The sequence below is a fragment of the Firmicutes bacterium HGW-Firmicutes-1 genome, assembly GCA_002841625.1.
Lineage (GTDB): Bacteria > Bacillota > Clostridia > Lachnospirales > Vallitaleaceae > HGW-1.
Window position 1 is genome coordinate 57,672 of record PHAG01000014.1, and the last position, 57,671, is coordinate 115,342.

Genomic DNA, 57,671 nt, shown 5'->3' on the forward strand with positions numbered 1-57,671 from the left:
GATGATCAATGGACACTTAAGCTTATTAGAAAGTCCTTCATTATCCAAGGGCAAGCTTCACATTGGTGCTAGTGATACGATTTGTAAATACTACTTAATTCCATATCTTAAGGAATTTCATCAAAACTATCCTAATGTACATCTACAGGTTACCAATAGAACCTCTACAGCTTGTGTTAAGCTTTTAAAGCAAGGAAGTGTTGATTTTATTGTTACGAACTTGCCAAATGAAGCAATAGATGACGATCTGCAAATTATTCCCACCATTACTTTTAACGATGTTTTCATTGCTGGGCAAGCCTTCTCCCATCTCGAAGGTGACAAGTTGACCTTGAATGACTTAGCAGTTCTCCCAATACTAATGTTAGAAAAAAACACCGCTACAACCGCTTATATGAATAAGCTGTTTAACGACAGAGGTATGAGTCTAAAACCCTCCGTTGAACTTGGTAGCATTGACTTACTTGTTGATCTAGCTAAAATCGGTCTGGGTATTTCCTTCGTACCTGAGTATTGCTTGTCAGAAAATGATTGTGAAATATTTAAAATTAAGCTAAAGGAAACGCTTCCATCTCGACAATTAGCAATCGTTACAAGTAGAAAAACGCCTCTATCATTGGCTAGTCAGAAATTCATTGAAATGGTTGCTCAATTTATTGAATCTTAGCGTATATTTCATCTGCTGCATGACTAATGAATGCTTCTTCTTGTTCTTTAAATTGTTCTGTAAGTTCTGCTTTGATTATTTCTAAAGCAACAAAATACAATGCGCCTTCATCATATTTCGCAATATCAATGTTTTTATTTTTATAAAAATCATTCAAATTGTTTTTACTTTCATACCAGTTTACCATTTCTTCTAAACTATTAGAAATGATATTCACTTCACTTTCTAAGCTTGGAATCTTTTTTAATGTGGTTACTCCGATTCCGATTAAAATGAAACTTGACATCAATAATATGCCTTCAAGTATCCCAGGCAATACATTTGTTAATCGAGTCATCTCCAAAGCATTTAATAATACGATTGCTATACCTAGCCCTAAAAAAGTATATGCGCTTGAACGCGTTTCTTTTAACTTTGACATATTGCTATAAACATCGGGTGAGTTGTTACTTTGTTCTTGAGAATCCGTACTTTCGTTTTCATATGTTTCTTCTTGCTCCATAGTTTCTTTTTGCAAATTATATATATATACATTAAGATGTTTGGATGCTTTTCTCAAATGCTTTTCATTTACCAATACTTCTGTGACTTCTTCACCTTCATTTATTTGATATTCTTCAATTCCTGAATATTTCAAATATTCCAATAAACCCTTCACAATTGATGGTTCAAGTTTTGCAAGAGTAACATATGTAACATAATCTTTTAGATCATCCACTAAGTCTTCTTTACATGTAACACATGCTAAAACACCTTTCTCATATTCGCTTTTACATTTCGGACACCAAGGCATATCATTCTTCCTCCATTTAATAAATAATTTTAAAATACTAATTGTAATTTGTGACAAAAAATATTATAATATGTTCGTGGGGATTTATTTATTTAAAATATTTTTTTGTGTGCAAAATTAATGAGTGCTTATATAATATTATAATCATTTATTTAGAATTGGCAATAATTATATTTTAAAGAATTGTCATAGAGAGTGTTTTTATAGGTCTTGAAGTAACTAAAAATCGGAAGGGCGTATTTGATGAACACTTATATTCACTTATTTTCAAACATTAACTTGCTTGAGGATTACATTCAAAAACTTAACATTGATTACGAGACAGATCTTTTGGTACAAATATATGCCAACAGAGATGATTTTAGTGACCTCAAAAACATACATAGAACAATCACATCTGCCCTACCTAATTCACTTATTATTGGTGCAATCACCAATCGAAATATAGCAACCTCTGATCTATCTACCTCTAGAACAATGATTACTTTCACTACTTTTTCAAAATCTTCATTTAGAATTTTCGCTTACAACCTTGACTGTGCTGACGCTCATTCCTTAGGGAAAAGCTTTGTGCAAAATGAGCTTACATGTCTATCAAAAGTTGTTGTAATGGTCTCAAATATTAATCCCTTTGACTGTGAAAAGCTACTTTCAAGCATCAAATCAGGTGCTCCTAAGCTAGTGATTACAGGTGGTATCATTCCCGATTATGAAAGCGAAAGACTATTTGCTCATGATAGATTTTATGATAACGGAATTGTTGGATTTGTAGTAGATAGTACCTATTTGCAAGTGAACACTTATAATAATACTAATTTTATGCCGATTGGTCGCTCACATGTGATCACTAGTGCGAAAGACAATATTATTAAATCCATTGACCATACACCTGCTAAAACCTTTTACGAAAAATACTTGGGCAACATTATGTCTGATTCAGATAAAATATCAGATATTGGTTATATATTTCCACTGCTATTACATGACGGTACGAAATTCAGACCAAAACCAATGCTATCAATTACCAAACAGGGTTATATAATAACAAATACTTCTGTAAAAAGTGGTGACCAAGTCACTCTTGGATATGGAAATATCCAAAATTCTATTTCTAATAATCATGAAACCTTATCAGAAATCAAAAAAGTTCCTGTTGAAAATTTGATTGTATTTAATGGTCTTATCCGATTAAACACTACTGAAAAATACATACAATATTATGCAAATGATTTATCGATAGCTACACATGGAATATTTACTCATGCTGAGATTATTACTGAAGGGGATTCCTGTTATATATCAACTGGTTCCTTTAATGTAACTACACTTTCTGAAGACAAAGACTGTTACCTAGATGAGGAAATTACTTACTATCGTACAGAGTGCAATTATGATGATGAACAAATAACATTATTAAATTTAGTTGAAAACACCTCTAAGGAACTAAATGTAATCAATCAAACTCTAGAAAATATGGTTACACAAAAAACGAACGAACTGCTTGACCATTATTATATTGATGAATTGACCAAGCTACCAAATAATAACAAATTAAACGAGCTACTCTCAAGAAACGAAACCAAATCTTTAGCTTTCATTGATATCAGCTCTTTTGTTAATATAAATAACTTTTATGGTAATTATATTGGCAATAAGCTTCTATCTGAATTATCAAAACTAATTGCTGTTTTTTGCTTTAAGCATGACTATATTACTTATAGAATACATGCAGATATATTTGCAGTTACGAATGACCACCATGATAATGACACCTTTAATAAGGCTATGCTTGTTTTACAACAGCAGATACATAAACATTGCTTCATGGAGCTCAGCTTAGAGATCTATATTGCGACAGTAATCGCAGTATCTCATCACAAAACACATATATATGAAAACACAAGTATGACTCTAGAATATGCAAAGGGACAAAAGCTTACATTTTTAATTTATGATCAGTCCTTAAATATTGAAGAATCCATAAAGAACAACCTAACTTGGACATCCAAAATAAGAACGGCTATTGAAAAAGATAAAATCGTTCCTTATTACCAACCAATATATAACAATGATACTAAGGAGACAGATCACTTTGAAGTACTTATGCGTCTTATTGATGAAGACGGTACTGTGGTCACCCCTATCAACTTCCTTGGTATTGCCAAAAAAGCAAACCTGTATAAATCCTTAACAAAAATCATTATTGAAAAAGCTTTTCAAAATTTTATTGATTCAGAGCTTAGATTCTCAATCAATCTATCCTCAGAGGACATACTTGATAAAAATATGAGACAATTCATCTATGAAAAGTTAGAAGCATTCCCAAAATCTCATCATGTTATCTTTGAGATTGTAGAATCTGAAGGTATTGAAAATTATGATGATGTAAAGGAATTTATTAATGTAACCAAATCTTATGGTGTACAAATTGCCATTGATGACTTCGGTACAGGCTTCTCTAATTTTCACTATTTATTCAAACTTAATGTTGATTTAATTAAAATAGATGGCTCAATCATTCAGCAAATTAACGGTGAAAAAGCAGCTTCTCTTGTAGCAGAAACAATTGTTGATTTTTCCAGAAAAATGGGCATAGCAACTGTTGCTGAATTCGTATCTGACGAGGCGATTTTCAACAAAACCAATGAACTAGGTATTAATTATTCTCAAGGTTATTATGTATCTCGTCCTAAGGCATCTACTGACGGAATGTGAATGTTATTTCAGTAAAAACAAAATCGGCTAACTAGGTAGAAAAACAAATACCTAACTGCCGATCTTTTTTAACCGAATGAAAAGTCCCCCACTTCGTAATCACCTTATATTGGCAAAATAATAGTAAATTCAGAACCTTCATTTTTCTTACTCTTTACCTTCATTCTGCCTCCATGTCCTAAAATAATAGCCTTTGCAATAGATAGCCCAAGTCCATGACCTCCAGTATCTCTCGTTCTTGATTCATCTGAGCGATAGAAGCGGTCAAAGATAAAAGGTAAATCTTCTTTCGAAATCCCAATACCACTATCTTTTATGTGAATAACACAGTTACTATCTTCAATTAAACATTTAATAAATATACGTCCAGAGGGAGGTGTATATTTTACTGCATTATCAACAAATATTCTTAGTATTTGCTTCATCATTTGCATATCTAAAAACACTTTGATAGGCTCACATGGTTCACATACAATTTCTTGTTTTTTAGCATTAATCATAAGACTTTCTGTAGCAACCTCTTCGATGAGTTCATTCATATAAAACTCTTCCTTATTAAACTTTAAGGATTGATTATCAGCACGTACTAATGTTAAGAGATTTTCAACTAAAACTTGCATATTTTTAGCCTCATCAATAATCGCTTCGATTGATTCATCTAAAATTGCCTCATCTTCTTTTCCCCATCTCTTTAGCATGCTAGCATATCCATTTACAATAGATATTGGCGTACGAAGCTCATGGGAAACGTCAGATACAAACCTTTTTTGCTTCTCGTAATCTACATTTAACCGATTAAGCATGTCATTTATCGTAATTGCTAAGTCTTTTAATTCATATTTCGCTTTGCTAACGTCCAGTCTTTCATTCATATTTGTGATAGATATCTTCTCCGCTGTTTTTGTCATTGCATAGATTGGTTTTAGAATTCTTTTATTATTTAGACTTCCAAAAAACCATATAAAGAAAAATCCAAATACAATACAGGTAAGTAACATGATAGACAATGTGTTTAGTTGCTTATAGTATAGCGTTATTGGATGGATTATTTTCAAGGTCACTGTATCCATATTATCAGTAGTAGGATTGATATAATAAATAATCTTTTTACTTGAATACATCTTGTTATAAATAAAAGCTCCAATACTATCTATAATGGAATCAGGGTAATTATAATTTAGGTATCGCTCACTTGAAATAACATGATTCGAATCATTGATAAACGTTAACTCTATACCACAGTTTTCAACCTCTGCTATTGCATTTATACGCTTAGTGATATCATCTAAATCGTAGACACCTGACTCATGTTTATCAAAGGTGTTATCTACATATATATAGATTTTACCACTCTTTAGTTCAAGCTCATTACGCATAAATCCACCTAGCATAAATACAAAGGTTACTATTCCAATCATAACGTACAAGGATAAGTAATTAAGAGTAATCTTTCTTCTTATTGAAAATTTTAAGCTCTTAAAAAGATATTGAAGCGCATTCCTAATACCCTTTATTAAGTAAAAGGGAGATAGCAGTATATATATAGGTAGCTTCAATAAAAACTTTTTCTTACTAGTCATAGATAGCGTAACCTACCCCTCTTACAGTTTTTATGAGTTCAACTGCATATTGTTGATCAATTTTTGATCTCAAGTATCTTACATAGACATCAATTACATTTGTATCTCCGTAATAATCATAACCCCAAACCTTTTCAAGAATTTTTTCTCTATCTAAGGCAATATTTTTATTTTCCAGCAAATATTTCAATAATTCATATTCCTTTTTTGTAAGCTCAATATTGTCACCATTATAGGTTACTTGCCTTTTTATATCGTCAACCTCTAGTCCTTTAAAAATATAAATTTTCCCCTTGTGCTCATCTTCTTTTTCAGCTTTTTCTTTTCTTTTTAACGCAACTCTAATTCTTGCTAGTAACTCTTCAATCGCAAAAGGCTTCGTCATATAATCATCTGCGCCCATATCAAGCCCCATGACCTTATCAGAAACATCATCCTTTGCTGTTAACATAATAATTGGAGTGACCATCCCACCTTGCCTTAATCTTCTGCAAACCTCAATTCCACTCATTCTTGGTAGCATTAAATCCAGTAGAATCAAATCGTATTGACCTACCTGAGCCCTTTCAAGTCCACTACGACCGTCATTCACTAACTCAACCTCGTAGCCTTCATACTTTAGCTCTAATTCAATAAAGCGTGCGATTTTTACTTCGTCTTCAATTACAAGAATTTTACATTTCATATGATCACCTATTCCTCAATGACAATTTCATAAAAGTCATTATCAGCCTCGTCAATTTTATTAGAAGGTTTTTGTTTTTCAGTTACTTTGATTGGTTTACCTGATGATTGTCTTACAGGTGTCGCCTGCTTTATTGGCTTGGTTGCCCTTTCAGGCTGCGTTTTCATTCCTGGTTGCGCTTGATTTCCAGATTGTGCCTGGTTTTCATATTGCTCTTGGTTTCCATATTGCTTTTGGCTTCCATATTGCTTTTGGCTTCCATATTGCTTTTGGCTTCCATATTGTGTTTGACTTCCTTCTTGCTCTTGATTAGGTTTATACTTTTGTATTTTCACTTCACACTCTGTTAATAGTGCGATAATTACTATTAGGATTAGAGGAAAAAGATGCTGTTGTATTCCATATAAAAATATAAAAATTGCCAATATTAAAAGGGGTAAATTAATTAATGTCTCTCCTCTTCTTGTCATAATAAATCTATATTTCAACATATCGTTTAGAGTTACTTTAAACCTTTCCCACGAAGAATCATTCTTTTTCATGATCAAAAAAACAGCCATATTTATATCGCCTTTCGTTTTTTTCAAGTAAGATTCCGCTTCTTCGTATGAAACATCAATTCTTCTTTGCAATTCACGTATTAATTCTTCTGAAATATTCATAAGTATACCTCCTTTGCAATATTGTTCATTTCATAATTATAAACCTCAAACATTACTTCAACTTTAGTTTAAGATTAGAAATTCATTAAAAATACTTATATAAGCCCGAATAATCTCATAAAGAATACCCATGCAAATAAGGATATACTCGAAAATAAGGTTGTCAAAATTATAATTTGACCAGCCAGTTCCGAATCATTTCCCATATTTTTCGCCATAATATAACCTGATATTGCACTCGGCGAAGCAAATATAATTAAAATTGTACTTAACTCTACACCTCTAAATCCAAGTATGACTGCGATGCCCATTACTATAAATGGTAAGAAAAGTAGTTTTAAAAATGTAGCAATAAAAGCAAGTTTTAACCTGCCATGTAATGCTGCAAAGCTAAATTGCCCTCCTAGTAAAATCAATGCCAATGGAGTTGCAATGCTCCCAACATCTTCCATAGCTCTATTTAAAAACACAGGTATTGGTACTTTCAGTAATGAAAAAACCAATCCTAAAACTGAGGCAATAATCAGCGGATTCTTTAAAATCTCTATGATAAGCTTAAGATAAGAAACCTTCGTCTTTTCCTTTAATACCTCATCGTGAACAAATAACGTTAATACAAGGACTGCAAAAAAATTATAAACTGGAACCACTATTGGCAGTGCTACAGAAGCTACAGCTACTCCAGTTTCACCAAATAGGTTTCTAGCTAGTGGTAATCCAATTAACAAAAAGTTACTTCTATATGCACCTTGAATGAACGCTCCATGTGATCCCTTATTCTTAATTATTTTTGGTGTAATACACATGAGCAATGTGACCATAATTACAATACTACTTATAATAAATATGAATAGAGTCCAATCCGTTTTTTGACTAAAATCTATATGATATATATTAAAAAATAGCTGTATTGGAAATGCAACTAAAAAGCAAAACTTATTGCACTTGTTAATAAAGTTATCATCAAGGATTTGTATTTTCTTTAAAAATGTACCTAGTGCAACAATCAAAATCAGTGGGAACACTGCATTGAATGAAAATATAAAGTTGTCCATATAGTTCTCCTGAATTGATTCATGATAGTAGGTATTATGACTCTAACGTAACAGCAATATTTCTAAAAGTAATTTTCCATATAATAAAATTAGTTAATATTAATATGATCGCTAATAGGATCCTTCCCAATAAGAAAAACGAACAGAAAAAATGTATTCCAGCTTGTATCGCCAATACGATAAATAGTACTATCACCATTACTCCATCACTACCATTTCCTACATCATAAGGTTGGGAAAAGGGCAAGGCCTTACTAAAAGAGCAAAAACATATGATAATATATACAAGTAAATTTAAAAATACCAGCAGTAAATCCGGGAAAATTCTTACTCCAAAGATGAACATGAATATGAAACTCTGTATAACAAAAATAGGTGTCAACAAATTAATAATGACTGCTTTTAATGATCCCTTCAGAATTGCTGCAAAACTTTCTATAGGTAACACCTTGAATATCCAAGCCCCTTTATAATTCGTTGAATGCTTTATCATCATAAGTGCCGTTGGTATTAAAATAGCACAAAGATAAATACTAAAATACATTTTACTCATTGATATACTATCTACACTTTTAAATCCAACTTGCATAAATATGATCATGATTGGAAAAATGATTGCAAATCCAATTGACGGATACACCCGTAGCTTGAAATCACGTTCTTTTTTCATCATATCTGTTGTAAATTGAAATAGTATTTTTTCCTCTTTATTGAAAATAAGGATCTTATACAAATTACTAAATAACCCCGATCTTTTTTTCTTGCTTTTGGCTGAATTATTATTTAGTTTTTGCAAGTTATTTTCAAATGTAGGGATTAATTTTATATAAATAAAGATTGCTATCAAAGGGATGATAATACTCATCATTGACAAAACAACAAGGCTACCCGTGTAATTCTTGTTAAATATTAGTTCAAAAAAGCCACCAAACCATATTGGAGGAATAAAATATTGCCACCATTTTGGTTGGTATACCAACTCTAAATTAACAATACTAAAAACTCTACCAATTAATTGATACCCTATTGACATTACTATTGTAAGTCCAATTTGAAAATAATTAATGATATCCTTTAACTTTTCACCATCAAAGAATTTTAATATGATCAAATATAATAATGCAGATAAGACTACAATGAAAAAATCCATAAATATCACTGCTATCGAATAGACAAGGAAGAATACGATTCCATGTCTGATTAGTGCAGCAATCAGAGAAGTTCCCACTAGCGAGATCGTAATAAAAAACATATATATAATAATGTGTATGAGCTTCGCCATGTTAATGGTTTGTCTATTCACCGGCTTTGTAAATAAAATGTTTTTATCCCTGACATCTAATAGCACAGCAGAGAAATCAGAAATCATTGAGGTCATAACCATAAACATTAGGATACCAAAAATAATACTCATTTGATAAATAAAATTTTCTCCCATAATTGTTATGGGCACTAATATAATTCCTAACAGTGCGTATAACCATAATGATTTCAAGAAATTATTTGAGTCCTTCGCTTCGTTTACTTTGTTTTTCCCATTTCCAATGATCGTTGGGACTCTTCTACCATCCATGATTAGTTTCACTTGCAAAATCTTTCTCATAACCTCATAGTCAACGCCAAACTGCTCAAATAATCGCCCAAATCTATCTATTATTTTTAATACTTTAAATTCCTTCATTGATTTGCCCCTTCATAATAGCAACAAATTCATTGGCCATTTCTATATGTTGATCAAAGCCAGTAAGTTGATTGAAAATCTCTTCCAGCGAGCCTTCCATGCACTTTTCTTTTAACTCCTCAAAGCTTCCATCAGCAACAATTTCACCCTCATGAATAAGGATAATTCTATTGCTGATTTTTTCAACAACATCCATAATGTGAGAGGAATAAAATATAGTTTTTCCGGCTTTCGCAAGCCTTGTTAAGATTTCTTTAACTACAATAACACTATTGGCGTCTAGACCACTTAAGGGTTCATCTAAAAAAAGAATATCTGGATTATGCAATAAACTAGATATAAGCAGAACCTTTTGCTTCATACCTTTTGAATAAGAGGCAATTCTTGCGTCTATTACCTCTTCAATTCCTAATAGCCTCATAAGCTGAGTTGATTTAGTATCAACAACCTCACTTGTAAGTCCATATAAGGCTCCAATGAAGCCTAAATATTCTCTAGCTGTTAAATTATCATAAATATCTGCTACTTCAGGAACATAACCGATTGTTTTCTTATATTCAATATCTCCATCTGCTATATTTCTACCCAGTACTTGTACATTTCCGATGTATCCATCTACAAGCCCAAGAATAATCTTAATTGTTGTACTTTTTCCAGCACCATTCGGCCCAATATAACCAATAATTTCTCCCTTAAAAACCTCAAGACTAATCCTCTTTAAAACTTCCTTAGACCCAAAACTCATACTTAAATCATCTATTCGTATAGCTGTTTCTTTATTTTGTGACATTTTCTCTCTCCCTTATCCTTTTCTTCATTTCAATTTCAAACCAAATCTAACGAATCCTACCTAGCAATTTTCTTCTATTATTCGTACCTCAAAGATTCGATAGGGTTCAGATCAGCTGCTTTTTTTGCTGGATATACTCCGAAGATAATTCCAAGTACTACAGATCCTAGGAAGGTGAACAGTATTGTCTTAAAATCCACAACCGGAGGAATCTTAATAATCTTAGAGATAATTGCTCCACAAATAACTCCTAACATAATACCAATTAAACCACTCGTTCCAGTCATCATGATGGATTCTGTTAAAAACTGTAGAACAATGTCTTTTTTTCGTGCTCCCAACGCTTTCCTAATTCCTATTTCTCGAATTCTTTCCGTTACAGATACAAGCAATATGTTAATAATACCAATACCTCCTACTACAAGGGTTATAACAGCTATTACTAATAAAATTGCGGATATTACACCTAGTACATTTCCAACTGATTCTTGAATATCTTGCACGCTCGTCGCCATATATTTCTCTTTATTTTGATGCACAAATTCTAATAGCTTAATCAGCTTATCACCTGTGGCTTTTAATTGCTCACCTTCTTTAATCGCCATATCAAAGCGATCCACATGATCAACATTATAATACGTCTGAAAGGTTGATAAAGGGATAATGATTGTAGCTGGCACCTGTTCATTATCCATCATAGATGAAAAAGGGTCGTCTCCAGTATCTTGAACTCCAACTATCGTTAGTTTGATAATATCGTTTGATGCATTCGTTAGTTTTAACTCTTCGCCAATAACATCAACCTTACCGAAATACCTTTTTGCAAAATTATCATCAATAAAAACAACCTTCCGATTAGAATTAACGTCTTCTTCATTGATAAAACGTCCAAGAGCAACGTCTAGTGTTTGAAAACTTGTATATTGGGATGTGATTCCAACAACTGTTGCACTTCTCGTTTTTTCTGGAAGTCTAATTGTTCCATTTCTAGAACTAACAGCACTAATATTAACAACCTCTGGTAATGCTTCTAGAATTATATCTTGATCATGCATAGTCATTAAATCGCTTTCAGATAAATCACTTGACCTATATTGCAAAATAATTGTATTTGCTCCAAGCTTATTGAATTCTGCTTGCATAAAGGATTTAGCAGCGTTACCAATTGCTAAAATAGCAACCACAGAAAAAACGCCCATAATAATACCAACCATGGTAAGAATTGATCGTAATTTATTTGCACTCAGACTTTTATATGCTTGCTTAAAGTTTTCTGTAAAATGCATATTTATCCCCTCATTCCTCTTCTGGCATTATTTCAACCTTAACGCCCTCTTTGAGAATTAAGGATGGATTAATGACCACCTTGTCTCCAACCTTAAGTCCCTCAACTATTTCAGCATTGAAATCCGAGATAATTCCAAGGGTAACTGGTTGTCTACGAAGGGTATTGTTTTCATCTATTACAAAAACATATTTACTTCCGTCTTTGTCTTCTTTAAACATTTCGTAGCTAGCGATTATTGCTTGTTCCTTAGCTTCTGTCGTGATTTCACAATCAGTAGTATATCCTGGCTTAAGATAAGTTGCACCTTCTATAATTGTAAGTTCAACCGTTATCACAGTTTCTTCCTTAGCTCCCTCAACAGTCTTTCTTGCTATAGGATCTATATAACTTATCGTTGCAATAATATTTGCATCTTCTTTAATTGCATCACCTGTAATCATAGCTTTTTGGCCGGTAGCAATCTTCTTAATGTCATATTCACGTATATTTGCAACTATTTTCAATTCCTTAGAATCAACTATCGTACAGGCCGCTTGCATAGCGGTTGCCATGGTACCTGCTGGAACATTGATTTGAGTAATGATGCCATCAATAGGGCTAGTAGTTGCTTTATTTAGCTTGCTTATTTCTTCATTAACGCGATTCATGTTTAAATTGATTTCTTCAATTCGTTTTTGTTGTATTGCGATATCTATTCCTGAAGTATTCCCATTTTCTATAGCTTGTGTATCCCCTTGGGCCAAATTAAGTTCAGCTATAGTTACTTGATTTAATGCATCAGCGAGTTGCTTACTAGACGCATCTAAGTCACTCTTCGAGATAATTCCTTCGCTATAAAGTGCCTCGTTATTTGTATATGTAATTAGCAAATTATCATAAAGTGCTTTTGCACTTTGTAGATTAATCATAGAGATATCAGAGGCAACCTGAATTTTTTCCATTTGTAGTACTTGACCTTCTTTGCTTAATTGTAATTGGGCAAGCTCTGTCTTTAGAGTTGATAGATCAATCTTAAGTAGAGTATCACCTTTCTTTACAACATCTCCTTTTTCCACTAGCCATTCCTGAATTACGACTTGAGATGGTAGAATGATATCCTCTTTATTCACTTCCTCAACACGACCTGCAACAATTACTGTCGATTCAATGGGTAATAATTCAATGGTCTTGGCTTCCACACTATAGGTTTTGCCTTTACCAACTGAAAATCCACCTTCCCCTTTATTTGCTTTGATCATATTTAATACAATCATGATTAGCACAACTGAAAATATGAGTAAACCAATTATTATTTTCTTTTTCTTTTTCATAAGTCTGTTCTCTCCTAAAACTACCTAATTATAACTAATTGTATTGAGTAATAATGAACCACATGTAAGTAAAATACCAATAGAAAAAATAACACCTACAATTACAAATGCTTTTTTCCTAGTTAATCCACTTATTTCTTGAATACCAATAGCGATTAATATTAATCTCCATATGCTAAAAACTTCAAAGTTTAATAATAACCCATCTAACATGGTCATCTTCATGCTGTCTGGTAATAAGCTAGCTAAACTAGTTATTGGACGATCCAACAAAAATTCTCCTGAAATTAAATACATCAATCCTGTTACAATCAAGGATATCGTTGAAATCAAACCTACGTGTGCCATGATTGATACATATTTCATATATGAGCCATGGCCTTTAAAAATCATAGAACCCAACCAGTAGAATAGTGCACTTAAAAAGATCATAAATGCTACAGAGAAAGGTGCGATAATAATTGCAGCAATGGAAAAGATTTTTACTAATGTTTCTATAAGCTCTGGTGTCATAGCTTGATTAGTAGCTGCCTGAGCTTCTAATGTTGTCATCATAATCTCTCCAAAAGGACCTGAATAAGCTAAATAGAAAAGCAAACTGATAACCATCGTAATAATCATCGGTAACCAAAAGTTTGGCTTGTGATTAATTGACTTAAATACCTTACCTGGTGAATAAAAAATATTAAATAATCGTTGTCCAGATGTTAAAATTTCTATCTCTTCACCCATAATTTCTCCGTTTTCATGATTCATTGTACTACCTCCATTTATTCTTCTATTTTTTTCATTTTTGCCAATAATGGATTGTTTATCTTTTCATCACTCGTTAGATATCCATCACTAAACCGTAATACACGCTTTGTATGCTCCGCAATTTCCTGCTCGTGAGTTACTAATACTACAGTTACACCTTCTTTATTCAGCCCTTGAAATATAGCCAAAATTTCTTCTGAGGATGTACTATCAAGATTCCCTGTTGGCTCATCCGCTAAAATAATTGCTGGTGAATTCACAAGTGCTCTTGCTATTGCTACTCTTTGTTTTTGTCCTCCAGACATTTCATTAGGCTTATGATCCATTCTATCTAATAATCCAACCTTATCTAAAGCCTCAATTGCTTTGGCTCTTCTTTCTTTATGATGAACTCCAGCATAGATCATTGGCAATTCAACATTGTGCAAAGCACTGAACCGTGGTAATAAATTAAAAGATTGGAATACAAAACCTATTTTTTGATTTCGTATCTTAGCCAACTCTACGTCTGATAAAGAGGAAACTTGAACACCATCAAGGGAATATGTACCATTAGATGGTCGATCTAAGCATCCTAATATATTAAGCAATGTAGATTTTCCCGATCCTGAAGCTCCCATAATTGAAACAAATTCTCCCTTTTCAACTGTCAAGGATACTTCTTTTAGCGCATTTACTGCTATTTTCCCGTGTCCGTATATCTTATTAATTTCATTTATTTCTATCAATGTAGCCTATCCCCCCTCCCTGAGTAATATACATTTATTTCCTTGCAGGCGAACCAATTAATTATATCATATTTTATTATTGAAGTCTAATAGGGCAACGCTCAAATTCGCTTTGTGTAGTAAAATATTTGCATTTATTAATACAAATGGTAGAACCACATTACACTTTTTGATGATATTTGCACCTTGCATAAGTCAAACTAATTCTTTATATTAATTGGTACTGAAGCTAGTATTACTGTGTTATATTTCAAATTACAACTTAATATTACAATGATGTTCCTAGACATATTCAATGCTAGAATTAATTTTATTAATGTTTGTATTAATTTTATTAATATTATTATTGACATATTCAATATTCAGGTGTATATTAATCTTATCAAACAAGATTGAAGGTGATTTTATGAAATACAAAGCGCCAGGTAAATGTCCTGTATGCGATGAAAAGCTATCAATAACCAAACTGAGCTGTCCAAAATGCTCTTCTTCTATAGAAGGTGATTTCCAACCATGTGAATTTTGCAGACTACCAGAGGAAGACCTTGTATTTGTAAAGATATTCATCAAATGTAGAGGTAATATCAAAGATGTGGAGAAAGAACTAGGCATCTCCTACCCAACAGTTCGTGGTAAATTAGACAATGTAATTCGTTCTTTAGGTTATGAGGTAGTAACTAAAGAACAAGTAATGGAAAAAGAATTGAAAGAAGCAACTAGAAATGAAATTCTTGACCAACTCTCAAAAGGAGAGTTATCCGCCAAGGAAGCAACCGAAAAAATTAAAAGCCTATAAGGAGGTTATCAATAATGAGTGAACAACAAAAAATATTAGAAATGATAGAGAAAGGACAAATATCAGCGTCAGAGGGTATGGAACTTTTGGAAGCCTTACAAGGTATTAAAACCGAACAACCTTTAGTGACTACATCCTATAATAAAACGAAGTACAAGTTTTTAAAAATTAAGGTCCTTGCAGAAGATGGCAAAATAAATGTTAATGTCAATGTTCCCATTAGACTATTATTGACAATTGGAGAAATAAGCTCCAAAATGACATCCTTTATTCCTGCAGAAACCAGAAAAGAAATGGAAGAAAAGGGCATTGATATTACTTCAATCGATTTTGCAAAAATAATTGAGGAAATCATAAATGGCACTCTAGATGATCCTACCATTATTGACGTTGAGGTAAATGATAAAGAACATGGTTCTGTATTGGTAAAAATTTATGTTGAGTAGCAAAAATGTAATTATATGGGTAAATATTAAAAAGGGAACAAAACGCTTTAAATTACCCCTATCAATACCATTTATCGTTTTTGAAGAGATTTTTCAATCAATATTTGATATCATTGACTTAGCGGGCTTGTTTATTCCAAAGAAAACGATTGATTTCAGAAATCTCCTTGTTCAGATTTATGAATTGATTTGCTCACTTACACGTGAACCCTTTGATCTTGCAACTATTAAAACACCTGAAGCAGATGTAATAATAAAAATCAGATAACACAAACACCATTCAATTGGAGGAATCAGTATGTCAAGATTGGCCTTAAGATACATATCGTATGTGGCTGTACTATACGTGCTTTCTATGGTGATAGATACCATAGATATACATAGCGATGCTTCAATACTTTTGTTAGGCTTTGTTTTACTCCTAGTAAATATGATTATTAAACCTATTTTACTAATTTTAACCTTCCCGCTTAATATGATTACTTTTGGATTGTTCACTTTGGTTGTTAACACTTGGACAATATTATTTGCTGATTTTTTAGTGCCAAGCATAGAACTTAATGGCTTTCTTAATGCATTTATTGCTGGGGTTTTCATCCTACTTTTGAACCATTCATTATTAAAGCCACAAAAAAAGACTTCTCAACCTTAAAATGAATTCTGAAAAACCCTATAACAACAAAAAATCCCCAATGCTATTAAGCTTGGGGATTTTAATACGTATCTTAGTTTATATTTTAAATCTATGAACCTCTTTACTTAATTGTTCTCCGATAGCTGCAAGGTGTTGCGCAAGTTTAGCAACCTCATCTATTGCAAGACTTTGCTGCTGACTTATAGCGGCTACCTCTTCACTACTTGCAGCTGACTGCTCAACAATAGCTGCGATGCTGTCTATCTCATCTGATGCTTTGTTTGAAGACAAATTAATATCTTTAATGGAAATAATAACTTCATGAACTTCACCAGCTACGTTTTCAAATTCATTCATGATAGCAATAAACGCATCTCCTGAATTAGAAACAGCAACTACACCTTCCTTGATATCCTTATTTCCACTTTCTATTATTTTAACTGCTTTTGTTGTTTCCTCTGCAATTTCATTCGTTAACTTGCTTACCTCTTTAACAGACTGTGTACTTTGCTCTGCAAGCTTTCTAATTTCTTCAGCTACAACTGCAAAGCCTTTGCCTTGTTCACCTGCTCTTGCTGCTTCAATTGCTGCATTAAGCGCCAGTAAGTTCGTTTGATCAGATATATTATTAATCACATCTGCAATACTTCCAATACGTTTTGATAAGGCTTCTAGTGAAGTGATTGCTTTTGTAATTTTTTCAAATACATCCATGACTTTGTTGATTTTATCCCCCGCACTTTTTGAGAGTTGAACACCATTCTCAGCAACATCCGTGGTTCTTTGCGTACTTTCATTCACATGCTCAGTATTTTCTGAAACCTTCTGTACTTTATTATTCACATCTTTCATTAAGCTAGCAGTCTTTTCAATGGCTTCTGCTTGTTGTCCAGCACCTTCTGCTATTTGAGTAATTGTCTCTGTAACCTCTCTGCTACCTGCACTTGTTTCTTGGGAAGACGCCGAAAGTTCTTCACTTGAAGCCAACAGGTTTTGAGAAATATCTACCACCTCTGTAATTAATTTCCTCAAATTCTGTCCCATAGTATCAAATGCATTTGCTAGGTCACCAACCTCATCATTCGACTCTATTATCAATGAATGTGTGAGATCCCCACTAGCATATACATTTGCACCTTGTACAAGTTTCTTAATATTACTAACAAGTATTTTTGACATCACATATCCAATGAGTAAACCTGCAATAAGTACTAGTATCATCGAAACAACTTGTACGAAGGATGAAAATCTAAGAGCATCCTTCATGACTTTATACTCTTCAATTTTTTCATTTTCAAAAGAGACCCTAATTTCTTCTATCCTAGTTAAAAGCTTCCCTTTTTGTATGCTTGCTTCTTTGTTTAATGCTTTATATTTATAAGTACGATTCACTTCTGTTAAGGAAGTATCCTTAGTAATAACAATAATTTGGTCAAGATTTCCAACGAATTCTTTTATATCATTTTTCAATTCGCTAATTAATGCTTTTTCCTCTTCTGTATCAACCGCAGCATCAATTGCAGCAATGATTTTTTCTAGTTCAAGAATATGCGCTTGATAAGCTTCAATAACCTTAATATCATTATTCATAATGACATCACTTTGATAGCTATATGTAATTTCAATCAAATTTTTTAATTCATATGCCTTGTATAAATCCTCAACTCTTCTTTCACTGTCTGTGGATGCACCTTTTATTTCATTTGAAAGAAATATATTAAAAATATTACTTAACAACACGATTACTGTGATAATTGAAAATCCAATCATTATTTTTGCTGTAAGTGTCAACCGTCTTTTTTGCATGATATCCTCCTATTGTAAATATATATAGAACTAATTTAATTCTACATCTTTATTGAATCTGTCACAATGGCAATCATTGGACTACAGCTTATTTGCTTAGCTTTTCAGCGATTTCATAAATCATCTTTTTTGTAGCTTCCCACCCTAAACATGGATCCGTAATAGATTTACCATATACATTGTCACCAATTTCTTGAGCCCCTTCAACAATGTAGCTTTCAATCATCAAACCTTTAATATATTTTTTTAGCTTCTTATCATATATTCTATTATCGAGAATTTCTCGTGCAATTCTAGGTTGTTCTTTATACTTCTTATTAGAATTTGCATGATTTGTATCAATTATAATTGCAGGATTCATTAATTGACGCTTTTCATATTGTTCAATTACTCTCACCAAATCTTCGTAATGATAATTAGGAATATTCGTTCCGTAATGATTTACTGCACCTCTTAAAATTGCATGTGTAAGCGGATTTCCCAAGGTGCCTACTTCCCAACCACGAAATATAAATTCGTGTCCAACTTGAGCAGCCTTAATTGCATTTAACATTATGGAAATATCACCGCTTGTTGCATTTTTCATTCCGACAGGTACATCGATTCCGCTAACCGTTAAGCGATGTTGTTGATTTTCAACAGATCGAGCACCGATAGCAACATAGCTTAATATATCATCTAAATATGCATAATTTTCCGGATAGAGCATTTCGTCTGCACAAGTAAGATGCGACTCTCTAATTGCCCTAATATGCATATTTCTAATTGCTTTAATACCTTCAAATAAATTGGACTTTTCATTTGGATCAGGTTGATGTAACATCCCTTTGTAACCTTCACCAGTTGTTCTTGGTTTATTTGTATAAATACGTGGGATAATAATGATTTGATCCTTAACAATTTCTTGCATTTTTGCTAGCCTTTCAACATAGCTACACACTGTATCCTCATTATCTGCTGAACAAGGTCCAATAATCAGCAAAAACTTATCGCTTTTTCCTTCAAAAACCAAATTTATTTCAGCGTCTCTTTGTTTCTTAACCTCAACTAAATCCTTTGGTAAAGAAATAGCATTAAAAATCTCTTTTGGAGACGGCATTTCCTGTATATAAGAGAATGACATATTCATTCCTCCTTGTTTTATAAGTTATTTTCTTTCAAAACCAACTGCAAATATTCCAATTCCAAGTATACCCCTAAAAGTTGGTTAACCTGTATTATATATGAATTCAGCCGAAATTGTCAACCCAACTACCTAATATATATTCTTAAAATCAGCAAATTCGACAATATGCTCATATTTATATTGATAACTCCATTATAATATAGGATAATAAACTTATCAAATTGTTTGGAGGTTCAAAGGAATGAAAACTTACAAATGTACGGTATGTGGTTATGTTTATAGAGAAGAAAAGGGCGAATCAAGATGTGATGTGCCCCCGAATACTACTTTTGAAAATTTACCTGATTATTTCAGATGCCCTACCTGTAATGAAACCAAGATGGCATTTATTCCCAATACCAAAGAATAATGAAAGCTAAAAAATCAAAGCAATAAGTGGTTTACCTATAAGATACCATACAGCTGGCACCAAAATAGCCGGAAGCATATTAGCTGTCTTTACCCTTAGAATATCCAACATGGAAAGTCCTATACCAACAATTAGGATACCACCTACTATGGACATTTCTCTTATAATGTCTACTGATAGATAAGGCTCAATATAACTAGCAAACACAACGATAGTACCTTGATACAAAAGTACAGCAACAGCTGAAAAGACAACTCCAATACCTAGTGTAGTTGTCAGTATAATTGCGGTAATCCCATCAAGAACGGCCTTAGCAAATAACATATTATGATTATTTCTTAAACCGCTTTCTAAGGATCCGATAATTGCCATAGTACCAACACAAAAAATTAAGCTTGCAGTAACAAACCCTTGGGAAATATTATGCTCACCTTTACCGATTTTTTTTTGCAAAAAATCTCCTAAACCTTCAAGTCTTCTTTCAATACCAATCCACTCACCAACTAATCCTCCAATAACAAGACTTAAAATAAATAGAATAGATTCGCTATCTGGATTTAGCAATCCACTAATAGCTGAAGAAGTCCCAATAAACAAAACTGACAATCCAATACCGTGCATAACGATCTCTTTATACTTGTCTTTAAGGCCATTTTTTACTAATAATCCTAATAAACATCCAAGTACTATAGCAACTGCATTCACAATACTTCCTAACATAATGCACCCCTGTCTTTTTCTATTTTTATACTTCGCCATCTACCATATAATCTGCAATCAACAAATCAACAAACTGTCCATAACTTTTTATGCCATCTGGCTGATTGTATGCTTTAAGATAGGAATCATTTAACTGATTCACTACAGCTGATGCAGACTGGCTTTCGGCTTTTTCCCAAAACTCCCAATTATATGAACTATCTTCTAAAACCTTACCATCTATGCTTTTTACAAGTGAATAATACAACCTTGAATCTTCCTTTAATAGCGCGCTTCCAACATATTCCATTGCAGAAAAATATCCCGAATATTGAAACAACAGATCTTCATTATTCTTACATGCTAAAAAGCCAATATAGTTCGCAGCCTGTTCCTCTGCAAAGCCCTTCTGATGAGCTATTTCATGGCAGGCAGTATGTGGAAGAGTGAAGATCGGTGCTTGAATATTGATGGTTGGTTCCCCAATAAAAAACAAATAAACACCGCTATATCCACTCATCGTTTGAATTGGAGAAGAAAGCAATCCCTTTACTACTACCTTATCTTTCTTAATAAATTCATATTGTTTATTTAATTCTTCGTATCCTCTATATGCATTATGTAATATATCTCTTTTGCTGCTTAAACTATCTTCAGGCAATTCCCGCCTTAAACTATTCGTCTTAATTATTAAAGCTTCAAAGGTTGCAACTAGTGCTTCTTTGTTGTTTTTTTCAATTGGAAGAGACATTAAATCTTCAATATCAGTTCTATAATGATTAAGTAGCCACACACCATCAAAAATACAGGTTACCAAAACAATTGAAAATACAACATAAGATATGCCTAGAATTAGCTTGTCAAATTTTCTTTTGATCGTAAAATGTATTAGTTTAATCAGAACAATAAGTATTCCAATTATAAAAAACATGATGAAAATTTCTCCGACAGAAAACGGCACTATGTTAGATATACTTGTCAATAAATTAGATATGACTGGATATATGCCTCTAGAATACACCCTCTCTACAAGCTCCGCATGTTCACCTGCAAATTTAATTACAAAGGCTTTCAGACCTAACAAACAAAAGCTCAACACCCATAACATTAGAATCTTCTTGTTTTTCATAATAATCACTCCTTTAATTGGTTCAAAATTGGAGCTTTAAAATTGATCAAAGGGATATTCCGTCGTATCTATTGTAAAAGTCATAGATTTTCCTGTTTTTGGATGTTCAAAGGATAGAAGATGTGCAAATAGAGCAATGGAAAACCATTCTTTAGAGTCTATAAGACCAAAGGTCTCATTATACTTTGTATCACCCCATATCGGAAGTCCCACAAAAGACAATTGAACTCGTATTTGATGATGTCTACCTGTTATTAGTTTTATATTCAGAAGAGAGATTTCTCCCCACTTTTCAACTACTTTTGATTGTATAAATGAATATTCAAGGATAGACTTTTTAGCTAATGAGGTATTTTCTGTTACGACTCGAGATAAGTTATTTGTTTGTTTCATTAAATAATGGGTAAGCAACTCCCCTTCGTTTTTGGGTTTACCACAAACCACAGCCAAATATTCTTTCTTAATTTTGTTAAGCCTTATTTGCTCTGATAATCTAGCGTTCGCATATGGTGTTTTTGCAAATAGCATGACTCCGCCGACAGGTCGATCAAGTCGATGAATCAAACCAACATATGGCTGTTTATTATGATCAAGCTTTTTTTGCAAGTGCTCTTCAATTAATGTTAACATGTTCACATCCCCACTTCTATCCTTTTGAGAAGGGACTCCTGGGGCCTTTACTACTACTATAATGTGTTGATCCTCGAATAATATATTTAGATTCATCCTTAACCTCATTCCACCTATCATTGTTTAAATACCCTCGCCGTTATAGCGAGGGTATTTGATCTTCAAATTTTTTGATGCGTAGCCGATTTTCTTAACAACTGGAAAAGCGGCAGGTAGATACCAAGTATTATATCTCCGCGCAGCCGATTTTCCTAACTTCCTGAACTATAGTTAGGCGCTTCCTTTGTAATTTGAATGTCATGTGGATGACTTTCTTTTAAGGATGCTGCTGAAATCTTTACAAATTGGCCATTTTCAATTAAATCTTGGATAGAAGCAGAACCACAATATCCCATACCTGCTCTTAGGCCTCCAATTAATTGATAAATTGTGTCTTCTAGAAGGCCTTTGTAAGCAACTCTACCTTCAACACCTTCCGGTACTAATTTTTTCTCATCTTGTTGAAAGTAACGGTCTTTACTCCCTTTTTCCATTGCAGCTAAGGAACCCATACCTCTATAAACCTTGTATTTCCTTCCTTGATACAATTCTGTATCACCAGGACTTTCGTCACAGCCTGCAAATATACTTCCCAACATACATACATCGCCACCAGCCGCTATTGCTTTAACAATATCACCAGAATACTTAATGCCACCATCTGCAATAATTGGTACACCATAAGTCTTAGCTACTTGTGCACAATCATAAATTGCTGTTACTTGAGGTACTCCTACACCAGCTACCACACGAGTAGTACATATAGAACCAGGCCCAATGCCAACCTTAACCGCATCTGCCCCTGCCTCTATTAATGCCTTCGTAGCATCACCAGTAGCAACATTGCCTGCAATGATTTGCAAATCAGGATATTTATCTTTTATGCTCTTAACCGCTTTTAATACATGCATTGAATGTCCATGAGCCGTATCAACAACAATTATATCAACCTTTGAACCAACCAAAGCATCTACTCTTTCCATCATATCTGTAGAAACTCCAACTGCTGCACCAACTCTTAATCGTCCCTGTTCATCTTTTGTAGAATCAGGATATCTAATTGCCTTTTCAATATCCTTTATAGTTATTAATCCACTTAGATTTCCTTTTCCATCAACGATTGGCAGTTTTTCAATTCTATGTTTACCCATAACCTTTTTTGCATCTTCTAAGGTTGTACCTTCAGAAGCTGTAATCAAATTTTCAGTGGTCATTACTTCACTAATTTTTTTATTGAAATCTGTTTCAAATCTTAAATCTCTATTGGTCAAGATACCAACAAGTTTTCTGCTTCCAACTTCCGTAATCGGAACACCAGAAATTCTGTATTTAGCCATAAGTTCGTTTGCTTCATAAACATAATGTTCAGGAGACAAGAAAAATGGATCTGTAATAACACCATTTTCTGATCGTTTCACTTTATCTACTTCATCAGCTTGCTGTGCAGTGGTCATATTTTTATGAATAATACCAATACCGCCTTGTCTTGCTATTGCTATGGCCATTTTTGATTCAGTTACTGTATCCATGCCTGCACTCATAAGCGGTATGCTTAGTCGAATAGTTTTCGTTAAATTAGTTGAGATATTTACTTCTTTAGGCAAAACTTTTGAATGTGCTGGTATCAACAAAACATCATCAAAGGTAATACCCTCTTTAACAATTTTATGCATATAGAGCCTCTCTTTCGTAATAATAGTGACTTTTCCTAAGTTGTTTGTGAGTGTATCAAAAATTTCATTATTTGTCAATATCTTTTTCATCTAGTATAAGAATAGACGGTAAGACTGATAAATCTATTTCTTCGATTATTTGCATACTATCAGGATCTAATATCCTAATAAATGGTCTAGTAGGAAAATTCTCATTTATCTTTGAAACAATACCTATTTGATTATTGCTAAGTATTACTCCACTTCCTAATGGATATGGTGAGATGGAGTTTGTAAAGACTCTTACAATTTGTGGGTCAAAGCAAGTAAACGATTTAGCTATAATAACTTCAATGATTTCATAATGCTTCATTGTTGTACCAAAAGGTAAGTTGTACAGCAAGTTGTCATATTCATTTGCTATCGCTACGATACGTGCAAATTCATGTATAGCATCACCCTTCAAACCTAATGGAAAGCCTGTCCCATCAAACATCTCATGATGCATTCTTGCAACATTAGCAGATAATAAAGAGGCGTCAGGTATCTCTTGTATCATTTCAAAGCCTTCATCTGGATGTTGCTTATATATAGCAAATTCTTGATCTATGTAATCTTCTCTATAACGTGTACAATCCATTTTAATATTAACCTTACCTAAATCATGGAAAAGTGCACCTAAAGCTAAATGCTTAAGTTGTGTATCGTTGTATTTCATTTTCTTTCCTAATAAGCAAGAAATAACGGTTACATTTATAGCATGCAATAGAGAGTAGTCACTTTTGTTGCGAATTTCTTGCATACTAACCATAACTCTTGGATTAGCTACTATTTCTTTGATCATACTTTCAACCTGCTTAATAATCCCATCACTTGAGGTGAAGTATCCAGCTTTGATTTTTTTCAAACTATCTTGAAGCACTTTCTTTGTTGCTATCTTTGTTTCCTCTTTTATAAGTTCGTCATCAAGAATGCCTTTTGATAGCTCATCTTTAATATATATGTGTTGAAGACCAGTACCTATTATTTTTTCTATATACCGATCTGATAGCTCTACGCCTTCACTCAGTAGTATAATACCACTACTTGAATAAATTGGTTTTGAAATAACCATACCTTCTTTAAGCTTTTCCACATGGATTCTTCTCATAACCATACATCCTTTCAAATAGTTTTCTTATTATATTATATCTGAAAGACAATGTCGTTACAAGAGAATAAAATTAAATAAAATAAGACGTTGGCAATATTTTGCTACGTCTCATTTTATTTATGGTAATCAAATAATATTTAAGGAATATATATTTACATCATTCCCATGCCAGGTGCTCCACCCATTTGTCCCATACCCTTGTCAGACTCAGGATCATCAGCTACAATTGCTTCTGTAGTAAGTAATGTTGATGCAACTGAAGTGGCATTTTGAAGCGCGCTTCTTGCTACTTTTGTAGGATCAATAATACCTACTTTTACCATATCCACATAGGTTTCTGTTAATGCATCAAATCCAAAACCTATCTCTGATTCTTTTACTTTATTAACAACAACGGATGCTTCTAATCCAGCATTTGTAACAATTTGACGAAGTGGTGATTCTAATGCTTTTAAAATGATGATTGCACCAGTTTTCTCGTCTCCCTCTAAGGTTGCTATTAAATCTTTGATTTTCTTTGTAGCATGAATATATGCTGTTCCACCACCTGGAATGATACCTTCTTCAACCGCAGCTCTTGTAGCCGCTAATGCATCTTCCATATGAAGTTTCTTTTCTTGCATTTCAGTTTCTGTAGCTGCTCCAACCTTAATAACTGCTACTCCACCTGCTAATTTCGCAAGTCTTTCTTGTAATTTTTCTTTATCAAAATCTGAACTAGTTTCTTCTACTTGAACTTTGATTTGATTTATTCTTGCCGCAATCTCTGCTTTATCGCCTGCGCCGTCAACAATAATCGTATGCTCTTTTTGAATTTTTACAGTTTTTGCTTGACCAAGTAAATCTAAAGTAGTTTCTTTTAATTCAAGACCAACTTCTTCTGAGATTACTGTACCGCCAGTTAAAACCGCAATATCTTGAAGCATTGCTTTTCTTCTATCGCCAAAGCCTGGTGCTTTTACTGCTACGCAATTAAATGTGCCTCTTAATTTATTCACTACAAGAGTAGCAAGTGCTTCTCCTTCTACTTCTTCAGCAATAATTAATAGCTTTGCACCTGTTTGAACGATTTGTTCTAAAACAGGAAGGATCTCTTGAATATTGCTTATCTTTTTGTCAGTGATTAAAATATATGGATTATCTAAAACAGCTTCCATCTTATCCATATCAGTTGCCATATAAGCTGATAAATATCCTCTATCAAATTGCATACCTTCAACCAACTCTAGTTCAGTTTCCATAGTTTTTGATTCTTCAATGGTAATAACACCATCGTTTGATACCTTTTCCATAGCATCTGCAATCAATTGTCCTACTTCGTCGTCGCCAGCTGAAATCGCTGCAACCTTTGCTATTTGATCTTTTCCATTTATCTTTTGGCTCATACTAAGTACTGTTTCAACAGCCAATTGTGTTGCAGCTTTCATGCCTTTTCTAACAATAATTGGATTTGCACCAGCTGCAATGTTTTTCATGCCTTCATGAATCATAGCTTGAGCAAGAACTGTAGCAGTCGTTGTTCCATCACCTGCAACATCATTTGTTTTTGTAGCAACTTCTTTCACCAATTGAGCACCCATGTTTTCAAATGCATCTGCTAATTCAATTTCTTTTGCAATTGTTACACCGTCATTTGTAATCAGTGGTGTACCAAACTTTTTATCTAAAACAACATTTCTACCTTTTGGGCCTAACGTTACTTTTACTGCGTCTGCTAATTGATTAACACCTGATTCTAAAGCAGCTCTTGCTTCAGCACCAAATTTAATATTTTTCGCCATCTTGTTTTACCTCCATAAAAAATCTTTATTATTCAACAATTGCAAGAATGTCACCTTGCTTAACAATTATAAAGTCATCGCCTTCTAGTTTTACTTCTGTACCAGCATATTTTGAATAAATTACTTTGTCACCAGTTTTTACTTGCATAGTAATTTCTTTACCCTCAACCATGCCACCTGGACCCACAGCAATTACTTCTGCTTGTTGAGGTTTTTCTTTCGCTTGGTTTGGTATTACAATACCTGATTTTGTTGTTTCTTCAGCTTCAAGTTGTTTAAGTACAACTCTGTCTAATAATGGTACTAATTTCATAAGTCAACCTCCTTATTATTGGTTATGTTTTCCTGTTGTTAGCACTCTCTTGTGCCGAGTGCTAACTCAAGGTATATCTTATTAAATTCGTTTGCAATATGCAAACCTATTCAATAGCTATTACAACTAATTATATCCATTTATCTCCATTTATCTCACTCATGCTTAATTTTTCTTCATTTTCCTATTTTATTGTCTCTCGCATGATAAAATAAATATTGCTGTGCAAAACCTGCAAATTCACCAAAATAGTTTTTAGCAAATTCTTGAATTTTATCCATTTTTATTGTTTCCTGGAAATAATAGTATTCCACGATTCTTTTAACCCATACATCTGTTGGAAAAACTTCGTATCTGCAATACCCAAATAACAATACACAATCTGCAATTTTGTCCCCTACGCCTTTAATTGACTTGAGAATCGTTTTTGCTTCTTCATAGGGTAGAGCTTCCAATTTTTCAAGTACTATAGTACCTTCTGTAATATGTCGAACTGCATCCATGATATAGGTCGCTCTAAATCCTGTCTTTAAATCCTTGAGTTCTTCTTCTGTTGCGTCCTTAAGTTGGCTCGGAGTAGGAAAGGTATAATACTTAACCCCTAGGTATTCTCCCATATAATTTCCATACTTTATTGATAAGGCTTCGATTAGCTTTTTAATATGTGGAATTTGCTTTGTTTGAGACAAGATAAATGAAATAAGCATTTCCCAAGGGTCTTGTTTGAGTAGTCTTATGCCATGTTTCTCTGTTACAGCAGCCTTTAAGAAGGCATCCTTCTGGGCTAACAGGTTTTTAATAGCGCTATAATCTCTTTCTAGGTCAAAATAATTCTTCCAATTACTATTAAAGTCATCTTCCGAGCAATGAAAGGTGATTTGATCTTCTTCCTGTTTAACACGTAATAGCTTATTTTTCGCAATTATAATATATTCTTTTTCTGCTAGTTTATAAAATCTAAAACACTGACCGCATTCAAGTATTTGTTCAATGCAAAAATCGTTAAGCGTTAATACTACGTTCACCTAATCTTCACCTCTCTCTATTGTAAGCTAATTGTTTCACTAACATTCCTTTTTTATAACTAATTCGTTTCTTACCTGTTTAAGAACAAAGCGCTTGTCAGCGCGTTACATAATAATTTATGCTATCCAACGCTTTGTTCTATGCTTCGTGGAAAGTAGAACTTTCCTACTGGATAAAAAAAGTGCCTTAGTTGGCACCTTTTGCTTGCTTGATTAATAGCTTTGACTCTAAAGCTCTATCCTTTAATCTTCTACTTGCTGATTTTGAAACCATTACTTCTGATATCCACTTAAGTGCATCCTCATATAGTCCAACTCTTCTTGATAACTCACCTATTAAAAACTTAACTGTAAGTTCATCAAGTCCCATTGTTGGAAATTTCTCCTGATGATGAGCTATTTTAAAACCTTCTAAGGCATGTTCAAGAAATGTCTTTTCACTAAGTTGATATTCTTCAATTTTTTTAGCATCACAATTTTTTTCTTGTTCTAAATAACCTCTATATAACCAAGCTATCTTTAGGCAAAGAAAAGCCTTCTCACAATCACTAACCTCTATTACTATAGCGTCTAATAATGCTAGCTTATATCTTTCTATTGCTATTTCATAGTTGTAAACATCCGGATAATCTCGGCCAACAAATTGATGAGATATATTTGTCTTAATTAATTCTATATTTTTTGGAGTAATTGATAAGAATCTTTTCTTAAGTGCTGCATACCCACAAGTATTGCAAACAGCAACTTCATACAAAGACGGATCAACCACATCGTATATTGGTCGTAAGTCTAAATCTGTTTTAACTAATCTTATTTTTCCTGATTTAATTGTTCTAAACAACACTTCACTACCGCATACAGGGCACTTAATCTTAGCAAAATAGAGAATGCTTTCTATTTCAAATTTTTTTTCTTTCTGAATAATTTGAGGTTCTTGAAGTTTCTTTTCCGCTTCAAATACTTGAAACTTTTCTGTACTTCCAAGGCCAAGATTTGCTAAATCAGAAAATATATCTGCCAATATTATCACCTCTTTTGCATACTTAGTCTGTTTTATAAGAATTCTTAAGTGAAACGATTCTATTAAAAACGATATGGTTTTCACTCGTTTCTTTTGAATCAACAGCAAAATAGCCATGTCTTAAAAACTGAAAACGTTCTCCAATTACAGCCTCTTTTAATGCTGCTTCAGCAAAACAATTGCTAATGATGTGCAAGGATTTTTCATTAATAATGAATTCTTCAGGTTGTGCTTCCACCTCAACAAATAAATGATCGTATAATCTCACCTCAACTTGTATTGATTCTGAAGCACTTACCCAATGAAGAGTTCCCTTTACTTTTCTTTCGGAAAAACCAGTGCCACTTTTTGTCTTTTGATCATAAGTACATCTTAACTCTATTATTTCACCATTGTTATCTTTAATGACTTCTTCACATTTAATAAAGTAGGCATGTTTCAATCTTACCTCATTACCTGGAAACAACCTGAAATATTTTTTTGGAGGATTCTCCATAAAATCATCACGTTCAATATAAATTTCTCTCGTAAATGGCACCTTATGATTGCCTAATGCTTCATTATCCTGATTATTTTCAACATCTAGCCATTCAACTTCGCCTTCAGGATAATTCGTAATCACTACCTTAAGCGGATCTAATACCGCCATCATACGCTTTGCTTTTAGCTTGAGGTCTTCTCTTACACAATATTCTAGCATTGCAACATCTACAGTACTTTTACTCTTCGCAATACCAATTAAATCACAAAAATTTCGAATAGATTCTGGTGTATATCCTTTTCTTCTAAGCCCAGATATAGTTGGCATTCTTGGATCATCCCAGCCATCTACCAAGCCTTCTTCTACCAAAGCTCTAAGCTTTCTTTTACTTGTTACAGTATTCGTAAGTTCTAAACGTGCAAATTCTATTTGCCTTGGAGGATTAGGCCATTCTAATTGCTCTAGTATCCAATTATATAAAGGCCTATGATCTTCAAATTCTAAAGAACATAAGGAATGTGTTATGTTTTCAATTGCATCCTCAATTGGATGTGCATAATCGTACATTGGATAGATACACCACTCATCACCAGTTGTATGATGTGTTACATGAGCTATTCTATAAATAACTGGATCTCTCATATTGATATTTGGAGAGGTCATGTCAATTTTAAGCCTAAGAACTCTTGTTCCATCTTCAAATTCACCAGTCTTCATTCTCTCAAATAAATCTAAATTTTCCTCAATAGAACGGGTTCTATAAGGACTTTCTTGTCCAGATTCAGTCAATGTACCTCTATAATTTCTTATTTCCTCTGCTGATAAATCACAAATATATGCCTTACTCTTCTTAATGAGCTCGACAGCACATTCATAAAGCTTTGCAAAATAGCTAGAAGCATAATACAGTCTGTCTTCCCAATCAAAGCCTAACCACTTAACATCCTCCATAATAGACTCAACATATTCAATGTCTTCTTTCGTTGGATTTGTATCGTCAAACCTTAAATTACATAAACCATTGTATTTTTCTGCTGTTCCAAAATCTATACAAATAGCTTTAGCATGTCCTATATGCATATATCCATTAGGTTCAGGAGGAAATCTTGTATGAACCTTTGAATATATACCATCCTTTAAATCTTGATCAATAAAATTTTCAATGAAATTCTTTGAAACCTTTTCTTCGGATTGCTCAATTGCCATTCTAATTCGCTCCTTAAATATCACTATTTATGAAATATGATTCATTGCTCTCTAAAAATCATCACTTCTTTATAATTCCCCAGATGTCCTTTGGTCTTATCATATAAAAATTGTCAATACTTTATGCACTATACTTCCGTTTCGTCATATTATAATAGCACATTTCACCTTATGTTTCAAAGGTTTTTGAATGTTCTAAATTGTTATTAAGAGAAAGAGCCTAAAAGGCTCTATTGAATATCTGCTTTATAATGTTCATATGCTTTCACATCCGCAAACTTATGTATATAACCACAGTCTAAACATATATAATTTGATGTATAGAAATCTGATGGTTTTTTTAATTCCAGTTCTTTCACAAGTAAAACCACATTTTTAGTTGGCCTTCCCTTCTCTAATCGATTGCTTCCACAAAATAAACATTTACGTTTCTTTAGTTTATCCATAATACGTATACCTCCCCAGTAAGTAAAATAACGAAACTAAAATTATAAGTTTTATTTTACCATCTATAAGGCTATTTGTCAAAATTTGACTCTTTAACGATTCCACCTTCTTCTAGCTTTTCATCTGGTGATAGAATGACCTTTTCTCCTATCATAAGACCACTTATAATTTCAACTTGCCTTTCACTTTCAACACCCTTCTCCACTGCTCTGAGTGCCGCTACTCCTTTTTCAATTACAAAAACATGGTCTTTTCCTTCAATTTGGAACATAGCATTTTCAGGTATTAATAGAGCCTTTTCTTTCTTATCTATTATTATCTTAACATCCAAATCATAACCTGGTCTTAAGCTCTGTAACTTATCTTCAATTTTGATTTCTGCTTTAATTCTTTTTTGTTCAACGCCTAAGTCTGATATTTTACTGAAGGCTTGTGGATATATTTTTATTACTGTTCCTTTTACATCTAAAATACCTAAATCACTGTTCTCAATTTTTACCGGTGAACCTTCGGAAATGCTACCAATATCTTCTATCAATACATCACTTTCAATATATAATTCTCCTAAATATCCCATTTCAATAATCGCTGTGCCTGGTTGGACAAAGCTGCCGATACTTATGTTTTTAGAAAATATTGTACCATCGAAAGGTGCGGTAAAAGCAAAATCACCTTCATTGCTCTTTAAGGCTTCAATTTGAAGATCCAACTGTAGTAGTTGTGCTTCGAATCGGTTTGAAATATTAGAAGATATTGGCTTTCTAGATAATTCCAAATCCAATTTAACCTTTTCGATTTCTGTTTGTTCTGATTCAAATTTAAGCAAGAGATCTTGATAAGCTTGAGCACTAATGATTCCTTCATCTAATAATTCCTTTTGACTATTTAAAACTCGATTTGACTCCTCAAGCTTTTTTTCCAGATCTGAAAGTACTAGTTCTAATTTTTTAATTTGTGTTTCATCAACTGGTTTAAGTGCATCTCTGTACTCTGCTCTAACCGCAGTTTTCTGTGCTTCTAAAATGCGAATATCTCTTTCCTGATCTTCACTATCTAATCTAACCAATACTTCACCTTTTTTTACTTCATCTCCAACTTCAATGAAAACCTCCATTACCTTTCCAGATAAATTTGCATATACTGTCTCCTGTTGTCTAACCATTACTGTGCCTAGTTCTTCAACGTACTTTTCTATACTACCTTCATAAACCTCATAAGCCTCTACCTCAAGAGCGGAATTTTTGGATTGCGCAAAATAACCAATGATCCCTAGTACAGTTATTATGCAAATGATACCGATGATTTTTTTCATACTTTTCATTTTCTTTATTGGTTTTGTTTTTTTCATATTATCCAAACTTTTCTTATCCTTGTTTTCCATTTTTTCCATGCTTTTCATTTTTTCAGTCTTTTTAAGCCTTTTCATGATTTTTCACATCCTTCAATTAAGATATTCTATTTTTCAAAGCATCTAAAAAGTTCAATCGATAAATCTTTCTTATTGTAGCAAGCTGTGCTATTACTACAAAAGATAAGGTTGCGATTGCAGTTACAACATAACTACTATTTTCAATGATAAGTGGAATGGTTACCATTTCCATAGCCAAAGAGGATATCATTCCCTTACACATGCTATAGCCTAAAGGCATTCCAATCAATATGCCAAAGAAAGCCATTAAACCATTTTCCCTACTAACCATTTTATAAATTTCTTTCTTATCAAAACCCAAAACTCTTAGTGAAGAAAATTCCATCACTCTTTCACTAATGCTTATAACATTAACATTGTACACGATTGCAAATCCAAGTATACCACCAAATATCATCATTACACCTACGGAATAGATCATGGTATCCATAAATTCCAGAAAACTGTTTTTCATATCTTCAATGGATTGTACCTGCTTAATGTTCTTCACATCTTTAAGCTTAGTTACTACCTCATCCTCTGAATCAAGCAACACTCCTGTTATTAAGCCCTTTTCGCCAATATGTGTATTCATTGTATCAATTGTCATATAGGCATTCGTACCTAAATACTGCTTAACTATACCTTTTACATTTATGTATGTATCCTCTCCATTTGGTAAAAAGCTCTTCATAAGAATATCATCACCAACCTCAACTCCAAGGGTTGTAGCAAGTCTATCTGCTAATAAAACCCCATCTCTTGGCAAAAATATTTTTTCTCCAGACATGTTTTCAAAGTGGTAAAAGTTTGTATTCTCAGGTAAAGCAATGATACTAACTGCTTTCTTTTTCCAACCATTGACAAGCTCAAAAGGTATCTCTGTTTTAGGTTCGATGGTATCTACATCAATCAATTGTCTCACTTCTCTGATTACCGAATCATCCATTGGTCCACTAAAATCAATATTATAACCCATAGTCTGATACTCACCGTACTGGAGCAAAAAAATATTCGTCCAAACTGTTGACATGAATATAGGTACCATTGTGATTGAATAAGTTAATGCAATACCAAGAATTAAAAAAATAGCCCTCTTTTTTTTCCTGAGAATGTTTCTAATTACCATTTTCCAGCTAAAAGAAATTCTGTTCCAGATAAATTTGATTTTCTCCAACCATATTCTATGCCCAACCTTAGGTGCCTCTGGTTGCATTGCACTTGCTGGCAAAATCTTAAGAACACTTCTTGCTCCAATTAATCCAGAAGCTATACAAAACACACTAGTCAATAAAATTCCATACACAAAGTATTTTTCATATAGTGCCATTTCAAACATTGGGATATTCATATACATAATATATAGATTCGTAAAGGCTGCTGACATCGGTATGCTTAATACCATTCCTATCATTGATCCAAGTAGCCCAATCACAAGTGAAAACTTAGTATAATGCATAAGAATGCTTAAATTGTTATAACCAAGTGCTTTCATCACCCCAATTGACATTCTATCGTTTTTCACTATTCTTGAAAGCATTATGTTAATAATAATTGCAGCAACAATAAGAAACAGCAACGTAATAGATGTAGCCATAGTTTCTAATTGCGCTACCTCTTGCATCATCATACTGTGACTTAATTGATTTTCTCGCTTCACGATACGCTTTACACCATATCGGTCTAATTGATCCTCAATCTCATCAACAATGCCATCCACACGTTTGGCATATTCTGGATTTATTTTAATCATGATTTCATTGTAGCTGCCCTGATATCCTAATGTAGTTTGAGCAAAATCTTCAGTAACGTAAAGAATTCCAAATTGTTCTGGCGCTGGTAACAAGGTTTGTTCATTTTCCATTAAATAAATATACTCTGGGCTACCCACGATACTGATTACATCTAAAGGATATTCTCGTCCAGAAATATAGGGACGTACCTTGTCTCCTACCTTAATACCTCTTGCATCGGAAAATTGTTGTAAAACAGCAGCTTTCTTAGCGTTGTTTTGTAGTTCCTTTCCCTCAGCTATATATAAATTATTAATCTTTTTTTCTTCATTGGGCATGGATACAATACGTACTCTAACTTTTTCTTTTGGATCTTCCACTCTTAACGGAACATCAGCACTTATTCTTCCTTGTACTGATTCAATACCCTCTATCGTATATAGATGATCAATTGCCGTCTTAGGCACACGTACAACCTCAATAAAAATGTCACCAAAATTTGTCACTTCATAATAGTGGTAAATGGAATTGTACAAATTATCTGACACCATATTAAAAGATACATAAATAGTTAAGGCTATAATCACCATGATGGATATTGAAAAAAACTGCCCTTTAGAGTGCTTGATTAGTCGTAATAATCTTACATCTAGTTTCTTCATCACCATTCAATCCCTTCTGGAGGTATCGGATTATCATTTACTTTTGTTTCAACAATTTCTCCACTTCTCATTTTAATCACACGATCCGCCATTGCTCCTATTGGCATATTATGTGTAATAATTACAACCGTTTTTTTATATTCTTTATTAATCTTTTTAAGTAGTGCTAGTATTTTTATTCCGGTATTAAAATCTAACGCACCCGTAGGTTCATCACAGAGCAGTAAGGACGGGTTCTTTGCAACAGCTCTTGCAATAGAAACTCTCTGTTGTTCACCACCGCTCATTTGCGCTGGAAAATGATCCATTCTATCTCCAAGGCCTACTGCCTCTAAAACTTCCTGAATATCTAATGCATCCTTGCATATTTCTGTCGCAAGTTCAACATTCTCAAGCGCTGTTAAATTGGACATCAGATTATAAAACTGAAATACAAAGCCTATTTTTTCTCGGCGATATACTGTTAGCTTTTTGTCGTTATAATCAGTGATATCCTCATCTTCCATAATGACCTTCCCATCAGTAGGCAAATCCATACCTCCTAAAATGTTCAAAAGGGTACTTTTACCAGAGCCACTTGGACCTAAAATAACTACAAATTCGCCTTGATATAAATCTAAAGATACTTGATTTAAAGCAGCTACAGTAACTTCTCCCATTTGGTAGATTTTACTAATATTTTCAACTTTCATTAGCAGTTCTTTACTATCCATTTCGATTCACCTCCGTACTACCTAGTAGACCATATTTTAAAAAATCAAATAAATTTTTTGTCATTTTCTCTAAATCTTCATTCGTTTCAATATTAACAAAATATTTTCTTCCAATTACTTCAAGCATTGTAATCAAAGTATCAGCAATAAATTCTGAATCGTTGCCTCTAATCTCTCCTTTTTCCATACCTTCAATAATTATGTGCTCAAATATTTCTTTGTTTTTTTTATTTTTTTCTATTAATATTTTGTCTATAATTTGTGGCATTGACAATGTGTCTTTATAGAAATCAAGACTGAAAAGCTTTGCCCCTTCTAAAGAATATTGTAGTAAATAATTAATTTTCTCGAGAGCCCCTGGTATTTCAAGTAATTGCTTGTTAATTACCTCAAAGTGTTTGTTCATTAAATCAAGAATAATCGTCACAAATAGCTCCTCTTTCGAATCAAAATGCTTGTAAATAGTCATTTTGCTGATACCCGTTACTTCAGCAATTTGATCCATTGAAACTGCTTTATAACCCATTTGAGTAAATAACTGCTCTGAAGTTTCCATTAATTTTCTATACTTCATTTTACTTTTACTAGACAATTAGAACACCTCTATCATCATTAACTTTGTACTATTTTTAACTAATAGTACATTTTAATTATAAGCCTATTGCGAACAATTTACAATAGTTTTCAAATGCTTAAGTTTGTTTTTACTTATCCCATTGTTTTCCAATATAAAATACTTCCCATTGCCCATAATAAGTTTGAAGTTCTTTATCAACTATTTCTTTTTCTTCAAAAAGTTCCCTAAGTGTAGTTGCCTCTGCATTATGAACAAGCATGGCTTCCTCTAGCTCTTTTATTCTTAATTCTTTTTCTTCTATTTGTTTTTCTAACAGTTCTAGCTTTTTGGCTTGAACTGATACATTTACAAGTTTATTTTGAGGCTTTTGTGCTGGTAGTTTCTTAACTTCTTTTGATATCCCAATACTAAGTTGACTAAATTGCTTCCCTAGATACTTTTGATTTTCCTCTAAAAAATAGGTGTAATCGCCGTTATAAGTTTTCACTCTGTTATTTTCAATAGCCATCATCTTATCGGCAACCTTATTTATAAAATAACGATCATGTGATACAAATAATAAGGTTCCTTCAAAGTTTAAAAGGTTTTCCTCTAGAACCTCTCTTGAATCAATATCTAAATGGTTCGTAGGTTCATCAAGAATCATGAAATTTACGCCTTCAAAGGTCAAGGAACAGAGCTTCAATCTACTTTTTTCTCCACCCGATAAAGATTTGATTTTCTTATTCACATCTTCTTTTATAAATAAAACCTTTGCTAGTAGAGACCGTGCTTCTCCTAAGGATAAATTGTGTAGACGTGAAAAATACTCAAGAACTGTTTGTTCTTCATTCTCATAAACAACATGTTGTGATAAATAACCTATTTTAACCCTTGAACCGATTTTTACATTGCCCTCATCTGGTTGTAGCTCACCAAGTATCAACTTCAAAAGCGTTGTTTTGCCACTACCATTTATTCCAACAATACATACGCTATCTTGATAAAAGATGTTTAGATCAACATCTTGAAGAAGATTTTTATCACCAAAGCCCTTACTAAGACCTTTTGTTTCTAGAACGATCTTACCTGTTCTACTCACCATATTTCCACCTAAACGAACCTTTCTTTTTTCAAAGATCGGGCGATTTAACACATCTATTTTTTCAAGACGCTTTTCAAGTTCCTTAGCACGTCGAAACATTTTATCACTATCCCTCATCACCCCCCAAATACGATAACGCTCAATTTGTCTTTCCATATTTTCTATTTTCTTCTGCTGATTTTGATATTTCTTATACTCCAGTAGGAATCTTCGTTCCTTTTCCACTACATAATAACTGTAATTACCTAGATATAGCACAGCTTTATCAAATTCCAGCTCTACAATTTTACTTACTACGCTATCTAAGAAATAACGGTCATGTGACACGATAAGAACAGAGCCCTTGTATTCTTTTAAGAAACCTTCGAGCCATTCTATTGCGACTAAATCCAGGTGATTTGAGGGTTCATCTAACAACAAAATATCTGGCTTCTCCAATAAAATTTTCGCAAGAATGACTCTTGTTTTCTCTCCACCGCTAAGCTGTTCAAAAAGCATTTCCTTCATCACGTCACTAATTTGAAGTCCTTCCGTAATTTTGCTAGTCATTGTTTCAATTTCATAACCCCTTAGGGCTTCAAATTGTTCTGTCAAACGACCATAGCTCTTAATTGCTTTTTCTAAAGCTTCTCCCTGAAGTTCAATGAATTGTTCTTCATAAACCTTCATATTCTTTTTGATTTTATACACATCTTCAAAGGCAAGATTAATTACCTCCCTAGTTGTTGCTGCTTTATCAAAAAGCGGGATTTGATTGAGATACCCTACCTTAACATCTTTACGAATGGCTATATCTCCTTTTTGATAGTCTTCTATTCCCATAACTATTTTCAGAATGGTTGTTTTTCCGCAGCCATTCTGTCCGATTAGGCCAATTCTTTCACCTGTCTTTATATCAAAAGAGATATTTTCAAATATTTTATTGGCGCCAAACAGTTTCGTTAAATTATTGATACTACATTCAATCATTTTTATTTTCCTCACTTTTCCCGTAGTCTAAAAAAAATCGCAAAAAATCCCAAAGCCTATCAGCCTTGGGATATCATTCCGATCTATAAGTTAAACAGTAAATACCGCTACTCTTAATTAAAATGTATTGACCAAAATACTCATATGGTTTTTATATATACTATTAAATTTGGACAGAACTATAGTGCTCATTCGAGAAATCGATGTCATTATAGATTCAAATTTAATCCATCTAAGTGTTTTGTTCATGGTTTAACCTTTCAAAAATTTATTATACTGATTTTATTATATGTTAAAATAAGTTTATGGTCAAGGAATTTTTTACCTGTAGAAAAGAACAAAATCAGCTACACCAAGTTTACATTTCTTTCTACCGGCCACATTTCCGGTTTTTATGCAGAACCTTCCTATATTAAAAAAAAATATGTATTACACATATATGCATACATATCCCTTAGAAGCTGATAATGGGATTTGAACCCATGACTTCTACATTACCAATGTAGTACTCTACCACTGAGTTATACCAGCCAATTTCTCGAATTTATAGGAAGAATAATGATTATTCTTGTTTGTCTTTAATAATCTGTTCAACTTTCTTTTTAATGCGCTGTAATGCATTATCAATCGACTTGATCGGTCTACTAGTCATCTCAGCAATCTCTACATAACTAATCCCATCAACATACAATTGCAAAATTTCATTTTCCATTTTGCTTAATCTCTTAGCAAGCTCGTCTTCGATAATATGTCTGTTTTCTTCTCCAATAAATACTTCTTCCGGATCAACAATTTTACTAGAGGGCATTACCTCCAACATATCAGTCTTATCATTGTCTTCCTCGAAAATGGGCTTATTCAGTGAAACATAAGTATTAAGAGGTACATGTTTTTGTCTTGTTGAAGCCTTTACAGCAGAAATCATTTGTCTTGTTACACATAAATCAGCAAAAGAATAAAAAGACGCTTCTCGGTTAGGATTGTAATCCCGGATCGCTTTAAATAAACCAATCATACCTTCTTGAATAATATCATCTTTACTAGCTCCTATCAAATAATAGGATTTAGCTTTTCTTTCTACAAGAACCTTGTACTTATTCATTAAAAAATCTAAGGCAAAATCATGCCCTCCTCGAACAAGTCCAACAAGCTCTTGATCATTATACAACGGTAACTCTTCAAATGCAATAACTTCTCCCAAAAAACCACCTCCAATTTATTCCCTTCTTTTTTTCTCCATCCACTCTAGTACTGCAACGTCCAAGTGGCCTTCTAACCTATTATTGTTTAATCTAATGTTTTCTATGTATTTTTTTCTAATATTTTCTTTAATACTTCTAACTTCTTCTTGAAGCTCTCTGGCAGATACTCTTGTAGCTCCTTGCGCTAAAATAATAATCTGTTCAAGACCATCCGAGGTTGCTACTCTAACTTTAGTCGCCTTAGACCTAAGAGAGGCAATTCTTTCAATATAATGATCTGCAGTTTCAGCATCTTTCGTATATACAACCTCAACATTATGGTGTTTTTGATTTTTTCTTTGACCACGCTTAACCTTATGTGCATCAAATACAATGATTACCTCATTATGGTAATAGCCTTGAAGGTTAGACATTTCTTCAATAAGCTTAGTTCTGGCATTTTCCAAACAATCTGTCTCAACAATTACTCTAAGGCTGTCCCACGCATGTATGATATTGTATCCATCGACGAGTAATAGTTCTTTTGCCAAAATCAACCGCCTTTCATACAATTTATAGTAATATCTAGTATACTACATAGTGTTGATTTTGTTAAGCCCTATCCTAAAATTAGTTTACATATTTACCCGAATGGAATGCGGAGGTTTCGTAACATTGAATACCTTCTAGCTAAGAAAATCTCTTTGTCTAAGAGCCTCATAAACCAAAATAGAGGTTGCAACTGATACATTAAGAGAATCAATATCACCCTTCATTGGTACTTTCGCAATCAAATCACATTTTTCTTTTACTAGTTTACCAACACCAGCCCCTTCTCCTCCAACTACAATAGCCAAAGGTCCCTTTAAATCTACTTTATACATTAATTGACCATCCATATCTGCACATGCAATCCATAAACCTTGTTTTTTAAGGTCTTCAATAGTCCTTACAATGTTGGTAACTCTTGCAACTGGAGTGTATTCAATAGCACCAGCAGAGGTTTTAGATACTGTTGCAGTTAATCCTACCGCTCTTCTTTTAGGAATAATTACACCATGTACTCCTGCAATATTCGCAGTCCTTAAAATAGCGCCTAAATTGTGAGGGTCTTCAATGCTGTCAAGAATAATAACAAAAGGAGGTTCCCCTTTATCCTTTGCTATTTGAAGAATATCTTCTACCTCAACATAATCATATGCAGCGACATAGGCAATTACTCCTTGATGCTTATTGGTGTTAGATATCTTATCCATCATTTCTTTTGTTTCAAATCGAATTACTACGCCTCTTTTTCTCGCCTCTGCTACAATCGTTTTAATTGGTCCACTTTGTTGTTCAGAGTCAATAATAAACAATTTATCAATACTACGATCTGCCTTTAATGCTTCAACTACTGCATTTCTACCTTCAATGATTAATTCAGAATTTTCCATTTTTATCCCTCTTTCTTAAATCTATGTTTATAGTAATTTTTTTCTTTCTAGGAAACCAATAATTTTCTTATGTTTAGGAAGCAAACTTAATTCTTCTCTTGTAAAAGTTTTTGTAAATAGGAGTACCCCAAAATAGAATATAATACCCACAGAAACAGTTAGCAATGTTGCAATTGCATTGTTAATTCCATTTAATTCTCCACCTGCATTGCTTAACAAGATTTCTAACCCTGAAAATACACAAAATACAGTTATGAGCATTACTATTGTCGCAATCAAAGGTTTTATAAAAACCGATAACTTGTCTAGTTTGAAGGAGATATGCTTCTTAAGCACACAATAATTAATGATTAAAATTACTAGATAATATGCTATTGAAGCTAATGCAGCTCCAACTCCCTTTAAAGAAGTTGTTATTAACAAATTATTTAGGATAATTTTCACTATGATTGCTATTCCTAATGCAATGATAGGTATGTATTGCTTAGAAATACCTTGTAATATTCCCGCTAAAGTTTGTCCAACTATCATGAAAACTAAACAAATACTAAACATTTGCAAATAAATAAATCCACCTGGACTTGTGGGGTAAAGCATTCTCATAATTGGTTTTGCCAACATAAACAATCCAATAGCTGCTGGTAAGGCTAGCATTACGGCTAGCTTAAGGCCTTGCTGAACCTTGGAACTTAACTCTTGTGTACTTTTCGTTGCTGCTGCTTCAGAAATAGCAGGAATGATACTCGTTGACAATGCAATACTAATTGTCAATGGAAAATTAATAACACTATAGGCCTTGGCCATTTGTCCTACTACTTCTGATGCATATTTAGTATTATACCCTATTTTTGCAAGTTCTGGATAAAGAGTAAAGCTATCAATGGCATTCATAACTGAAAACACTGCTGCTGCTATGGAAACTGGAATAGCTAACACAAAAATTCTTTTTAATTGTGAAAGATAACTTCTATTATTTTCAATTGATTTATCTTCTTTTATCAGGCTTTCATATTTACTGCGCTTAGTCCTAAATATAACTACCATAAAAATTGCAGAAATGATAAAACCAATCGAGGTACCTATTGCCGCTCCTCCGACTGCCTTAGACAACAAAGCACCTCTATTTAACAGTATAAATACAAGTGATATCCCAATGATTACCTTGGAAATATTTTCAATGATTTGCGATACCGCTGTCGGAAGCATAACTTGAAAGCCTTGGAAGTACCCTTTAATGGCACCTGCTATAGATACAAATACAGGTGAAATAGCAAAGCCCCAAATAACATATTTAAATCCTTCACCAGTTGAATCAATCATACTCTTTGCTCCAACTAGCATAATCAAAGTAATCAGAATTCCAAAAACAATACTAATGATCAAAGTATCCTTAAAGGTCTTTCTAGCTCCCTTGATATTTCCTACAGCAACATCTTCAGCAATTAACTTTGATAATGCATTTGGTATGCCAATAAATCCTGCGGCTATTAAAATAGAGAAAATAGGAAAAACCGTTTGATATAGTCCAATCCCTTCATCTCCTACAAGATATACCAACGGAATTCTATAAAAAACACTAACAAATTTTGCAACAATTCCTGCCAAGGATAAAATAATGGCACCTTTTACAAATCGTTCTGGTTGCTTTGACATCCTTTAACTCCTTCTGATACTAAATCTGTCATGCGCTTAAAATCCTTTTTTAAATATAAATATCCTATTAAGGTTTCAAAACCCGTTGCGGTACGATAATCAATAAGAGAAGCATTTTTGGCCTTTGTTGCAGATTTTGCATTTCTTCCCCGTTTAAATATATTCAACTCTTCTTCAGTCAACATACTTTCAACTATATAATAGATTTCTGCCTGCGCTGATGCTTTCACTAAATCCTTAGCCATTTTATGCATTTTATTAACCTGCATATTGCCTTCATTGACAATTACTGTTCTAATCATCATTTCATACACAGCATCTCCTATATAAGCAAGTACAAGGGGCGAATATTGATTCAGCTTAATTTCTTGTATATTAAATTTTTCTTCAAAATAATCTAAAAAATTATCCACACGTCACCTCAGTTTATACTCTTTTGTATTTAACGCCTTCTCTTGTATCTTCTAATGCAATTCCTTCTGCTTCAAGCAACCTTCGTATTCGGTCTGCTTCTGCAAAATCTTTGTTCTTCTTCGCTTCTTTTCTAAGTGAAATCATTTCTTCAATGTGTATAATTTCAGCATCACTAAACTCAACTTCTACATCTTCCATTAAGTTCAAACATAATACTTGGTCGAAGTCTTGGATTAAATGAAGCTTTTCCACATTATTAAGGGTTGAAGCTTTCATTACATCGTGAAGTACTGTAATGGCATTAGAAATATTCAAATCATCTTCTAATTGCTCCTTAAAGCTATTCCTATATGCCTCAATCTTATCTGTAATTTGATCCGTGGTATTCACATCTTTTTTCAATACAATGACTCTAGACTTCAGCTTATCGTAAGCTGTTTTTGCCATCGTTAAGGATTCAAAGGAAAATACCAGCTGTTTGCGGTAGTGTGAATTCAATACGAAAAATCTATATACAATTGGGTCATATCCTTTTTTCTCAAGTAGGCTTATTGTTAAAAATTCGCCTTTTGATTTGCTCATTTTACCTGTTTGATCTAATAAAAATTCTCCATGCCACCAGTAATTTACCCAAGGCTGTCCTGTGTAGCTTTCTGTTTGAGCAATTTCATTTGTATGATGCACCGGTATGTGATCAACTCCACCACAATGGATATCTAAGGTTTTACCTAGATGTTTTAATGCTATCGCTGAGCACTCCATATGCCAGCCAGGATAGCCAATGCCCCAAGGTGAATCCCATTTCATCGCTTGGTTTTCAAATTTTGATTTTGTGAACCAAAGAACAAAATCTTGTGGATTTTTTTTATTATCATCTTGAGATACATCATCTCTGGCACCAACTTGCAAATCTTCAAGATTCATCTTGGTTAGTTGCGTATAGTTTGGAAACTTAGAAATATCAAAGTACACATTTCCATTCGTAAAATAAGTAAACCCCTTTTCTTCAAGAACAAGAATCATATCGATATAGTCGGCAATATAATCCGTCGCCTTTGCAATAATATTTGGAGTCTTGATATTTAGCTTCATACAATCTTCGAAAAAAGCTTGGGTATAAAAATCCGCAATTTCCCAGACTGTTTTATTTTCTCTTTGAGCACCCTTAAGCATTTTATCTTCTCCGTCATCAGCATCAGATTCTAGATGCCCAACGTCTGTAACATTCATTACTCGTTTCACTTCGTAACCAATGTACTCTAAGGTTTTTTGTAAAATATCTTCTAAAATATACGTTTTCAGATTACCGATATGTGCAAAGTGATATACTGTAGGTCCACAAGTATACATACCTACTTTTCCTTCTTCTACCGGTGTAAATGTTTCGATTTGTCTTGATAAGGTGTTATAAAGCTTCATTTGTAAACCTCTCTCTATTTAGATTATCTATTACTTTCTTCAGGGACTGAACAATCACAGCCATTACATCTTTCTTCATTAATACATTCTTTTTCTTCATTTGTTAACCCACCTAGCTTATTTTCAATATGCTCTATTCGATGAGTAAGTCTACACATTTCCATCTTTACAGGGTCTGGCAAATGTACTTGATCTAGATCATCATTTGGATGAACCTTTGCATTGTTCAATTTTACTATTCTGCCCGGTATACCCACAACTGTTGCATAAGGTGGAATATCTCTTAAGACCACAGATCCAGCTCCAATTTTGGAATCATCACCAATTGTAATCGATCCAAGAATTTTAGCACCTGCACTAACCATAACATTATTTCCGATTGTAGGATGTCTCTTTCCAGTTTCTTTTCCTGTACCACCTAAGGTTACTCCTTGATATAAGGTAACATTATCGCCAATTTCACAGGTCTCACCAATCACTACGCCGTGTCCATGGTCAATAAACAATCCTTTTCCTATTGTTGCACCTGGATGTATCTCTATACCGGTCTTCCTTGCTGATCTTTGAGAAATCCATCTAGATAAAAAATAGTGCTTCCTTAAGTATAACCAATGTGCAATTCTATGTCTTAGTATAGCATGAAAACTCGCATATAAAAACACCTCTGAAGTTGTCTTAATCGCAGGATCTCTCAGCTTAATTACATCAATTTCTTCTTTAATATATTTTATAAGTCCCATAAAACACACCTCCTTTATTTTAGTATATGAATCTACTAGATAATCGTTTCTTTGTAAACAAGAAAATCGGCTACGCATGTTAAAGCTCTCGTTACCAATCTGCCGCTTTTTCAATTGCTTATGCAGAACTTTCTTGCGAAATAAAACCTAAGACATATGGCTACTAACTTTCATTTACATTATTTCATTTTACTTGGTGAAGGCCATGTCATGAAAGTTTCTTAATAAATAAAAAAGCCTCTCATCATATGATAAGAGGCGAAATAATCCGTGGTTCCACTCTAATTAGAACAATCTGTTCTCACTTAAAGCTAATTAACGTTTAGCGTCCGAGTTAAGCTACTATTTTTCACCTAACCAGCTCACAGAGGCACTTCGTTTATGTCAGTGATAAAACTGCTTTCAGCCGGTGACAGTTTCTCTCTATAAAACATCAATAAATTACTCGTCTGATCATTGCTTTTAATATGATTAAATACACTATATACCAAAATGTATTCTAAGTCAACAAATTCATGCTTTCAAAGATTATCTTTGCACGTGCATAATCTTCCTTTTCTCTAATGGAATAGCTATACTTCTTTTTATCTATCGTTACTATGGATACTCCGTTAGAAATATCACTCATCTTAATGTTTTTTACAGTGTGCTTTGGTATTTGAATACAATTTACACAGCTATTTATTAGATTTTCAAGTGTCATTGTATCAAGCATTTCCTTTAACAACCCTTCAATCTCTTTTTGCATATTTAACCATTGCCACTTACTAATATCCGTTCCAGCCGCTACAACACCAGCACCTTCTAACGGAACTGTAATCGCAAATATATTTTTATTGGTAATCAACAAAGAGTTTTCAGGAGTCATATTCTTACCTACGCCAAGCACTCCATAGGAGCCTGCACCCTTTCCATATCTCCATATTCCAGCTATGTAATCCCTTAATATTTCGTCAGAATCAATACATACAGCTATTTTACCATCTTCATCTGAGGAAAAATGGGTTACAACTGATTTAGCTCTTATATATTCAAGAATTTGTAAAATCAAAAACAATATCATGAATGCTATGAGACCGATTGGAAACCACATAGGAACTCCAATTTTTATGATAAATATTGATATTAAACATATAAAAATGAGTCCAATAACCGATTTTACAATGCCGACCCCGCTTTTGACAATTCCGACTGTTTTAACTGTATTAGTAAACGTCTCCGCTTTATTTTCCTTCTTCATATTGACTCCTCCTGTCAATAACAATATCCGGTTACTAATTCAAATTTTCCACAACCTTCAAGCCTGCAGCAGTTAATATTTCTTTACCCGCAATATCATTTGAATCTCCAACAGCGACAGTAATATAGTAGTCTCCACTAATAATATGAAGTCCTGGTGGTGCTAGAAACGCTTCATCTCCAATGCCTTCTACAAAGGTGACCCCCGTAAGGTTTTCCTTCAATGTAGTATAGATAGATAATGGTGTATTACCATTGTCTGGCATAAATGCTAATTGAGTAAGACCAACCTGCAAGTACTTTGTTGAATCCTCATCCGTTGCGTTATAAAAACATAATTTAAGTCCAACAACTTCCTGCTCACTTAATTCAGCAGCATTAACCGGTTCCCCTAGTAGCTCTTCTGCTTCTTCTTTGGAAATCAAATCTTTGGCTTCAATGATTACTTTTGAGTTATTACCCTTTTTTTTAGTTTGTTCTTCTTGTTGAATATCCTTTGAATCTCCATCGTTTTCACTTGAGTCTTTAGCACACCCTGCAAGTAGAATTACGAAAATCATAATACTAAGAATCATCATTAACTTTCTTCTCAAAATAGCACCTCCATGCCCATCCCATTTACTTGTTATTATATTACAATTTAAATCAAATGGTTTACTAATTTATTCTATTATACTACTAAAATTACAGGGTTGTGTCAAGTAAGCATTCAGTGTATACTATTACATATTAACTTATTAAAGAAGAAGGTGAACCAATGAATTCTGAGCAATTTAAAGCCCTACTCCAAGAAAAAATTATGATTTTAGATGGTGCCATGGGTACTGAAATACAAAATTTCAAGCTTACTGAAGACCATTATAGAGGACAACTTCTCGTTGACCATACACACAAATTAAAAGGTAATAACGACATTCTTGTCTTAACAATGCCTGAAGTCATTGAACAAATTCATTTAAGCTATTTAGAGGCTGGTTCTGACATTATAGAAACGAATACTTTCAATGCAACTAGCATATCTCAAAGCGATTATGGCACTGAACATTTCATATATGAAATGAATAAGTGTGCAGCAGAGCTTGCTAAAAAATGTGCCAATAAATATACTGCCCTTGATCCTTCAAAACCAAGATTGGTTGCAGGCTCCATTGGTCCAACGAGTAAAACTGCTTCTATTTCCCCTGATGTTGAAAATCCTGGATTTAGAAATGTTAGCTTTGATGAGCTTCAACTGTCTTACGAAGAACAAATAAAAGGATTGTTAGATGGTGGCGTGGATCTATTACTAATAGAAACGATTATCGATACCTTAAATGCAAGAGCAGCCCTTGTTGCGGCAGAGAAAGCATTCCAGTTAAACGGGAAAAATATCCCTATTATGATTTCAGGTACACTTACAGACAAAAGCGGACGAACTTTATCTGGTCAAACCTTATCAGCTTTTGTAACTTCAATGAATAGCGAACATATCATAAGCTTCGGACTTAACTGTTCCTTTGGTGCAAAGGATTTAATCCCCTATATAAAAGATTTATCAAAAATAACCAACAAGTTTATCAGTGTACATCCGAATGCTGGACTTCCAAATCAAATGGGTGAATATGATGAATTGCCTAACGAAACAGCTGAATTATTAGCAGCTCTAATAGACAATGAAGTACTCAACATTGTAGGTGGATGTTGTGGCACAACACCTGGCCATATAACGGCTATTTATAACCAGACAAAGAGAAAAGCTCCGAGAAGATTACCCCCCGTACAAAAGGAAACTGTTTTAGCCGGTCTAGAAACACTTAAAATTAGCAAGTCTTCTAATTTTGTTAATATCGGCGAACGCACCAATGTTGCAGGTTCCATAAAATTTGCTAGATTAATTCGTGAAAAGAAATACGAGGAAGCATTAAGTATCGCTAAAGACCAAGTGGAAAATGGGGCTCAAATTATTGATTTAAACTTCGATGACGGTTTATTAGATGGCAAAGAAGAAATGGATATATTTTCAAAACTAATTGGATCTGAACCAGAAATATCAAGGGTACCAGTCATGATTGACTCCTCTAAATGGGAAGTTATTGTTACAGGTCTAAAAGCTATACAAGGAAAAGCCATTGTAAACTCAATCAGCATGAAAAATGGTGAAGAAGAATTCTTAAAACAAGCAGCTTATATTAAAAGTTTCGGAGCAGCTGTTGTAGTTATGGCCTTTGATGAGCAAGGCCAAGCAGCTAGTTATGAAAGAAAGATAACAATCGCTGAAAGGGCTTACAACCTACTCGTTAAGAAAGTACAATTCCCCCCAGAGGACATTATATTTGATGTTAATGTACTCGCAGTCGCTACTGGAATAAAAGAACATAATAACTATGGTGTTGATTTTATACGTGCTGTTAAATGGATTAAAGAAAACCTTCCATATGCAAAAACGAGTGGCGGTTTAAGTAATCTTTCCTTTTCCTTCAGAGGAAACAATGTAATTAGAGAAGCAATGCACTCTGCTTTCTTATATCATGCAATTAAAGATGGCCTAGATATGGCAATATTAAATCCTGGCATGATTCAGATATATGATGATATCAATCCCGAGCTTCTGTCTTTAGTCGAAGCTGTCATATTAAACAAAAGTGATGATGCGACTGATATGTTGCTTGAATATGCTAGTACCGTAACAGAAAGTACAACTGAGAAAAAGTCTACCAAAAGCGAATGGCGTTTAACAGGATATATGGAACGACTAAGGATATCCATGATAAGAGGTATTACTGAATATCTAGAAGAAGACTTGGAAGAAGCTAGAAATGCTTTGCCAGCAGCGATTGATATTATCGAAGGTCCTCTTATGGATGGTATGAAAGCCGTTGGTGTTCTTTTTGGAGAAGGTAAAATGTTTTTACCCCAAGTTGTAAAAAGTGCTAGAGTTATGAAAAAGGCTGTCTCTTTTCTACTACCTTATATTGAAGAAGAGAATATCAATTCACCTAATAATAGTGCTGGAAAAATATTAATTGCAACTGTGAAAGGTGATGTTCATGACATTGGAAAAAACATTGTTAGTGTTGTTCTTCAATGCAATAACTTTGAAGTAATAGATTTGGGAATTATGGTTGATCCTGATCTCATTATTCAAACTGCTTTAAAAGAAAAAGTAGATATTATTGGGCTTAGCGGCTTAATTACCCCCTCTTTAGATGAAATGGTAACAGTCGCGAAAATGATGGAAGAAAACAAGCTTAGCATTCCTCTTATGATAGGTGGTGCAACAACCTCCAAGCTTCATACTGGTCTAAAAATCACTTCTCATTACTCAGGTCCAGTCATTCATACAACCGATGCTACAAAAGCTGTAGAAGGAGCTAAGCTATTATTAGATCAACAAAAAAAAGCTGCTTATATTGAAGAAACTTATGCTGAGTACGATAAGGTGGCTCAATTATCACAGACCTATAGAAGCAAATTAGTTAGCCTAGTAGAAGCCCGAAAAAATAAGCAACCAATCGATTGGAAACAGATAAACGTTCAAAAGCCCTCCTTTATTGGAACTAAAGTAGTAGATAATATCACTGTTGAAGATTTAATACCTTATATAGATTGGAGCTTTTTCTTCAGTGCATGGGAACTAAAGAAAGCTTATCCTGCAATATTAAATGATGCTAGACTCGGTGAAGAAGCTACTAAATTATATAATGATGCAACCCAGATGTTGAAGTCGATGGCTAAATCTAGCGAGCTAAAATGTAAAGGTGTTTTAAGCATCTATCCTGCCTATTCCATAAATGAAGATATTTATGTAATACATGACAATCAAAAAACAGTATTTCCTACTTTTAGGCAACAAAAAACGAGTAGTGATTACCTTTCTCTAGCAGACTTTATAGCCCCGTTAGATTCTGGCATTACTGATTACATTGGATGCTTTGCGGTAACCGCCGGAATAGGTGTGAATGAAATAATTTCAAAATATACAATTGATGATGATGATTACAATGCTTTGTTAGTAAAATCTTTATCAGATCGTTTGGCTGAGGCCTTTGCAGAAAAGCTACATGAAATGGTTAGACAAGACATATGGGGCTATGCTAATAATGAAAACCTTACAACTGAAGAATTGTTAAAAGCAAAATATCAAGGTATTCGCCCCGCTTTTGGCTATCCTTCCTTAATAGATCATTCAGAAAAAGCAAAACTATTTGATCTATTAGAAGCAGAAAAAAATGCAGAAATTTCTCTCACAGAATCCTTTATGATGAAACCTGCCTCTAGTGTATGTGGTTTATACTTTGCAAATGATGTATCTAAATACTTTGATTTGTATTATATTGGCAAAGATCAAATTATTGATTACGCAAGCAGAAAAGGTGTCTCTGTCGAAGAAGTAGAAAAATTAATTAGTACTAGAAAATCGGCTACGTAGATATTAAAATTCGATTGATATATGCCGCTTTTCTAAGTGCTTCTGTAAAACATTCATAATAACCTGAAAATCGGCTAAGTAGATATTAGCGTTTGATAGACATATGCCGCTTTTCATAGTGCTTCTGCAAAACATTCATAATAACCTGAAAATCGGCTAAGTAGATCCAGAAAATATTTTAGGGACAGCTCTCACTAATCAAAGTGTGCGCTGTCCCTTATCATTATAATCTATTTAATCTAATTTTTTCCAGAAGGTTCTGTCTTCTCTATGAGGTAAGATTGATGAACCTTTCCCTCTAGGTGTGACATCCTCAACCTTCATATTCTGTTCTCTTGCAATTACATTTGCAACTCGAGGTCCACAAAATTTACCTTGGCAGAGTCCCATACCTGCCCTCGTTCTTCTCTTAATTGCATCTAAAGAATCAATATCGATGCCCCTATGAATTGCATCAATAATTTCTGCTTCTGTTACTTTTTCACATCTGCATATGATGTTTTTGTCAGGTGTTGGAGCATCAATGAAACCATCAAAATTTTCACCTTTTTTTATTATAATTGCTTTTCTATATGGATTAAAATCAGGTTTATCCAGTAACTCAACACCCATACCTTTAATGATGCCAATTACATATTTACCAATCGCAGGTGAGGAGGTAAGTCCTGGTGACTCAATACCTGCAACATTGATAAAGCCCTTAACTTCACTTTCTTCGATAATAAAATCTTTTTTATCTGAGGTCGCACGTATACCCGAAAATGAAGTAAGTGTTGTCTTCAAATCAAAATCTGGAACAGATAATCTTGCTGTATCTACAATATAATCAAGGGCTTCTAGCGTAGTTCCAATATCATCCTTACTACCAACTTCTTGCGCATTTGGACCAAGCATCAAGTTACCATGATAGGTTCTTGTAACCAATATACCTTTCCCATTTTTTGAAGGTGTTTGGAAAAGAACATTGTTTGCTAAATAACCTTGATCTTTATTTAGAAGTACATATTCACCTCGTCTTGGTGTGATTTTAAAATGATCAACCCCAACCATTCCTGCAACCTTATCACTATAAACACCCGCACAATTAATAACATATTTACTACTATACTCATCATTATTTGTAACAACCTTAAAGCCACCTTCTACTTGCTCAATCGATAGAACCTCTGATTTTAGCTTTAACTCAACTCCATTTGAAATTGCATTTTCAGCTAGTGCAATTGTCAACTCATAGGGTGATGTTAGCCCTGATGAAGGACAATAAAGCGCTTTCAGTACATTCTTGTTCACATATGGTTCCATTTCAATAATTTTATCTGCATCAATAATCTCTAAATCATCGACACCATTTTTCTTTCCGTTTTCATAGAGCTCACCAAGCACTTCAATTTCTTCCTCAGAAAAAGCTAGTACTAAACTTCCTCTTTGTTCATAACCAAAATTTAATTCTTCATTAAGCTTTGGATACATTAAATTACCTTCACGACAGAGCTTACTTTTCAAGCTACCATGCTTATCATCAAAGCCACCATGGACAATGGCACTATTTCCTTTTGTTGCACCACAGCTCACATCATTTTCCTTGTCTATAAGCAGTACTTCTACTTGATACCTTGATAATTCTCTGGAAATTGTTGAACCAATAACACCCGCACCGATAATTATAAAATCATATTTTTTCATATTACAAACCTCCTCGCGTACTCACTTTTTTGTCACAAATCAAATTATGAAGTTCTATTCATAATACATTATTACTAAGTAACTATTATTATATAACATTGACAAGAAAATTGCGATAGCGAGTGAGAAATATTGGGCAATAATTAAATACAGAAAGCCCTATTTATGAAATCGGGCTAAGACTGTCGACAAAAGCATTTTTTCTGATAGGTGTATGCATTATTGGCAGTAAGTGTTCATTTTTCTGGCCTTACCCTTCGGCCGGTCAGGCGAAAAATGCTTTTATCTCTGTTTCGTAATTGATCATTAATTAAATTCTCAACAACCTGAGCCCCATTTATGATATGGGACTTCGGATATGTAAAATTATTTATATTAAAAGCAGAGCTAGTGGTCCTCAAATATTTATCTGATAGTTAACATAATGAATGTTGCCACAATCGCTGCGATTACTGATAGTACCATGCCACCTTTAAACCAAGCAACTACACCGGCAACGCCTAAACCTACAATCGAAATCAGTAAATCATGATTACCTGATTGCATAATACCCCTAACAATGAGAGCACTTAAAGCTGTATAAGGAATATAGAGTAGAAATTTTTTTATTTTAGGATGTAGTGGCCTTTCTGATAAAGTAATAAGTGGTAATAGTCTAGGTATATAAGTAACCGCCATCATACCTAAAATAAGTGGTAAATAACTTTTCATGCCGTATCCTCCTCATCCTTTATTATAAATAGTCCAACACCTGAAGATAAAATAATCGTACCAATTAAATCCCATCCTAATGGAAGTAAGTGAAAATAATATATGGTAAAATATATTAGCCCTGAAACAACTGATAACATAAGAACATTAAGTGATTTTCTTATTTCCGGCATTAATATTGCAGCAAACATAGCATATAACCCGATACCTAAGCTGCTTTGTACCGTTATTGGTAATATTGCACCCACTAGATATCCAACAACCGAACCGCTCACCCATGCTATATACGATAAGCCATTAAGTACTAATAAAAAGGTTCTGGTAAGAGGTCCATTTTTTAATGATGCTACTGCAAAGGTTTCATCTGTTATTCCAAATGCAATAAAAAGCAACCATCTTTTCTTGTTTTCTTTTATTCTTACTGATAAAGATGCACTCATCATGATATGTCTTAAATTAAGTAATAGCGTTGCAATTATAATATCACCAGTTGCTATTCCCGCTTTGATAAGATCTAATGCCATAAATTGACTTGCACCCGCAAATACAAGAAATGAAAACAAGAAACAATCCAGTAGAGATATATTTACTGTTTTAGCAAGCAATCCAAAAGCCATAGCTATTGGGAAAAACCCAATTATAATTGGTACTGCTGATATAACTCCATCTTTAAAACAATTACTTTTGCTTTGTTCAAGATCTTCCAATACCTTTTACCTCCATTCGTTATATTACTTTTCTATCGAACTAATCTATCAGTTCACCGTATCTCTCAATATCCTCGCCAATCTTTTGAGACCTTCAACCAATTGTGTCTCATTTGCATTAGAAAAATTTAATCTAAATGTGTTTTGTCCTCCACCATTTGGAAAAAACGAATGTCCTGGTACAAAAGCAACCCCATTTTCTAAGCACTCTTTAAGCACCTTCTTTGAATCCATTGTTTTTGGCCCCTCTACCCAAGTAAATAACCCACCCTCTGGGATGGTAAAGCACATATAATCTGGAAACTCTGTCTTCATCGTATTGATTGCCAAATCTCTTCTTCTCTTATAAACCTTCTTAATCTTTTCAATATGTTCATCTAAATCATATAACTCCATATACTTACTTATCTCTCGTTGACTTATGTTAGATGTATGTAAATCTGTACTTTGTTTAATCAACACAAATTTATCAATAATATCCTTTTCTGCAGCTATCCATCCTATTCTCAGTCCAGGGCAAAATATTTTTGAAAAGGTTCCAAGGGTAATTACAAGACCCGCAGTATCAAGGGCTTTTAGAGATGGCATAATTACATCCTTAAAGGTTAATTCTCCATAAGGGTTATCTTCAATAACAGGAATACTGTATTTATTGATAACTTCTATAAATGCTTTCCTACGCTCAATACTCCAGCTTCTACCTGTAGGGTTTTGAAAATCCGGAATAACATAAATAAATTTAATTCTTTCTCCAGACATTAACACCTTCTCAAGGGCTTTTATGTCCATGCCTTCTGCATCTGTTTCTACTTCAATAAATTCACAATTGTAAGCTTTAAAGGCATTGATTGCTCCTAGATAAGTCGGATTCTCACAGACAACAATATCTCCCTCATCTAAAAACAATTTACCTGACATATCTAGTGCTTGTTGAGAACCACTCACAATCTGTATTTCTTCCATGTTTATTTTGGTTCCTACTTTTTCATTCATCCTATTTGCAATTTGTACTCTTAACGCATCTAATCCTTCTGTGGTAGTATATTGAAGTGCCTGGCTTCCACTTTCTTCAAGAACCTTCCTAGATACGACCTTCATTTCCTCCACTGGAAATAATTCTGGAGCTGGGAGACCTCCAGCAAATGAGATTATGTCTTTATTTTCTGTGATCTTAAGTATCTCCCTTATTTCTGAAGCCTTCATATTATTCATCCGATTTGCATAATTTCTAACCATACTTATTCTCCTCCTAATCGAATTATTCAATATTACACAACCTTCCCCTTCGGTTAAAACATTGGATTTACCTCAACCTTATTATCACTAGATAAACGATTTGTCACCTCTAATGATTCCTCAACTACCTTCATTAATATTTGAACGCCTCTCTTTATTTCATCAATCGATGGAAAAGAAAAATTCAGTCTAATAAAATTTTGCCCCTGCTTACTAGTAAAAAAGGCTTCTCCAGGTACGTAAGTAACACCCGCATCAATAGCTCTCATCCAAAGGCTTCTAGTATTTATTGTCTCTGGAATCTCACACCAAATATAAAAGCCACCTTCTGGAACAGTCCACCTAACGCCCTCTGGAGCGTATTTGTTTAACATACTTATCATAATATCTCTTCTATTTCGATACACCTTAATCACATTTGATAGATGATGCTCTAATTTACTCATATTTAAATAATCTAATATTAGCCTTTGTCCTAAACTATTCGCATGAAGATCCATTAACTGCTTTTTCATTGATAATTGTTTGATCACTGTTATTGGTGCACACAACCATCCAATTCGAAGTCCTGGAAATAAGCACTTAGAAAAAGTATTCAGATATAATACATTTCCCTTTTTATCTAATGTCTTAAGCGAAGGTATCTCATCTCCCTCATATCGAAGTTCAGAATATGCATCATCTTCTATAATTGGTACTTGATAAGCATAAGACAATTCCAATAGTTTAAGACGGTGAGCAAGATCCATTACTCTTCCTGATGGATTTTGAAAGGTAGGCATAGAATAAATAAATTTAGGTTTATGCTTAATAATCAATGTTTCTAATATATCCATCCGTATGCCTTCATTATGGACTGGAACTCCAATCACCTTTGCTCCTACTGCCTTAAATATTTGAATAGCTCCAAGATAAGTTGGCTCTTCAACAATAACGGTATCCCCTACATCCAAATAATTCCTAGCTAACAAATCAAGCCCTTGTTGAGAACCTGACAATACCATAACTTCCTCAGGAACTTTATTTATTCGTTTTCTTTCCATAAGCTTACATATTGCTTCCCTAAATGAATATAATCCTTCTACTGGTGTATGCAAAAATGGTTCATACGTATGTTCATGAAATATACTTGCTATTGCTTCAAAGCTCTCTATAGGATAAAGCTCTGGAGCAGCGATACCTGCCGCAAATGATATCAACTTATCTTTCGAATTCCCCTTCATCATATCAATGATCGAAGTGTCTTGTGACCTTAATGCCTCCTGACTCAGCATATGCTGCCAAGAAATAGGAAAGCTTTGTTGCACCTCATCTTTCCCCACATCATTCAATACCGGCATAACCTGAGTCCCTTGCCCAATATGGGAATCAATCAAACCCTCAGCTTTCAATTCTCTATAAGCATTCAGCACGGTACTTCTATTTACCCCAAGCTCCTCCGCCAACTTTCTTTCCGAGGGCAATAACTCAAAAGGTTCTAATTCCCTGGAATAAATCATCCTTTTTATTTCCCCTTTAATCTGAACATATATAGGTGCTTTATTCTTCTTATCAATAGTAATCTTCATTGAAATCTCCTTCCTAGCACTTCAGCCAATCAGCACATTGGCACCATCCAATTCATTGTTATTAATAGTATATTCATAAATTTCCTCCTAGTCAACCACCAATTCAAGCAAATTAACACCATCCAATTATACCATGTAGTTATTTCCTACACATATTAATCATAAATAAATCACTAGCCTGTTCTGTTCTTTCACTAGTCCAAAATATATATGCATAACCCTTCAACAAAAAAAAATAGACCAGTCAACAAAAACCTGATCTATCAATTTCTTTTTATTTTAATATGCCTTTCAATGCTTCAATTTCTTCATCCATCTGCTCAACATAAGTCCCATCAGATCCTATTTCAAACAAATAGTCATATCGATACAGTATAAAACCCTCATAATGTTCCTTCTTCCTTGCATCTCGTATCATTGTTTGAAGAAGCTTTTCAGATTCTATCCATTCGAGCTTTCCAATTCCAGCCCATTTATCTTCTCTTCCAATTTTATATGCAGCTATTCCAATATAAAGCTTTACACTATCATTCTTAATAATCTTATCCCATTTATCAATATACTCACTATACGGATATTTATTATGGTTATAGCCAAAATATACCTGTGGACATATATAGTCTATAT

At 33.6% G+C, this 57,671-nt stretch carries 51 protein-coding genes, 1 tRNA gene and 1 pseudogene (2 of these 53 cut by a window edge); 8 read left to right on the forward strand and 45 right to left on the reverse strand.

Features of this window, described 5'->3' with window-relative positions:
• Positions 1-667, forward strand: the 3' portion of a protein-coding gene (locus tag CVU84_15685) for a LysR family transcriptional regulator (protein ID PKM93426.1). It extends 227 nt beyond the left edge of the window; the window shows 667 of its 894 coding nt (coding positions 228-894); its start codon lies off the left edge, out of view; its stop codon occupies positions 665-667.
• Here the strand turns inward: CVU84_15685 and CVU84_15690 are convergent.
• Positions 654-1,460, reverse strand: a complete 807-nt coding sequence (locus CVU84_15690) for a hypothetical protein (protein PKM93427.1) — start codon at positions 1,458-1,460, stop codon at positions 654-656. The genes CVU84_15685 and CVU84_15690 overlap by 14 nt on opposite strands.
• 243 nt (positions 1,461-1,703) lie before the next feature.
• Here CVU84_15690 and CVU84_15695 point away from each other — a divergent pair, with 243 nt between their 5' ends.
• Positions 1,704-4,175 carry a hypothetical protein gene (locus CVU84_15695; GenBank protein ID PKM93428.1) on the forward strand — a complete coding sequence of 824 codons (2,472 nt, stop codon included), beginning with the start codon at positions 1,704-1,706 and terminating at the stop codon, positions 4,173-4,175.
• A gap of 104 nt (positions 4,176-4,279) precedes the next feature.
• On the opposite strand, the gene CVU84_15700 is transcribed toward CVU84_15695, so the two are convergent.
• The 10 genes and pseudogenes from CVU84_15700 to CVU84_15745 form a co-directional block, all read right to left on the reverse strand.
• Positions 4,280-5,755, reverse strand: a complete 1,476-nt coding sequence (locus CVU84_15700) for a hypothetical protein (protein ID PKM93429.1) — start codon at positions 5,753-5,755, stop codon at positions 4,280-4,282.
• Complete coding sequence (locus CVU84_15705) at positions 5,748-6,440, reverse strand: DNA-binding response regulator (GenBank protein PKM93430.1); 693 nt, start codon at positions 6,438-6,440, stop codon at positions 5,748-5,750. The genes CVU84_15700 and CVU84_15705 overlap by 8 nt, the downstream gene beginning before the upstream one ends.
• A gap of 215 nt (positions 6,441-6,655) precedes the next feature.
• A pseudogene (locus CVU84_15710) lies at positions 6,656-6,730 on the reverse strand (TM2 domain-containing protein).
• 467 nt (positions 6,731-7,197) lie between these two features.
• Positions 7,198-8,157 (reverse strand): AEC family transporter, encoded by a 960-nt coding sequence (locus CVU84_15715; protein ID PKM93431.1) that lies wholly within the window; start codon positions 8,155-8,157, stop codon positions 7,198-7,200.
• Positions 8,158-8,191: 34 nt separating this feature from the next.
• Positions 8,192-9,838 carry a hypothetical protein gene (locus CVU84_15720; GenBank protein PKM93432.1) on the reverse strand — a complete coding sequence of 549 codons (1,647 nt, stop codon included), beginning with the start codon at positions 9,836-9,838 and terminating at the stop codon, positions 8,192-8,194.
• Complete coding sequence (locus tag CVU84_15725; GenBank protein ID PKM93433.1) at positions 9,825-10,628, reverse strand: ABC transporter; 804 nt, start codon at positions 10,626-10,628, stop codon at positions 9,825-9,827. The genes CVU84_15720 and CVU84_15725 overlap by 14 nt, the downstream gene beginning before the upstream one ends.
• 77 nt (positions 10,629-10,705) lie before the next feature.
• Positions 10,706-11,914 carry a macrolide export ATP-binding/permease MacB gene (locus tag CVU84_15730; protein ID PKM93434.1) on the reverse strand — a complete coding sequence of 403 codons (1,209 nt, stop codon included), beginning with the start codon at positions 11,912-11,914 and terminating at the stop codon, positions 10,706-10,708.
• A 10-nt stretch (positions 11,915-11,924) separates the two neighbouring features.
• On the reverse strand, positions 11,925-13,226 hold the full coding sequence (locus CVU84_15735) for a hypothetical protein (protein ID PKM93435.1): 1,302 nt from the start codon (positions 13,224-13,226) through the stop codon (positions 11,925-11,927).
• 24 nt (positions 13,227-13,250) lie between these two features.
• The gene (locus CVU84_15740; GenBank protein PKM93436.1) at positions 13,251-13,982 is read right to left on the reverse strand and encodes a hypothetical protein; all 732 of its coding nucleotides are present in this window, start codon (positions 13,980-13,982) and stop codon (positions 13,251-13,253) included.
• A gap of 14 nt (positions 13,983-13,996) precedes the next feature.
• A complete protein-coding gene (locus CVU84_15745) occupies positions 13,997-14,710 on the reverse strand; it encodes a macrolide ABC transporter ATP-binding protein (GenBank protein PKM93437.1) in 714 nt (237 codons plus the stop codon).
• A gap of 406 nt (positions 14,711-15,116) precedes the next feature.
• Here CVU84_15745 and CVU84_15750 point away from each other — a divergent pair, with 406 nt between their 5' ends.
• The 4 genes from CVU84_15750 to CVU84_15765 are packed head-to-tail and all read left to right on the forward strand — an operon-like array spanning position 15,117 to position 16,604.
• Positions 15,117-15,506 carry a hypothetical protein gene (locus tag CVU84_15750; protein PKM93438.1) on the forward strand — a complete coding sequence of 130 codons (390 nt, stop codon included), beginning with the start codon at positions 15,117-15,119 and terminating at the stop codon, positions 15,504-15,506.
• A 14-nt stretch (positions 15,507-15,520) separates the two neighbouring features.
• Entirely contained in the window at positions 15,521-15,952 is a 432-nt protein-coding gene (locus CVU84_15755; GenBank protein ID PKM93439.1) for a hypothetical protein, read from the forward strand.
• The gene (locus tag CVU84_15760) at positions 15,942-16,220 is read left to right on the forward strand and encodes a hypothetical protein (GenBank protein PKM93440.1); all 279 of its coding nucleotides are present in this window, start codon (positions 15,942-15,944) and stop codon (positions 16,218-16,220) included. Before CVU84_15755 ends, CVU84_15760 begins: the two co-directional genes overlap by 11 nt.
• A 30-nt stretch (positions 16,221-16,250) precedes the next feature.
• A complete protein-coding gene (locus CVU84_15765) occupies positions 16,251-16,604 on the forward strand; it encodes a hypothetical protein (GenBank protein ID PKM93441.1) in 354 nt (117 codons plus the stop codon).
• 78 nt (positions 16,605-16,682) lie between these two features.
• Here CVU84_15765 and CVU84_15770 read toward each other — a convergent pair whose 3' ends face one another.
• Entirely contained in the window at positions 16,683-18,392 is a 1,710-nt protein-coding gene (locus CVU84_15770; protein ID PKM93442.1) for a hypothetical protein, read from the reverse strand.
• Between the two features lie 88 nt (positions 18,393-18,480).
• Positions 18,481-19,521, reverse strand: a complete 1,041-nt coding sequence (locus CVU84_15775) for a 3-deoxy-7-phosphoheptulonate synthase (GenBank protein PKM93443.1) — start codon at positions 19,519-19,521, stop codon at positions 18,481-18,483.
• Between the two features lie 238 nt (positions 19,522-19,759).
• On the opposite strand from CVU84_15775, the gene CVU84_15780 reads away from it, so the two are divergent.
• Complete coding sequence (locus CVU84_15780) at positions 19,760-19,927, forward strand: rubredoxin (GenBank protein ID PKM93444.1); 168 nt, start codon at positions 19,760-19,762, stop codon at positions 19,925-19,927.
• Between the two features lie 6 nt (positions 19,928-19,933).
• Here CVU84_15780 and CVU84_15785 read toward each other — a convergent pair whose 3' ends face one another.
• From CVU84_15785 to CVU84_15910, 26 genes are all read right to left on the reverse strand, one after another.
• The gene (locus tag CVU84_15785) at positions 19,934-20,647 is read right to left on the reverse strand and encodes a DUF554 domain-containing protein (protein PKM93445.1); all 714 of its coding nucleotides are present in this window, start codon (positions 20,645-20,647) and stop codon (positions 19,934-19,936) included.
• A gap of 25 nt (positions 20,648-20,672) precedes the next feature.
• Positions 20,673-21,755, reverse strand: a complete 1,083-nt coding sequence (locus CVU84_15790) for a DUF3810 domain-containing protein (GenBank protein PKM93446.1) — start codon at positions 21,753-21,755, stop codon at positions 20,673-20,675.
• Between the two features lie 36 nt (positions 21,756-21,791).
• Entirely contained in the window at positions 21,792-22,505 is a 714-nt protein-coding gene (locus CVU84_15795) for an RNA pseudouridine synthase (protein PKM93447.1), read from the reverse strand.
• 131 nt (positions 22,506-22,636) lie between these two features.
• The gene (locus tag CVU84_15800; protein ID PKM93448.1) at positions 22,637-24,097 is read right to left on the reverse strand and encodes an IMP dehydrogenase; all 1,461 of its coding nucleotides are present in this window, start codon (positions 24,095-24,097) and stop codon (positions 22,637-22,639) included.
• Positions 24,098-24,164: 67 nt separating this feature from the next.
• On the reverse strand, positions 24,165-25,232 hold the full coding sequence (locus CVU84_15805) for a hypothetical protein (GenBank protein ID PKM93449.1): 1,068 nt from the start codon (positions 25,230-25,232) through the stop codon (positions 24,165-24,167).
• Between the two features lie 149 nt (positions 25,233-25,381).
• Positions 25,382-27,010 (reverse strand): chaperonin GroEL, encoded by a 1,629-nt coding sequence (gene groL / locus CVU84_15810; GenBank protein PKM93450.1) that lies wholly within the window; start codon positions 27,008-27,010, stop codon positions 25,382-25,384.
• Between the two features lie 28 nt (positions 27,011-27,038).
• Positions 27,039-27,323, reverse strand: a complete 285-nt coding sequence (locus CVU84_15815; protein ID PKM93451.1) for a co-chaperone GroES — start codon at positions 27,321-27,323, stop codon at positions 27,039-27,041.
• A 176-nt stretch (positions 27,324-27,499) separates the two neighbouring features.
• Positions 27,500-28,348 (reverse strand): N-glycosylase, encoded by an 849-nt coding sequence (locus tag CVU84_15820; protein ID PKM93452.1) that lies wholly within the window; start codon positions 28,346-28,348, stop codon positions 27,500-27,502.
• Between the two features lie 187 nt (positions 28,349-28,535).
• Positions 28,536-29,486: a DUF2225 domain-containing protein gene (locus CVU84_15825; GenBank protein PKM93453.1), complete on the reverse strand. Its 951-nt coding sequence runs from the start codon at positions 29,484-29,486 to the stop codon at positions 28,536-28,538.
• Positions 29,392-31,056 carry a glutamine--tRNA ligase gene (locus tag CVU84_15830; GenBank protein ID PKM93454.1) on the reverse strand — a complete coding sequence of 555 codons (1,665 nt, stop codon included), beginning with the start codon at positions 31,054-31,056 and terminating at the stop codon, positions 29,392-29,394. Before CVU84_15830 ends, CVU84_15825 begins: the two co-directional genes overlap by 95 nt.
• 230 nt (positions 31,057-31,286) lie before the next feature.
• Positions 31,287-31,502, reverse strand: coding sequence for a hypothetical protein (locus tag CVU84_15835; protein PKM93455.1), 216 nt, complete (start codon positions 31,500-31,502; stop codon positions 31,287-31,289).
• A gap of 71 nt (positions 31,503-31,573) precedes the next feature.
• Positions 31,574-32,815: an efflux transporter periplasmic adaptor subunit gene (locus CVU84_15840; protein ID PKM93484.1), complete on the reverse strand. Its 1,242-nt coding sequence runs from the start codon at positions 32,813-32,815 to the stop codon at positions 31,574-31,576.
• A 133-nt stretch (positions 32,816-32,948) separates the two neighbouring features.
• Entirely contained in the window at positions 32,949-35,306 is a 2,358-nt protein-coding gene (locus CVU84_15845; GenBank protein ID PKM93485.1) for a peptide ABC transporter permease, read from the reverse strand.
• The gene (locus tag CVU84_15850; GenBank protein ID PKM93456.1) at positions 35,306-36,019 is read right to left on the reverse strand and encodes a macrolide ABC transporter ATP-binding protein; all 714 of its coding nucleotides are present in this window, start codon (positions 36,017-36,019) and stop codon (positions 35,306-35,308) included. Before CVU84_15850 ends, CVU84_15845 begins: the two co-directional genes overlap by 1 nt.
• Complete coding sequence (locus CVU84_15855; GenBank protein ID PKM93457.1) at positions 36,012-36,611, reverse strand: TetR/AcrR family transcriptional regulator; 600 nt, start codon at positions 36,609-36,611, stop codon at positions 36,012-36,014. Before CVU84_15855 ends, CVU84_15850 begins: the two co-directional genes overlap by 8 nt.
• A gap of 112 nt (positions 36,612-36,723) precedes the next feature.
• Entirely contained in the window at positions 36,724-38,649 is a 1,926-nt protein-coding gene (locus tag CVU84_15860) for an ABC transporter ATP-binding protein (GenBank protein PKM93458.1), read from the reverse strand.
• 459 nt (positions 38,650-39,108) lie between these two features.
• A tRNA-Thr gene (locus tag CVU84_15865) sits at positions 39,109-39,180 on the reverse strand.
• Positions 39,181-39,211: 31 nt separating this feature from the next.
• On the reverse strand, positions 39,212-39,850 hold the full coding sequence (locus CVU84_15870; GenBank protein ID PKM93459.1) for an RNA polymerase sporulation sigma factor SigH: 639 nt from the start codon (positions 39,848-39,850) through the stop codon (positions 39,212-39,214).
• Positions 39,851-39,865: 15 nt separating this feature from the next.
• On the reverse strand, positions 39,866-40,387 hold the full coding sequence (locus tag CVU84_15875; protein PKM93460.1) for an RNA-binding protein: 522 nt from the start codon (positions 40,385-40,387) through the stop codon (positions 39,866-39,868).
• A gap of 129 nt (positions 40,388-40,516) precedes the next feature.
• Positions 40,517-41,266, reverse strand: a complete 750-nt coding sequence (locus tag CVU84_15880) for a 23S rRNA (guanosine(2251)-2'-O)-methyltransferase RlmB (GenBank protein PKM93461.1) — start codon at positions 41,264-41,266, stop codon at positions 40,517-40,519.
• Between the two features lie 27 nt (positions 41,267-41,293).
• Positions 41,294-42,919, reverse strand: coding sequence for a hypothetical protein (locus CVU84_15885; GenBank protein PKM93462.1), 1,626 nt, complete (start codon positions 42,917-42,919; stop codon positions 41,294-41,296).
• Positions 42,892-43,332 carry a ribonuclease III gene (locus tag CVU84_15890; protein PKM93463.1) on the reverse strand — a complete coding sequence of 147 codons (441 nt, stop codon included), beginning with the start codon at positions 43,330-43,332 and terminating at the stop codon, positions 42,892-42,894. The genes CVU84_15885 and CVU84_15890 overlap by 28 nt, the downstream gene beginning before the upstream one ends.
• Before the next feature lie 13 nt (positions 43,333-43,345).
• The gene (cysS, locus tag CVU84_15895; GenBank protein PKM93464.1) at positions 43,346-44,752 is read right to left on the reverse strand and encodes a cysteine--tRNA ligase; all 1,407 of its coding nucleotides are present in this window, start codon (positions 44,750-44,752) and stop codon (positions 43,346-43,348) included.
• Between the two features lie 23 nt (positions 44,753-44,775).
• On the reverse strand, positions 44,776-45,492 hold the full coding sequence (gene cysE, locus CVU84_15900; GenBank protein ID PKM93465.1) for a serine O-acetyltransferase: 717 nt from the start codon (positions 45,490-45,492) through the stop codon (positions 44,776-44,778).
• Positions 45,493-45,991: 499 nt separating this feature from the next.
• The gene (locus CVU84_15905) at positions 45,992-46,732 is read right to left on the reverse strand and encodes a hypothetical protein (GenBank protein ID PKM93466.1); all 741 of its coding nucleotides are present in this window, start codon (positions 46,730-46,732) and stop codon (positions 45,992-45,994) included.
• Positions 46,733-46,766: 34 nt separating this feature from the next.
• A complete protein-coding gene (locus CVU84_15910) occupies positions 46,767-47,324 on the reverse strand; it encodes a hypothetical protein (GenBank protein ID PKM93467.1) in 558 nt (185 codons plus the stop codon).
• Positions 47,325-47,488: 164 nt separating this feature from the next.
• Here CVU84_15910 and CVU84_15915 point away from each other — a divergent pair, with 164 nt between their 5' ends.
• Entirely contained in the window at positions 47,489-51,139 is a 3,651-nt protein-coding gene (locus CVU84_15915; GenBank protein ID PKM93468.1) for a methionine synthase, read from the forward strand.
• A 234-nt stretch (positions 51,140-51,373) separates the two neighbouring features.
• On the opposite strand, the gene CVU84_15920 is transcribed toward CVU84_15915, so the two are convergent.
• From CVU84_15920 to CVU84_15945, 6 genes are all read right to left on the reverse strand, one after another.
• Positions 51,374-52,822, reverse strand: coding sequence for an FAD/NAD(P)-binding oxidoreductase (locus CVU84_15920; protein PKM93469.1), 1,449 nt, complete (start codon positions 52,820-52,822; stop codon positions 51,374-51,376).
• Positions 52,823-53,227: 405 nt separating this feature from the next.
• Positions 53,228-53,533 (reverse strand): AzlD domain-containing protein, encoded by a 306-nt coding sequence (locus tag CVU84_15925; protein ID PKM93470.1) that lies wholly within the window; start codon positions 53,531-53,533, stop codon positions 53,228-53,230.
• On the reverse strand, positions 53,530-54,150 hold the full coding sequence (locus tag CVU84_15930; GenBank protein PKM93486.1) for an autotransporter: 621 nt from the start codon (positions 54,148-54,150) through the stop codon (positions 53,530-53,532). Before CVU84_15930 ends, CVU84_15925 begins: the two co-directional genes overlap by 4 nt.
• A 138-nt stretch (positions 54,151-54,288) precedes the next feature.
• Positions 54,289-55,476 (reverse strand): aminotransferase, encoded by a 1,188-nt coding sequence (locus CVU84_15935; GenBank protein ID PKM93471.1) that lies wholly within the window; start codon positions 55,474-55,476, stop codon positions 54,289-54,291.
• A gap of 53 nt (positions 55,477-55,529) precedes the next feature.
• On the reverse strand, positions 55,530-57,044 hold the full coding sequence (locus CVU84_15940) for a PLP-dependent aminotransferase family protein (GenBank protein ID PKM93472.1): 1,515 nt from the start codon (positions 57,042-57,044) through the stop codon (positions 55,530-55,532).
• A gap of 274 nt (positions 57,045-57,318) precedes the next feature.
• On the reverse strand, positions 57,319-57,671 hold the end of the coding sequence (locus tag CVU84_15945; protein PKM93473.1) for a hypothetical protein. The gene runs 1,465 nt beyond the window's last position; the window shows 353 of its 1,818 coding nt (coding positions 1,466-1,818); its start codon lies off the right edge, out of view; the stop codon is at positions 57,319-57,321.

Excerpts from the sequence above, each read along its gene's own strand:
- CVU84_15690 (PKM93427.1), bottom strand. The coding sequence starts at position 1,460 with ATGCCTTGGTGTCCGAAATGTAAAAGCGAATATGAGAAAGGTGTTTTA.
- CVU84_15695 (PKM93428.1), top strand. The coding sequence starts at position 1,704 with ATGAACACTTATATTCACTTATTTTCAAACATTAACTTGCTTGAGGAT.
- CVU84_15700 (PKM93429.1), bottom strand. The coding sequence starts at position 5,755 with ATGACTAGTAAGAAAAAGTTTTTATTGAAGCTACCTATATATATACTG.
- CVU84_15705 (PKM93430.1), bottom strand. The coding sequence starts at position 6,440 with ATGAAATGTAAAATTCTTGTAATTGAAGACGAAGTAAAAATCGCACGC.
- CVU84_15715 (PKM93431.1), bottom strand. The coding sequence starts at position 8,157 with ATGGACAACTTTATATTTTCATTCAATGCAGTGTTCCCACTGATTTTG.
- CVU84_15720 (PKM93432.1), bottom strand. The coding sequence starts at position 9,838 with ATGAAGGAATTTAAAGTATTAAAAATAATAGATAGATTTGGGCGATTA.
- CVU84_15725 (PKM93433.1), bottom strand. The coding sequence starts at position 10,628 with ATGTCACAAAATAAAGAAACAGCTATACGAATAGATGATTTAAGTATG.
- CVU84_15730 (PKM93434.1), bottom strand. The coding sequence starts at position 11,914 with ATGCATTTTACAGAAAACTTTAAGCAAGCATATAAAAGTCTGAGTGCA.
- CVU84_15735 (PKM93435.1), bottom strand. The coding sequence starts at position 13,226 with ATGAAAAAGAAAAAGAAAATAATAATTGGTTTACTCATATTTTCAGTT.
- CVU84_15740 (PKM93436.1), bottom strand. The coding sequence starts at position 13,982 with ATGAATCATGAAAACGGAGAAATTATGGGTGAAGAGATAGAAATTTTA.
- CVU84_15750 (PKM93438.1), top strand. The coding sequence starts at position 15,117 with ATGAAATACAAAGCGCCAGGTAAATGTCCTGTATGCGATGAAAAGCTA.
- CVU84_15755 (PKM93439.1), top strand. The coding sequence starts at position 15,521 with ATGAGTGAACAACAAAAAATATTAGAAATGATAGAGAAAGGACAAATA.
- CVU84_15760 (PKM93440.1), top strand. The coding sequence starts at position 15,942 with ATGTTGAGTAGCAAAAATGTAATTATATGGGTAAATATTAAAAAGGGA.
- CVU84_15765 (PKM93441.1), top strand. The coding sequence starts at position 16,251 with ATGTCAAGATTGGCCTTAAGATACATATCGTATGTGGCTGTACTATAC.
- CVU84_15770 (PKM93442.1), bottom strand. The coding sequence starts at position 18,392 with ATGCAAAAAAGACGGTTGACACTTACAGCAAAAATAATGATTGGATTT.
- CVU84_15775 (PKM93443.1), bottom strand. The coding sequence starts at position 19,521 with ATGAATATGTCATTCTCTTATATACAGGAAATGCCGTCTCCAAAAGAG.
- CVU84_15780 (PKM93444.1), top strand. The coding sequence starts at position 19,760 with ATGAAAACTTACAAATGTACGGTATGTGGTTATGTTTATAGAGAAGAA.
- CVU84_15785 (PKM93445.1), bottom strand. The coding sequence starts at position 20,647 with ATGTTAGGAAGTATTGTGAATGCAGTTGCTATAGTACTTGGATGTTTA.
- CVU84_15790 (PKM93446.1), bottom strand. The coding sequence starts at position 21,755 with ATGAAAAACAAGAAGATTCTAATGTTATGGGTGTTGAGCTTTTGTTTG.
- CVU84_15795 (PKM93447.1), bottom strand. The coding sequence starts at position 22,505 with ATGATAGGTGGAATGAGGTTAAGGATGAATCTAAATATATTATTCGAG.
- CVU84_15800 (PKM93448.1), bottom strand. The coding sequence starts at position 24,097 with ATGCATAAAATTGTTAAAGAGGGTATTACCTTTGATGATGTTTTGTTG.
- CVU84_15805 (PKM93449.1), bottom strand. The coding sequence starts at position 25,232 with ATGGTTATGAGAAGAATCCATGTGGAAAAGCTTAAAGAAGGTATGGTT.
- groL (PKM93450.1), bottom strand. The coding sequence starts at position 27,010 with ATGGCGAAAAATATTAAATTTGGTGCTGAAGCAAGAGCTGCTTTAGAA.
- CVU84_15815 (PKM93451.1), bottom strand. The coding sequence starts at position 27,323 with ATGAAATTAGTACCATTATTAGACAGAGTTGTACTTAAACAACTTGAA.
- CVU84_15825 (PKM93453.1), bottom strand. The coding sequence starts at position 29,486 with ATGGCTATTTTGCTGTTGATTCAAAAGAAACGAGTGAAAACCATATCG.
- CVU84_15830 (PKM93454.1), bottom strand. The coding sequence starts at position 31,056 with ATGGCAATTGAGCAATCCGAAGAAAAGGTTTCAAAGAATTTCATTGAA.
- CVU84_15835 (PKM93455.1), bottom strand. The coding sequence starts at position 31,502 with ATGGATAAACTAAAGAAACGTAAATGTTTATTTTGTGGAAGCAATCGA.
- CVU84_15840 (PKM93484.1), bottom strand. The coding sequence starts at position 32,815 with ATGAAAAAAATCATCGGTATCATTTGCATAATAACTGTACTAGGGATC.
- CVU84_15845 (PKM93485.1), bottom strand. The coding sequence starts at position 35,306 with ATGAAGAAACTAGATGTAAGATTATTACGACTAATCAAGCACTCTAAA.
- CVU84_15850 (PKM93456.1), bottom strand. The coding sequence starts at position 36,019 with ATGGATAGTAAAGAACTGCTAATGAAAGTTGAAAATATTAGTAAAATC.
- CVU84_15860 (PKM93458.1), bottom strand. The coding sequence starts at position 38,649 with ATGATTGAATGTAGTATCAATAATTTAACGAAACTGTTTGGCGCCAAT.
- CVU84_15880 (PKM93461.1), bottom strand. The coding sequence starts at position 41,266 with ATGGAAAATTCTGAATTAATCATTGAAGGTAGAAATGCAGTAGTTGAA.
- CVU84_15885 (PKM93462.1), bottom strand. The coding sequence starts at position 42,919 with ATGTCAAAGCAACCAGAACGATTTGTAAAAGGTGCCATTATTTTATCC.
- cysS (PKM93464.1), bottom strand. The coding sequence starts at position 44,752 with ATGAAGCTTTATAACACCTTATCAAGACAAATCGAAACATTTACACCG.
- cysE (PKM93465.1), bottom strand. The coding sequence starts at position 45,492 with ATGGGACTTATAAAATATATTAAAGAAGAAATTGATGTAATTAAGCTG.
- CVU84_15905 (PKM93466.1), bottom strand. The coding sequence starts at position 46,732 with ATGAAGAAGGAAAATAAAGCGGAGACGTTTACTAATACAGTTAAAACA.
- CVU84_15915 (PKM93468.1), top strand. The coding sequence starts at position 47,489 with ATGAATTCTGAGCAATTTAAAGCCCTACTCCAAGAAAAAATTATGATT.
- CVU84_15920 (PKM93469.1), bottom strand. The coding sequence starts at position 52,822 with ATGAAAAAATATGATTTTATAATTATCGGTGCGGGTGTTATTGGTTCA.
- CVU84_15925 (PKM93470.1), bottom strand. The coding sequence starts at position 53,533 with ATGAAAAGTTATTTACCACTTATTTTAGGTATGATGGCGGTTACTTAT.
- CVU84_15930 (PKM93486.1), bottom strand. The coding sequence starts at position 54,150 with ATGGCTTTTGGATTGCTTGCTAAAACAGTAAATATATCTCTACTGGAT.
- CVU84_15935 (PKM93471.1), bottom strand. The coding sequence starts at position 55,476 with ATGGTTAGAAATTATGCAAATCGGATGAATAATATGAAGGCTTCAGAA.
- CVU84_15940 (PKM93472.1), bottom strand. The coding sequence starts at position 57,044 with ATGAAGATTACTATTGATAAGAAGAATAAAGCACCTATATATGTTCAG.